The organism is Halomonas sp. SIMBA_159 (assembly GCF_046536035.1).
In the GTDB taxonomy this organism is placed as follows: domain Bacteria; phylum Pseudomonadota; class Gammaproteobacteria; order Pseudomonadales; family Halomonadaceae; genus Vreelandella; species Vreelandella venusta_A.
The window spans coordinates 1-56,961 of sequence record NZ_JAWJBT010000011.1; the positions used below are offsets into that span (position 1 = coordinate 1).

The following is a 56,961-nucleotide window of genomic DNA, read 5'->3' on the forward strand; positions in this document are numbered from 1 at the left end:
CCAGCTGGTTGATAGGCACGGTGTGGAAGCGCTGCAAGGCGTTGAGCTAACGTGTACTAATGGCCCGTGAGGCTTGACCCTATAACACCCAAGGGGTCTGGTCGCAGTGATAACGATCGAGTGTGAACGCACTCAGAGAACCGGATACGCAGCCGCAAGCCAAGAGGCTTGTTGGAAAGAGACGATCACAAAACACTCAGCATGATATGCATTACAAGTTACGCCTGACGACCATAGCACGCGTGAACCACCTGATCCCTTGCCGAACTCAGAAGTGAAACCGCTTAGCGCCGATGGTAGTGTGGGGTCTCCCCATGCGAGAGTAGGTCATCGTCAGGCACTTATACCGCAAAAAACCCAGCCAATAGGCTGGGTTTTTTGTTGCGCGCAAGAAAAGCGCACCATGACCCCAAAGCCCCGTGCACCGCCTGCTCGGGGCTTTTTGCTGGGCGTTTACCAGGGTATCGGCTCGCCTGCCCAATCCCAGAAGCTTCCTGTTTCGGTGGGTGTACGTTTAGCAATTACTTCCAGAAGCTGTTGCGCAACAAACTCGGGGGTGAATAGTTTTTCGGTGGGAACGCGAGCTTGGAAAGGCTTGGAAAGAGCGGTGTCTGTAGTGCCAGGGTGCAGGCAAAGCACTATGGATTGCTTATTGAGCCGGGTGAGTTCAATAGCTGCCGTTTTCATCAGCATGTTATGAGCAGCTTTACTGGCACGATAGCTATACCAACCGCCATATCCGTTATCCGTGATCGATCCTACGCGAGCAGACAGGCTGGCAATAATAGTGGGGTGTTTGCCCTGTAGCGAGGGCTTGAGGGTAGCGAGTAGTAGCGCTGGAGCTGCGGCATTGATATGCATCACCTGAGCAAAAGCGTCTTCATCGAGCTGCTCTAAACGCTTTTCTGGCTGTACACCTAGAGTTGTATCATGCAGCACTCCTATTGCATTAAAGAGTAAATGCACAGGGCGTCCATTTAGCGTTTCACTGAGCGAGTTTCGCCCTGCGGGGGTGGTGATATCAGCCGTTATTGCGTCGAGTTTCGGGTGCTTGAAGGTAATGGGGGAGCGGCTTACCGCAATGACATGCCCTGTTTGGGAGTCGGATAGCAGCCTTTGCAGCACGGCATGACCGATTCCGCCGTGAGCGCCTATGACGACGGCTGTAAAATCTTTTGGGAGATTGGGCAGCATAGAAAACTCCAATGGTGAACGCAACTGTTCTCATTGAAGCTCTTTGTATAGTGTTTGTCTATAATTGCTTGTTAAGCAGAAGCGTTAATGCGGCCTGGTTGGGCACTATTACGACCGTTGGGTTTGTAGAGCGTTTTTTCAGCAATTTGCCGGATATAATCCAACATCTCTTGGTTATGTTTCATGCGTAGCGAGAGCATTTGTCCCGTTAGTGCATTCATCCGTGAAACGCGCTCGCTTTTCTCTAATAAGCTTTCCCAAGTAGAGAGGCAATCGGCGTCAGTGGCTGCCTGCTTTGCGCCAGGAGCCCCTTCGGGATAACCGAGCTTGGCTTGCACGCCACGGCGTAAAACCTCCATGCGTTCAAGCTCTTCTAACAACGCCTGTTTTTTACTGGCAATAGTTGTCAATGCATCGCCATCAATACTACCTTTCGTCAGCTGCTCTTGCTCATTGGAGAGCAGAGCAACTAAATCTTCAAGGCGCTGTAGCTGGCTAGAAAGTAGGCGTGATAGGCTCATAATAGAATTTATAGGTCTTTCAAGTTGGCAATTAGGCCATCCGCAATACGGTCGGCACGTACCTCAAGGCGTCCTTCGCGAATAGCCTCGCGAATTTCTTCTACCTTAGCCATATCGATATCTTGGCTGCTATCGATGCTGGATTGGCTAAGTTGAGTTGCTTCTCGGGTGGTATTTCCCGTTTCAGATGGTTTTGATCCACCTACTTTCTGTGCGTCATCCCGCTGCTGAGCTGGGTTGCTGCGAAGCAGAGGATTCAGGTTATCAATTTTCACGTTGTTGGCCTCATCGTCAACGTTGGGGCGCCGCGCGCTGTATTACTGATTATCGGCCTTATTCATAAAGACTTTAGGTGACAGGCTAAAAATCCACCACTAATGTGCCTCGGTCAATTACCCGCGCATTCATGATGTCGCGAGAACCAAAACGTACCCGGATGGTTTCTCCTTGTGCGCCATCTTCCAGCGCTTCACCTTCTCGGGAAACACGAAATCCCGCGCCTTCAGCTATGACCGTCACGCGCTGACCACGTTCAACAAGACTCGGCGCTTGCAAAAAATGTGACTGAAAGGTGCTGCCGCTACGAATGGGTCGTTGAGCAACATTGCCAATCACATCGTCTTCATTCGTCAGTGTTTGGGAAGATAAATCGCTTAAGTTACCTTCTCGCTGGGTCAGCATCGCTGCCGTTATAAGCGTGCCGCGTTCAATATCTTGACTGGCCACAATGTAGCGACCAATGACATCCACCTGGGCTTGCAGGTATCGAGTTTGACGGCCGGCCTCGCCGCAGCGAACTCCCACAGAGACGCGTCCAATCGGTGCTTGGTTTGCATTGGGTAAAAAGGGGCTAGGTTGTAAGCAAACGGGCAAATGTGGCGAAGGAGGAGAGATCTCGATGACTACCTCTTGGCCCAGTGCCTGGGTTTCTTGGTAGAGAAATTGCTGAACGGCATCGACCAATGCCTGGTCGGTCGTTTGTGCCCACAGCGGCTGAGCCGCGCCTAGAGATAAAAGTACTAGCAAGGAGTGAAAAACTGCTGAGCAGCGTGCAGCAACGTGCAGCAAGTGGCGCATGGAAAAATCGCTCAGTTTAGAAGAACAGATGATAAACATCAGCACGGCAGTGTAATGCAAAAGCACTCTACGCATCATGGGAAATGCTGGTGTAAACGGTAGCTGTTCCATGCTTTAAGGTGAAAGCAGCAAGCATATTATTCATCATCAACAATTTCCGATTTATTTCTGCCTCTCAGCGAGCGAGGGTCGGCATGATTGATCAGCTTGAATCTGCCTTTAACTTTCACCAACAGGCGCTAGGTTTGCGGCAGCAACGACACCAAGTGCTGTCTGCCAATATTGCCAATGCAGATACGCCCAACTATAAAGCGCGGGATATCGACTTTGCCAGCGAGTTAAAAAAAGCCGTAGAAGGTGGCCAAGCTCAGCAGCAAGGTGGTGGCTTAACGTTAGCGCGTACCTCTGACCTTCATTTGGTGGGGGAAGGGCCTGCCTGGCGTGGAGCGGGAAATGCAGATTTGCTGTATCGGATTCCTGATCAGCCGAGCTTGGACGGTAATACTGTCGATATGGATCGGGAGCGGACGCAGTTCGCTGACAACGCGGTGCGCTACCAAGCCGCGCTCACCATTATGAACCGTCGTATTCAAGGCCTGAAAAATGCGATGCAGCCTGAATAACCTAGTAATAGGAGAAGTATAAGCTATGTCGATGTTTTCAGCGTTTGATATTGCCGGCTCTGCCATGAGCGCCCAGGCGCAGCGGATGAATGTCACGGCCAGCAACATGGCGAATGCCGATAGCGTGGCAGGACCCGATGGTGAAACGTATCGTGCCAAGCATGTCATGTTTGAAACCCAAGCTCAGGCCAACCGCTACGGTGTAGGAGGTGTGCGGGTAACCGAGCTAGTCGAAGATGACTCTCCGCTGCGCATGGAGTACATGCCGAACCATCCTGCCGCTGACGAAGAGGGCTATGTTGCTAAGCCTAACGTTGAGCCGGTTCACGAAATGGTCAATATGATTTCAGCGTCACGCTCTTACCAAGCCAACGTAGAAGTCTTCAATACCACCAAACAAATGATGATCCAGACGCTATCGCTCGGTGAGGGCTAACGATGAATATTGATACGAGTGTCGTTAATAGCATCAACAGTAATGGTTCTACGTCCGGCCTATCAACGCGCCAATCGGCCGAACTGCGAGATAGCTTCATGACATTGCTGATTACTCAGCTACAGAACCAGGATCCGCTCAATCCGATGGAAAACGCGGAGATGACTTCTCAGCTCGCGCAAATTAATACTGTGAGCGGCATTGAGGAGCTGAACGATACCTTGAATGGCATTACTCAGCAGATGGACGCAGCGCAAACGCTGCAGGCGGCTGGGTTAATCGATAAAGCCGTACTGGTGCCAGGCAATAACGTGATGGTCAGCGTCGATCCTGAAAATGGTTCGTACGCCACTCCGTTTGGCATTGAGCTTGATTCCCCTGCTGAGCAGGTAGAAGTCACAGTTACCAGTCAGTCCGGTGAGGTGGTTTATACCAATCAACTGGGCAGTGTGGCGGCGGGTGTGGAGTCGTTTAGCTGGGGTGGCACGACCAACGGAGGCGACGCCGTTCCTGAAGGCGCTTATCGAGTTAATTTCAAAGCCACAAATGCCGAAGGTGAGCTGCTGGAGTCGCGCGCATTGAATTATGCCTTGGTACAAGGCGTTTCGCCTGGAGCAGGTGGCAGTGACGTACGTCTGGACCTCGGTGCGATATATGGCCAAGTGACACTCGACCAAATTAAGCAAATTCTTTGATTACTTGCTAGTCGATACTTTCTTCAGGGGAACATCATGAGTTTTACACAGGCACTTAGTGGCTTAAACGCTCAGCAGCAAAAACTCGGCGTCGTTGGTAACAACATCGCTAACTCGCAGACCGTTGGTTTCAAAAGCTCCAATATCCAGTTTGCGGATGTATTTGCAAATTCACGCGTTGGTTTGGGTGTGCGGACATCCGCCGTATTGCAGAACTTCAGTCAGGGCAACATTGAATCCACCAGTCGTAACATGGACTTAGCTATTGCGGGTGAAGGCTTCTTTCGCTATCAGCAGCCGAATGGCGAGATTGGATATTCTCGTAACGGCCAGTTAACCATGACCTCTGATGGTCGCCTGGTGAATGCGCAGGGCGCACAGATTATGGGTTACCCTGCTGATGCTGAGGGTAACGTACAAGAGGGCGGTAATGTTGTACCTATGGAAATTCCTCCCGGTGACTTACCTGCTAATGCCACTGCAGAGTTAGGCGTTTCGCTGAACTTGAACTCTGGACAGCCAGTTATTGCTGCCGCGTTTGATGCCGATAACGCGAATACCTATAACTACTCTACCAACGCCACCGTCTTTGATTCTCAAGGTAATGCTCGTAACTTATCTCTTTACTTTACCAAGACCGCAGCCAATCAATGGGATGTGAATGGGCGTATGTCAGGTGGCCCTGCTGACGGAGGAACCTATGACGTGGAGCTTGGTAACCTTACCTTCACTCAGAATGGTACTTTGCAGGCAGAGAATACTAACAATGCCATCTTCAATAACAATGAATTTGGTGCAGGTAACCCCTTGGCGGAACTAGATATTGAGCTGAGTTTTGAAGGGACTACCCAGTTTGCTAGTGAGTCGACGGTCAATGACACGATTCAAGACGGCTATACGGCTGGCGCTCTCGTTGGAATCACCATTGAGGAAGATGGCACTATCATGCGCAACTACTCAAATGAGGAGTCTCGTGCTGCTGGCCAAGTAACGCTGGTGACTTTCCGTAACCCTGAGGGCCTGCGTCCTGAAGGTGACAATTTATGGGCAGCCACAGGGACCTCTGGTCAAGAACTCTTGGGTGCGCCGGGGGCTGGCTTGCGCGGTTTGATCCAGCCAAGTGCGATTGAAACATCCAACGTTGATATGGCCCGTGAGCTGGTCGACATGATCGTGGCTCAGCGTGCGTACCAGGCAAACTCACAGACCATCAGTACCCAGGACGAGCTCCTGCAAACCATCATTAATATCTAATGAGTGGGCCAACGGGTAAGGAGTAAACGTCTTGGATCGCATGCTATACACCGCCATGAGCGGCGCTAAACACTCGATGGATCAGCAGTCGGTAGTCAGCAATAACTTATCGAATGTGTCTACCGCTGGCTTTCGCGCCCAGCTACACGCCGTGCGTTCAGTTCCTGTCCAAGGAGATGGCTCACTGCCCACCCGAGTGTCGGCCGTTGCGACAACGCCGGGCACCGATTTCTCACAGGGCCCCATTGAGCGTACTGGGCGTATGCTGGATGTCGCTATGCAGGGAAATGCATGGATGGCGGTGTTAGCTGAAGATGGCACAGAGACCTACACTCGTCGGGGGGACTTGCAGCTTGATAGCGACGGCGTGTTGCTCAGCGTAGGTCGCCCCGTGATGGGAGACGCAGGACCAATTGCAGTGCCGCAAGGGGCGCAGATTTCCTTTGGTGCTGATGGCACCATTAGTGCCATTCCCCAGGGAGAAGGCCCCGCAGCCATGGTAGATGTTGGCCGGATAAAACTCGTCACGCCAGATGAGCAAGGTTTGGAGCGCGGAGACGATGGGTTATTTAGAGCGCCAGCGGGTGAAGACGGAGCGCCAGGCGTACTTCAGGCTGATGAAGATGCGCGTTTGGTCAGCGGAGCGCTGGAAGGCAGTAACGTGAGCGCTGTTGATGCCATGGTATCGATGATTGACGTAGCGCGTCGTTACGATATGCAAATGAAAATGCTCAGTTCGGCTGACGAAAATGCGCAACGAGCCAACAGCATTCTATCTATTCAGGGCTAATCGCAGCCACTTAGCCAAGGGAACCTACATATGATTAAGTCTCTGTGGACTGCCAAGACTGGTTTAGAGTCTCAGCAAACCAAATTAGATGTTATTTCAAATAACTTAGCGAACGTTAGCACGAATGGTTTTAAGCGTTCGCGTCCTGTTTTTGAAGACCTGCTCTACCAGAATATGCGTCAGCCGGGCGCGCAGAATAACATTCAGGACCGTCTGCCTTCCGGTATGCAGATCGGTACCGGGGTGCGTGCTGTGGCTACGGAGCGTCTGCACACGCAAGGCGGCCTAGAAGAAACGGGCAACTCGCGCGACCTCGCGATCAATGGTGAAGGTTTTTTCCAAGTGCTGTTGCCAGACGGCACGATTGGCTATACCCGTGACGGTAGTTTTCAGCTAAACGAAAACGGCCAGATGGTTACCGCCAATGGCTATCCGTTAGAGCCAGCGATCTTCGTGCCAGCCAATGCGCTATCGGTCTCGATCGGTGAAGACGGTACGGTGAGCGTTCGGCAACCGGGTATCGCTCAAGATGCCGATATTGGACAGATTAACGTCGCATCCTTTATCAATCCGGCAGGCTTAGAAAGCGTTGGTGGCAACCTTTACTTGGAAACCGGTGCCTCTGGTGCGCCAAACCAAAATGCGCCGGGTAACAACGGTGCCGGGCGACTGTTCCAAGGGTACGTCGAGACCTCGAACGTTAATGTGGTTGAAGAGATGGTCAATATGATCCAAACGCAGCGGGCCTATGAGATTAATAGCAAAGCTGTCTCTACCAGCGACGAAATGCTAGCGCGTTTAAGCCAGCTCTAATGCCACTGTTCGTCAGAGCCTCTTAACAGGTCGCGCTATGTTGAAATTGAACGTTATGTTACACCGCTGCGTGCTGGCTGGTTTAGCGCTGATTCTGCTGGTGACGTCAGGGTGCGCACAAATACCCCGAGCCTCGGTGGTCGGCGAGCAAGAGCAGATCACCATCATTGATCGGCCACCGCCGGTGCCTAACGGCTCCATCTATCAGGCACGCCGGGGCTATCAGCCGCTCTTTGAAGATCGTCGCCCTCGTACGATAGGCGATATTCTCACCATCGTGCTCGATGAAGAGGTGAGCGCGAGTAAGAATGCCCAATCCAACGCCAACCGTTCCGGCAGTGCGGGTCTGGACTTAGCTCAGCTCCCCGATGTGCTTGATACGCTGGCCGAGTACGGTTTCGATATCGAGGGAGCCAGCGACTTTGCGGGTGGCGGCGGCTCTCAGGCGAACAATACGTTTACCGGTACGATTACCGTCTCCGTACTAGAAGTAATGAATAACGGTAACTTGCGGGTGCGCGGTGAGAAACAGATCGCAATCAACCAGGGCACCGAGTTCATTCGCTTTTCGGGCGTCGTGAATCCTCGTACGATCACCGCGCAAAATACCGTGCCTTCCACTCAAGTGGCCGATGCACGGATCGAGTACGTGGGCGATGGCTATATTAACGAAGCGCAGCATATGGGCTGGCTGCAGCGCTTTTTCCTGAATGTGTCGCCGTTCTAGGCGTGTTAACAAGCTCGACAACAGAGACCTGGTGAAATGGCTATACAGTGGAAAGCGTATCAACGTCTTAAAGTCGCCGCGCGCTTCGCAATTCTGATCACTCTCTGTTTGGTGATACTGCCTGCCCATGCGGAGCGAGTGCGTGAGCTGGCGGGTTTTGCAGGCGTGCGTGATAACCAACTGGTGGGTTATGGCTTGGTCGTGGGGCTAGATGGAAGTGGTGACCAAACGACTCAAGCCCCGTTTACTAGCCAGAGTTTGACCAACATGTTGTCGCAGCTTGGCGTCACCGTTCCGCCCGGCACGAACCTGCAGTTGCGCAATGTTGCTGCGGTGATGGTCACGGCAGATCTACCGCCGTTTTCTCGTCCTGGGCAACGCTTAGACATCGTTGTTTCCTCGATTGCCAATGCCAGTAGTCTGCGCGGTGGCACGCTATTAATGACACCGCTTAAAGGTGCTGACGGTGATACCTACGCCATCGCTCAAGGCAACATGTTAGTGGGTGGCGCCGGTGCACAGGCAGGTGGCAGTAGCGTACAAATTAACCAGCAAGCATCAGGACGTATCCCTAATGGCGCTCTCGTGGAGCGTGAAGTGCCGCTAAACTTGGGTGGCAACGGTGGCGTGATTGAGCTGCAGCTCAATGATGCTGATTTTGGCACCGTTCAACGCATGGTGACGGCGATAAACAGTGAGTTTGGGCAGTCCGTTGCCTATGCGCGCAACGGTCGTGTTATCGCCTTAGACGGCCCCATGGATGCCAATGAGCGTGTCAACTTTATGGCGCGCGTCGAGAACGTTCAGGTCACTCCCATGGAGGCACCTGCCAAGGTGGTGCTCAATGCACGCACGGGTTCCGTGGTGATGAATAGCGCGGTGACGCTACGCCGAGCGGCGGTCGCTCACGGAAACCTCTCGATCATGATTGATACCCAGTTTGGCGTGAGCCAGCCCAACCCCTTAGGGCAAGGCGAAACGGTGGTCGTGCCGGACGCAGATATCGATATCGAACAGCAGGAAGCCTACCTGCAAATCGTCGAAGGGGCTGATTTGGCAGACGTAGTGAATGCGTTGAATGCGCTAGGAGCAACACCTCAGGATTTAATGTCGATTCTAGAAGCGTTGAGAGCGTCAGGCTCTTTGCGTGCTGAGCTGGAGATCATCTGATGAGCATGGGCGATATGACCAGCCAGTTTGCGCTGGATATGAACGGCTTTCAACGGCTGCAGCATAATGCGCGTGTTGATCCCGAAGCCGGTGTGCAAGGTGCGGCGCAGCAATTCGAAGCTCTTTTTATCCAGATGATGGTCAAAAGCATGCGGGATGCCACGCCGACATCAGGACTGTTGGAGAGTCGCGATACGTCTTTTTATCAATCCATGCTCGACCAGCAGTGGTCACAAGTCATGGCCTCCCGTGGAGTGGGTCTAGCCGATGCGCTGGTGGAACAGTTGCAGCGCCAAGGGGCGGTTGGTCAAGCCAGCAATCCTGACCAAGAGCTTCAGACACTGATTGCAGGCATCCCCCGTGGTACACCGCGCGTGCTGGATAATCCGCTACAGCCTGGCAACGCCTTGATGCCTGCTAGTGCGGGCAGCGGCCGTTTTTATGATGAGCTGGACGCCATCCGCCAACAGGAAGGAGTGAGCAGCGCACCCGCCGCGTTGGCAGAAGCCCCGCGTCCGGCAGCGTCTTCACATGATCATGTCGAGCGTTTCGTGCAAACACTGGCCACTCCTGCGCAGGCAGCCAGTGCTGCCACTGGTGTGCCTGCTGAGCTTATTCTGGCTCAGGCAGCCTTAGAGACAGGCTGGGGGCAGCATGAAATAGCGACCCAGCAAGGTCACAATAGTTACAACTTATTTGGCATTAAAGCGGGTAGCCAGTGGCAAGGCAAAACCACTGATATCGTGACCCACGAGTATGTGAACGGTCGCCGCACGCAAGTCGTCGATACGTTCCGTGTGTATGACTCCTTTGAACACGCCTTTACCGACTATGCCAATTTGATAGGCAATAATCCGCGCTACGCTGGGGTCGTACAGGCAGCCAACGCTGAGCAGGCCGCGCGTGAATTGCAGCGAGGTGGCTATGCAACTGACCCGCGCTATGCGGATAAACTCGTGTCGGTGATGAACACCATGGGCCCGCTAACGACTGCGAGCAGCCTGTTGGCGGATTCTCGTTAGGCCACACTTAAGTTTTGCTGTGCACTGCCGATAAGTAGAGAATCGGCCTAAGGAATTGAACCATGAGCATGTTTTCGATCGGCTTAAGCGGCCTCAATACGGCGCAAAATGCCCTCAATACGACCAGTAACAATATTAGTAACGTCTATACACCGAGCTATAATCGCGAGCTAACGCAGCTGGGCGAAGGGCGTGTTGGTGGAGGCGTACGCGTTGATGATATCGAACGCCAGTTCAATACCTATGTGGCCAACCAGCTCAATAACGCTAAGACGCAGTCCAGTGCACTGGAGACTTACTACAATCAGGTCTCACAGATTGATAACCTGCTGGCCGATCGTGACGCAGGGCTTTCCCCGCTCATGCAGACGTTCTTCTCCTCACTGGAAGATCTAGCAAGCTCTCCGTCAGATCCAGCGGCACGCCAAGGTGTTCTTGGCACTGCGAATACATTAAGCGCTCAGTTCCGATCGTTTGATGGTTATCTGCAGGATATGCAGAGCAATATCAATAACCAGATCACAGACGAGATCACTCAGGTTAATAACACGGTAGAGCAGATTGCCGGTCTCAACAAAGAGATCGCCCTGGCTCGCGCACGCACCGGCGAAGCCCCTAACAGCCTGCTCAACCAGCGTGATTTTTTGGTCTCTGAGCTGAATGATCGAATGGATTTGCGTCTTAACGTGCAAGACGGCAAGACCTATAACATTAGCCTGCCTAATGGCCAGCCATTAGTCACAGGGACTAGCTCATTTAAGCTTGAACCTATGGAGGCCGATTATGATCCGCAGCGCACGGTAGTGGGATACCGCGATGGGGGCGGTAACCTCGTACAGCTAGATGAGTCGACGGTGAAAGGGGGTGCGCTAGGTGGTTTGATGACCTTCCGTTCTGAAACACTGGATAAAACTCAAAACCAAATTGGTCAGCTTGCTGTATCACTATCAGTGGCGTTCAACGAACAGCATAAGCAGGGCGTTGATTTGGATGGTGTGCAGGGCGAAGACTTCTTTAATACTCGTACCCCACAAGCGTATAGCTACGAAGACAATAGCGCTGTCACGATAAGCTCTATAACGTTTGATGCCGATAATATTGAGCAGCTGCGCGCAACAGATTATACCGTCAGCTTTAATGGCGGCGTGCCAACAGTATCTCGTAATGATAGCGGTGCCGCTGTCGATATTGGAGCAGGTTGGGATGCAGCCAACAATACGCTGTCTTTTGGCGGTATTGCCATGACGTTTAGTAATACGCCTATTAACGGTGATCAGTTTGAGGTGCAACCGGTACGACGCGCCGCAAACGGTATGCAAGTGAACCTGATTGATACCGATAAAATCGCTGCAGGCCAACCGATAAATCCTACTGATGATCCTGCTGATTGGATTGCTGCTGGCGCTGGTGACAACAGGAATGCGCTTGCTTTACAAAACCTGCAAAGTAAAAACATTGTAGGTGGTAGTGCATCCGTAAGCGGTGCGTATGGTGCCCTGGTCAGTGATGTTGGTAACCGCACCAACATTACCCAGGTGAATTTAGATGCACGTCAAGGTTTGACAGATCAGCTACGCGCCGTACAGCAGTCTGAGTCCGGGGTTAACCTTGACGAAGAGGCGGCCAACCTGATTCGTTACCAACAGTTCTATCAAGCCAATGCCCGTGTGATCGATACAGCTGGTACGATTATGGATACCATTTTGAATCTGCGGAATTAATAGGAGCTTAGGCGATGCGTGTCAGTTCGGTCACTATGTATGAGCAAAGTACGGCTTCTATTAACCGTCAGCAGAATGATTTTCTTAAAGTCAGTCAGCAAATTGCTAGCGGTCGTCGTGTGGTTAACCCCTCTGATGATCCGCAGGCAGCATCACGTGCAGTGGGAGTTGATCAATCCAAAGCCATTACCCAGCAGTATGAAGATTCGCGGGTATCCGCCCGCAACTCCTTAGCGCAAACAGAGAGCATCTTAAACAGTATCAGTGATGCGGTGACGAGTGCTAAAACGCTGTTGATACAGGCCTCTAGTGACACGCTTAGCGATGTTGACCGTGAATCCATCGCCAGTGAGCTGAAGGGCGTCTATGAAACAATGATTGGTCAAGCCAATGCCACTGATGGTAACGGCCGCTATATTTTTGGCGGCTATAAAGATGACGCACCCCCCTTCGTCAAGTCAGCTATGGGAAACATTGAGTATAACGGCGATACCAATGCCCGCTTACAACGTGTTGATGCCTCTCGTTTAATGCCCGTAACTGAAAGCGGTGCAACGATTTTTCAGGGTGTGCCTAGTGGCGCCGGTTATATTGCCGAAGCGGATGCCGTCAACGAAGGCAGCGTTACCTTCAGTGGCCCACAGGTCACTAATGTTAACGACCCTGATTATGGAGAGAGTTTCCGTGTTTTGTTTGCTGAAGACGGTGACGAAAACCCCACTTACAGCGTCGAGCAGTTCGATAGCGATGTTGGCACTTGGCAGCCTGTCGCAGGTCTTGAAGACCAGCCTTACGACGTTGCTGGTGAGCAGCTCAGTTTCGGAGGAGTGAGCCTGTCACTTAAAGGCACTCCTGAGGTGGGAGATGAAATTCTGGTGGCTCAATCAGGTAGCGAGCAGCGTCCCGCTGACCTGTTTCGTACCATGGAAGCAGCCATCCGTGTATTAGAGACGCCTGCGGAAAGTACTGCTCAAAAAGCTGCATTGCGTAATACTTTGAACACATCCATGCGTGATTTAGACAATTCGCTGGATAACGTCCTTACCGTACGTGCCTCCGCTGGTGCCCGGCTCAACGAGCTAGACGTGATCGATGCGGTTGGCAGCAACCGCATGCTCAACTACGAGCAAACGCTCTCTGACTTGGTTGATCTAGACTATGCCGACGCTATTTCAGAATATAGCTTGCGCCAAGTAGGCCTCCAAGCGGCTCAGAAAGCGTTCGTAGATATTAAAGGCATGTCGTTGTTCGACTTTATGTAATGGTTTAACGCGCAGTATTGATGTTTGGATGCCCCGGCCATTGTGCCGGGGCATTTTAGTTTAGGGGGGCCATGGTTTCGATGAGGCTCTGGGTAAAGCCGATTCCTTGGCTAAATAACTGCTGTAGAAAACTGCCAATATCACTCATTAAGACCATCAGCAGTGCCAGCCCAACGGTTAGCGAGGCAGGAAAGCCGATATTAAAAACGGTGAGCTGCGGTGCGGAGCGGTTGAGAATCCCTAGTGCCAGACTAATAATGAGTAGCGAAGCGACCAGCGGCAGGGCAAGCAGCATGCCTGACGCGAAGATGGTGCCTGCATAGCGCGCCAATAGTTCAAAAGCATTTGGATTCAGAGTGCCAATGCCAATGGGTAGTGTCTGAAAGCTCATGACCAGCGTCTCTAGGACCATCAGGTGGCCATTAAAGGCGAGAAACATGAGCAGAGTGACCATATAGAGAATACGGGACAGCACCATAATGTTGGTGCCACTGGAGAGGTCAAAGAAGCTTGCGAAAGCAAGGCCCATCTGCAGGCCGATAAACTCACCGGCGGCTTGTACAACGGCAAATACGATGTGCATCACTAATCCAATCGCGATGCCTATCAGCATTTGCTCAATAATAATGCCAAGCCCTGCCCATGACATCAGCGGCACATTGGGCATAGGAGGGAGAACCGGCGCGATCACGATAGCAATGACAGCAGCCAGAGCCACTTTTGCTTGATTAGGGATGCTGGAGTGGCCCCATAAAGGTGTTGCTGTCATAAAGGCCGTGATACGTACAAAGGGCCAAAAAAAAGCCACCAGCCACCCTTGGAGCTGTGCAAACGTTACCTCAACCACTGGCTACATCACCATCGCGGGAATATTGGTGAATAGTCGCGTTGTATAGTCTGTAATTAAGCCGATGAGCCAGGGGCCTGCCAGCACTAAAACGGCAAAGACGGCTAAAATTTTGGGGATAAACGTTAGCGTCATCTCGTTAATTTGAGTAGCGGCCTGAAAAAGGCTGACGATTAAGCCGGTAAACAGTGCGGCTAACAATATGGGGGCCGCCAAAAAAAGCGTCACGCGCATACCTTGATAAGCGACACTCATCACCATTTCAGGTGTCATGGATAGATACTCCTCGCCGCGCCTTGCGACATTAAAGCATATAAAAACTTTCTGCTAACGAGCCAATAATCAGTTGCCATCCATCTACTAGGACGAAGAGCATGAGCTTAAATGGCAGTGAAATAGTGATGGGCGGAACCATCATCATTCCTAAAGCCATTAAGACGCTTGCTACCACCAGATCAATAATTAAAAAGGGAATAAAGATAGTAAAGCCAATTTGAAAAGCGGTTTTGAGTTCGCTGGTCACAAAAGAGGGCAACAAGACACGCATGGGAAGATCTTCTGGACCTTGCATCGGTCCGATATCCGCTAAACGCACAAAGAGTGCCAGGTCCGGTTCGCGTGTCTGCGCGAGCATAAATTCGCGGAAGGGCAGTTGGGCACGAAGTAGAAACTCTTCAAAGTTAATCACTTCGTCGGTCAACGGCACCCAGGCGGTGTCGTAAACCTGGTTGAGTACGGGCGACATAATAAAAAACGTTAAAAAAAGCGCAATACCCAATAGCACTTGGTTAGGAGGGGTTGCTTGTGTGCCCATCGCTGTTCTGAGCAAACTAAGCACAATGATGATGCGAGTAAAGCTGGTCATCATGAGTAGCATCGCGGGCAAGAAGGCCAGCGAGCTTAAGAACAGCAGTGTCTGTAATGAGAGAGACCACTGCTGACCTCCGCCTTCCGTTGGCTGAGAGACTAATCCAGGTAGCTGCTGGGCGTCGGCAGGGAAGGCCAGTAGGCAACAGGCGATGAGAATACTCATCAGCCACCATTGACGCGAGGTGGGCCAGGCAAAATGCTGAGCGTATGTCATGATGATTGCTGAGAGTCTGAAGAGGAGTTGTCGCTTTTACCACGGCTATTGGCCAGTGCGCTGGCTAAACGCTGAGAAAAGCGGGTCGATGGGCTTAGGGGGGTAGGTGTGCGATCAGTAGGCGCCGGGCGCTCGTGCAATTTACTAATACGGCCACCGCTGACGCCCAATACAAGCCATGTGTCTTCAATTTCGACCACTACAATACGTTCGCGTGTGCCGACAGCGGTGGTGCCAACAATGCGTAAGCGCGCACCGTCATCATGACGATGCTGCTGCCAGCGTTTGAGCAGCGATGTGCACAGCAAAATAATCGCAATCACCAACGCAAGTGCGGCAGCAGTTTTGCCTATGGCTGCCATGCCAATTAATGCCTCGCCGCCACCTAATGCATCTAGGGGGGCTTGCGCACTGGACGTTGCAACGCTCATCGATTTAATTTATGAATGCGCTCAGATGGCGTAATAATCTCGGTAATACGAATGCCGTATTTATCCTCGATTACTACGACTTCCCCTTGGGCAATCAAATAGCCATTGATGAGAATATCCATTGGTTCGCCTGCCAACCCTTCCAGCTCAATGACAGAGCCTTGCGCTAACTCTAGCAGCTGTTTGATTGTGAGCTTTGTACGGCCTAATTCAACGGTCAGCTTGACCGGAATATCCATAATCATTTCGAGATCACGGGAAGGCGCGTTACTTTGCTCTGCACTTAGAGGGCGAAAGACTTCATCGCTAGCAGACTTAGCTTGAGGCGCTTCCTTAGCCGGTTCGTCGTCTGCCTCGGGTTGTTCGGCAGCCTCTTGTTCGGCCATGGCAGCTGCCCAAGGATCCTCGTCGTCGCTGGCAGCATCTGCGTCAGACGACGGCTCTTCTTGTTCAGACATGGCTTCCGCCCAATCGTCATCAGAGACATTTTGATCGGGTTTTTTAGGGTCAGTCATGCTTTGGGTTCCTTGGCTTTCTGTCGCGTTGAACCTTTAATAAAGTCCTTGGACGATACGTTATTCATAGCAGCGTGATCGATCATACGCAGCACGCGTAATGCGCGTTGCTGGCGTTGGCTGCCATATTCACACTCCATGACAGGGACGCCGTCAACGCGTGCGGTGATAGTGCTAGGGATATCCATGGGCAGAACATCCCCTTTTTTCAGGCCCATCACATGCGCAATACGGCTGGGGATTTGCGCAAATTCTGCCACTAGCTCCACTTCGGATTGGCGTAGCTCACTGGCCATTCGGCGTGACCATGAGCCGTCACTGTCATGGTTGCTGTCATTAATAGGGTTGACGAGCAAATCGCGCAGTGGCTCGATCATGGCGTACGGCATGCAGATCTGAAAGCTACTGGTGAGGTTGCCCACTTCGATATTGAACTTGGTATTCACCACAATCTCATTGGGAGAGTTAGTGATGTTGGCAAACTTCGACTGTATCTCAGAGCGTAAGAAATTCACCTCAAGCGGGTACACCACTTTCCACGCTTCCTGATACGCATCAATGGCGAGATTGAGCAGTCGCTGAATAATCCGCTGCTCGGTATTGGTGAACTCGCGGCCATCTGACTTGGTGACGAAGCGTCCGTCTCCACCGAACAAATTATCAACCACCATAAATACCAAATTGGGCGGAAACACGACGAGCGCGGAGCCGCGTAGCGGTTTCATGGAGACAATATTTAGGTTGGTCGGTACGGGGACATTACGCGAAAAGTTACTAAAGCTCTGATAACTCACGGACTCAACGGTGATGTCCGAGCTACGTCGAATCAGGTTAAATAGCCCATTACGGAAGTAGCGTGCAAAACGTTCATTAATAAAATCAAGAGCGTGCAAACGTTCCCGGATGACCCGATGCTGCGTCGAGGGGTCATAGGGACGAATACGAGACTCGTCTTTTGTTTGAGATGACGCCGCGGAGGGCTCATCATCACCACTGACGCCTTTTAATAAGGCGTCAATTTCTTCCTGGGACAGTAGATCGTCCTGCGACATGAACGGCTCCAGTTCCCTAGGCTATTGCACAATGAATTCGGTAAACAGCACTTCCCGAAGTTCTAAAGGGGGCTGATTTTCAGTGAGAGGAACGCTCAGACGGTTGATAATCTCTTGAGCGAGCGTCTCTTTACCTTCGGTAGAGGTCAACTGATCTGCCTGCTTGCCTGACAGCAAAATCAACAGGCGGCTACGAACTTGTGGCATGTGTTCTTCAATGAGCGCTTTGCTCTGCTCGTTGCCAACACGCAGCGTAATACCTGTGTAAAGCAGTCGTGAACCATAGCGATCATCCGCTAGGTTAACGGTAAAGGGCTCAATCTGCGTAAACACCGGTGGCGTATGCTCAATCGTTTGCTGTTGAGCCTCGCCCTCTACGCTACTATCGCGCTGGTCAAGTACCAGGTAGATGGCCGCTGCTGCTCCTGCCGTAGAGAGCAAAACGAGAATAATCATTACCCAAAGCAGTTTTTTAGATCCGCCGCTTGATTCTGCCATTGTTGTTCCCATGAAGTTCACGCATGACGCTAGCCAAGCATTATGCCTAACGCGAGTGATGGTGAAGAAACGAACAGGCTTCCTTGGAGAGCCTATCTTTTGGTTTAGCTAGTTAATCTAATGACTATCATTAATATCATAACCACGCGCAGGGCGAGGCTTAAGCATAAAGGTCTACTCGGCCATCGATTGCAACAGGCGCGCTTTCCGTGATCGGTATCCCTGCCTCGCTATCTACTCCACTATCGTCTCCCATGGAGCCGGGTGTGGTGTTTTGCTGGGCAAAGGCCTGCTCGTTAGAAGTATTTTGTTCACCGACAGAAGTATCTCCCAACGAAATACCTTGCTCAGCCAGCGCTTCGCGAAGCTGGGGAATAGCTTGCTCAATCACTTGGCGAACTTGGGCATGCGCGGATAAGAAGTGTGCTTGTGCCCCATGCTCTGTCATCTTTAACGAAATAGACAGCGGGCCAAGCTCTGCTGGGTGCAGCTTCATTTGTATGTGCTGTTCACCGCCTTTCTGGGCAAACTGAATGAGTTGCTGTCCGAGCTGTGAGGGCCAGGCGGGATGAGACACAGGGGTGCCAATGGAAGAAGGCAGTGATGTACCCGTTGAGGCAGCAATAGGCTGAGATGTACCGCTAGCGCTTGGCAAATTGAACGCTAGTTCGCTACCACTGCTAAGCCGCGCAGCGGCTTCGCCAGTGCCACCGCTCACCGCCAGAGCGCTCGCCATTGCTTCGCTACTCACGTGTACGGTTTGCAGGTTCGCAGTGGTCAGCGTGCCGGACGCTGGCTGGCCATTAGCGGGAGCATTGGTGGCAGAGTGACTTGCGAGTAGCGAGGCTATCTGCTGGTTAAGCGTTTCAAGGCGTTGATTAGATCCTGTCGCCCCTGTGCTGCTGGCTAGCTGCTGATAAGCAGCAACTAGCGCGGTGGCATCTTGTTGGCTAATCGCTAACTGCTCAGCGATGGCGGCAATCGAGGTGATTTCTGCTGTGGCAGACGTCGGTTGGGCTGTCAATTCACTGAACGCCGCGACCAATGAGAGCCGGCTGGAAATTTCATCCAGCGCTGAAAGTGAGGACTCCGAGGTGACGTCAGGCACGCCTGGCAGCGTAGCCAACTGTTCAAGAGAGGGCTGTTCAGCGGTTTGCAACTGGGCGAACAGCGCTTCAAGTGCCTCTTGGTTTAGCTCAATGCCTAGTGACTCCAGCAGTGATGCGAACTCGTTCAGGGCGGCTGATTCCTGAGTGACCGGCGCTGTGCTGTAAGAGAGTTCCTGAGGAAGACGTGGCGGCCCTTCATTAGCTTGCAGCATCGCCTGTCGGAACAACCCATTCGAGAGACCCTGTGCGCCCGTTGCCTGAGAGGCCGATGCGCCACTACCCTGATTTGGGTTCGCAGAAAGTAACAATTGAATATTCATAGATACGTTTCCTAGCGCGACGCTAAAGTGGTTTATCAGACGGCTGGCGGGCAAGGCGGTTAGTGACCATGTCGTCGCTGGCTTTTTGTTCATGACGTGCCTGGTGGCGATGCTCTTCTAACAGCCGACGCGAGGCCAGTGTATCGTAAGAAGAGAGTTTGCGCTGCTCTTGCTGCCAGTGCTGCTGACTTTGTTGGACGCGTTTTTGCTGAGCGGCGAGTGCTTGCCTTGCGCGGCTAACGGCGGCATCCAGTGACGCTAAAAACTGTTGATAGTTGTACATGGTAGCGGGGTCAATGCCATCACGCATGGCTTGCTGCAAACGCTCAGCATACTCCACACGATAGCGGTTGAGGGACTGCAGCTGAGCTTCTGTCTGTTGCTGAGTTTGGCGCTCTTGAGCCAGCAGTTTTCCTGCTTGGTCGCGAGCGTCGCGGGCGAGACCTGTCAGCATGTCGAGCTGTTGATGACTCATTTAGCCTCCCACTACCGTGTGCAGGGCCTGGCGTGACTCCTCAAGCGTTGCACACTCATCAATATTTTGTTGAAGGAATCGCTCCAGTTCAGGAAAGCGATTGACGGCTTCATCCAGCCTTGGGTCATGCCCAGGGCTGTAGGCTCCTACGCTGATCAAGTCACGGTTGCGTTGATAGCGAGAAAAAATCTGTTTAAAGGTGCGTGCTTTCTGCTGTTGTTCGGGCGTGACGATGGCGGTCATCGCGCGGCTGATCGAAGCCTCTATATCGATGGCGGGGTAGTGCCCGGCTTCTGCCAGCGTTCGTGACAGCACGATATGACCGTCCAAAATAGCCCTGGCGGAGTCAGCGATAGGGTCTTGCTGGTCATCGCCTTCCGTCAACACAGTGTAAAACGCAGTAATTGAACCGCCGCCTCGTTCCGCGTTACCCGCCCGTTCTACCAAGCCAGGCAATTTGGCGAAGACGGAGGGTGGATACCCTTTAGTAGCAGGCGGTTCGCCGATGGCGAGAGCGATTTCCCGCTGAGCCATGGCATAACGCGTTAAGGAGTCCATGATCAGAAGCACATTGCGCCCTGCATCGCGAAAGCCTTCAGCAATACGCGTTGCATAGGCAGCCCCTTGTAAGCGTTGTAGCGGGGAAGTGTCGGCAGGCGCGGCGACCACCACTGCGCGTCGCCGCCCTTCAGGGCCCAAAATATTGTCGATGAAGTCCTGAACCTCACGGCCACGCTCGCCAATCAAGCCCACCACAATCACATCGGCCTGGGTATAGCGGGCCATCATCCCGAGCAGTACGGATTTACCAACGCCAGAGCCAGCGAATAGCCCCATACGTTGTCCTCGGCCGACGCTCAGTAGCGCATTGATGGCGCGAATGCCGACATCGATTTGCGACTCAATGGGTGCCCGCGACAGCGGATTGAGAGGGCGGGACTGAAGCGTTGTGCGCGGTGCTTCTTCTACGCCTTCGCGATCATCCAAGGGATTGCCGTTACCATCCAGTACGCGGCCAAGCAGGTCATCGCCTATCGGGAAGCGGCGAGCGCTATGGCCATTGCCATCGACCAGTGGTGTCACACGCGCGCCAGGCATCAGGCCGGAAATTTCCTCAAGCGGCATGAGGTAAAGCTTGTCACCAGAGAAGCCGACGACTTCTGCTTCAGCATGTTTATCGCTTTCGTTTAAACGGCCATCGGCTCCGGGAAGCTCAATTTGGCAGGCGCTGCCAACGGCCACTCTTAGTCCAACCACCTCAATGACCATACCCGTTGCCCGCACCACGCGACCGCTGGTGCGGTAATAAGGCAGCCGTCCAACGCGCTGAGTCGTGCGCTGCAGGGCTTTTTGCCATCGGTGCTGGTGTGGGCAACTGAAGTGGTTCATGGCGTTAACCTGAGGAAGGCGTGCTATGGCGTTTGCGGAGCTGGGCCTGAACGCTGTGCCAGCGACTTTCGAAGGTAGCGTCTAGTTCGCCTTGGGCGCTGGTTAAACGGCAGCCACCACGGGCTAATTGATCATCGGGTTGCAGTGTCCAGTTAGCCGCTTCTAGCTCACTCCCCAGGTGCTCTGATACCTGCTCGTGGTCAGTAGGGTTAAGCCATAGGCGTTGCTTGCCTACTAGCGGCGGCTCGGTATGCAGTAATTCTCGAACAACCGCTAAAATATGCTCGGGATGCGCTTCAAGTGCATCGCCGGCTAATTGTTTGCCCGTGGCAAGTGCGAGCTCTGCTAGATCGTGAGCAATCGTTTCGTCTATTTTTTCAAGTGCATCTGAGAACTGTTTGGCGAGCGCAGCGAGGGGTGTCACGCTTTGGCGAATCTGAGTATTCAACTCTTGAGCGGCATGTTCGCGACCTTCGCTAAGCCCTTGGGCGTAGCCCTCTTCATGTCCTCGTGCTAAGCCTGCTTGATAACCCTCTTCTTCAGCAGCTTGACGAATACGTTCGTATATTTCTTGTCGTTCTTGCTCTTCGCGAGCGCGAGCCTCTTCCGCGGCACGCCGAGCAGCTTCTACTTTGCGTTGATGCTCTGTCGGCACGGGAGCACGGTTTGTCGGCAAGGTACTGTTTGCCGTCGTCAGCTCATCCATTTGCCAGCGCCGCCAGTCGCCGTGGCGGTCAAACTCGGGGTTAGACATACTCGTCGTCTCCGCCCGCTAGGACGATTTCCCCGGAGTCTGCTAAACGGCGCACAATTTGCAGGATCGCTTTCTGTTCGGTTTCCACTTGTGAAACGCGAATGGGGCCGCGGGCTTCCATATCTTCGCGTACCAAATCGGCGGCACGCTGAGACATGTTGCGAAGGAATTTGTCCACCAGCGCATCCTGGGCACCCTTGAGCGCCACCACCAGCGAGTTGGTTTCCACTTCCTGCAGCACCATCTGAATCGCACGGTTGTCCAGGTCGAGTAGGTTCTCGAATAGGAACATCTCGTCGATAATCTTCTGGGCAAGATCTTCGCTGTGAGAGCGAACTGTTTCGATGGCCACTTCTTCTTGAGAAGAGTTCATCAGGTTAAGGATTTCCGCCGCTGTTCTTACGCCGCCCATTTTGCTGCGCTTGAGGTTTTGGCCATCCAGCATGCTGGTAAGTACTTCGGTGAGTTCCTGCAAAGCGGCGGGCTGTACGCCGCTAAAGGTAGCAATCCGGAGGACGACATCATTACGCAGCTTCTCTTCGAAGAACTCGAGGATGTCTGCTGCCTGATGGCGATCCAGGTGGACTAATATCGTTGCAATAATCTGCGGGTGCTCGTCACGAATCAGCTCGGAGACCATCGACGCTTCCATCAGGTTGAGCGCATCGATACCAGAGTTCTCGCCCGTCGTTTCGAGAATATCTTCGATCAGGCTGGTCGCGCGTTCGCTGCCCAATGCTTTGGTAAGTACCGAACGAATATGCTCGCTAGAGTTGAGGTTCAGCGCCACAAACTCTTCCGTTTCGCGGTGGAACGCTTCAAGGACGGCCTTCATATCTTCATGTGAGATCTGATGAAGCCGTGCCATTTCGGTACTGATTTCTTGCACTTCGCTGGCGCTGAGAAACTTGAAGATTTCAGCGGCGCTGTCTTCGTCCAGTGCCAGCAGGAGAATGGCGCTTTTACGCGCGCCGCTCATTTCAGCAATGCTAGTCATTGGCGTTCATCCAGCTGCGAATGATCATGGCGACCATGCGGGGATCTTCCTGGGCCATTTCTCGCAGGTCGTTAAGATTATGTTCGTAGAGTGACGTTTTACGACGGCGCTTGGGCTTGTTGCTGTAGGTATCATCGTCATCGGCGCCACCTTCACCCTCCTGCTCGTCCTCTTCACCGCCCACACTGGTGTTCAGCATGTCGCCAGGCGCCGCTGCCGCCATGACGGGAGGCTGCGTGTAGCGTTTAATGAGCGGGCGTAAAATCAGCCAATAGAGTAGCAGCGCTGCCAGTGCAACCAGCAAGTAGCGGCCTAGAGTAGCTGCCATGGCCAGATTGTCAGGATGCTGCCACCAGACAGGCTCAGCGCGGGTGTCATCGTCGCCAGCAAAGGGCGTATTCACAACCTCTACTTGGTCGCCGCGTAGCTCTGAGAACCCCATGGCCTGCTGTACTAGACGTTCGATTTGAGCAATTTCTTCTGCGCTGAGTGCTACCTGCTCAACCACGCCTTCTTCATTCGTCACATTGCGGAAATTAACGACAACCGCGGCAGATAGCCGTTGCACTTGCCCCAGCCGGTGTTGAATGTGTTCAATGCTGCGGTCGACTTCATAGTTAACCACGTCTTCTTGGCGCAAGTTGGTAAGAGCGCCTGGTTCAGTTTCCTCATCACCTTCTTCTGGCTGGTTGATGGGGGAGGGGGCAACTCCGGGAGGCGTATTGCTTAACGCCCCAGGAATGCCGGTGGCTAACGGATCTTCTCCATCGTAAGAGAGGCTAAGCTGGCGGCTACGAACCGCTGATTCATTGGGTGCCTGATTGGGGCTATAGCGCTCTGATGTTTGCTCGCGACGCGAAAAGTCTATCTGTGCAGCCACTTGCGCACGCACATTACTATTGCCCACGATTGGAGAAAGAATGTTCTCAATGCGCTGCTGGTAGGAGCGCTCTACTTCAGTGATATAGGCGAGCTGGGTGCCGTCTAGGTCACTTCCTTGGGCGCTATTAGCAGTCAACAGTCGACCATTTTGATCAACAACGGTGACATCCTCAATGGCAAGCTCTGGCACGCTGCTGGAAACCATATGCACAATGGCACTGACTTGACCTTCACCAAGAACGCGACCTGGTAAAAGGGTCAGTACGACAGAGGCTTTGGCTGGTTCACGGTCACGGATAAAGACAGACGGTTTCGCCATAGACAGGTGAACGCGCACGCTTTCAACGGGCCCTAAGGACTCAATAGAGCGAGCAAGTTCTCCCTCAAGGCCGCGCTGGAAATTGACCTGTTCAGCGAACTGGCTGATACCAAATGCCTGGGTCTCCATAAGCTCAAGGCCAAGATTGCCCCCCTGTGGAAGGCCCTGTTCGGCAAGCTGAAGCCTCAGGGTATGAACCTGATCGCTAGGCACCAGCAATGCTTGACCACCTTGGCCAAATTGGTAGGGCACGCCGCGGGTGTCTAGCTCGGTGATGATTCGACCACCGTCAGCTTCGCTTAAATTGCTATAGAGAACCCGATAGTCGGGGCTGCTGGCCCACATAAAGAGCGCCGCAATAATGGCGATAGAGGCCGCCGCCGCTACCAATACAACCACCAGCGGGTTGCCGCGCAGCTGTTTCATAGTGCGCGCCATGGCCGATGGGTTATTGGGTTCGTTCTCTACTGCTCCGCTGCGCGGGGCGCTTTGTGTCGTGCTATTTTGACGGCCTGCCGTAGCACCAGTTTCGCTCATGCGTCCCTCCATAAGGGCAGGCAAAACGGGTGTCGACCAAGGCGCATCACCAAAGAAGGCATAGGCTATATCCGTCAATCGCGGTTATCCGCTGAAATGATGAAGCGGAATTATGATGAACGCCATTATCCGGGGGGGCGTCTACCATAAATGAACGAAAAGCTTGGCTTTTTACACGCATTTGTACGTATGACGCTTTTCGTACTAGTGGTAGGCTTTAAGCATTAAATGATTTCTTGCGAATTGGGGCATGCCTATGAGTTCACCTTCAATACAGTCTGCGCTGCAGCAGATGCAGGGGCTTGCCACCCAGGCAGCTCAGCCGATTAAGGGAGAGCAAGTCTCTACGGCTGTTGGTCAGTCAGGCTTTGGCAGTGAGCTGCAAGCCTCTATTCAGCGAATCAACCGTTTACAGCAAGCGTCGAATGCTAAGGCGATGGCATTTCAGGCGGGTGAGCCTAATATCGAGCTCAATGACGTGATGGTGGATATGCAGAAGGCAAGCGTCGCTTTTCAAATGGGAATGCAAGTGCGTAACCGTTTAGTGACGGCTTACCGTGACGTGATGAATATGCAGGTATAGGGTTACAAAGTTTGCTCAGTATCATACTTATATGTTGAGAGGGCGAGCGGCTTACGCGATGCCTTGTAGTGCGATTAGCCGCTTTTTCCGGTTGCTATGCCTTAAGCGAAATCAGCCTTCCTTGCAGTTCTTCAAGCTGTTCTGCCATTAATAGCACTTCTTCTGCGGGTATTTGACGTATGACATCGCCTGTTTCGCGATCAATTACCCGGGTGATAATGCGGGAAGACTGCTCGCTGATGTCAAACTCCAGTCCGCGGGGTCTCATAACGTCATTGATGCGCTGTACGGGTTCAACCAAGGCTTCTTTTGTTGCTTGCTGAAGATCTGTCGTCTCGTCGTCGCTCGTAGAGACGTCGACTGGCAGTGGTGCGGTTTGGCGAGCAGCACGCTCTGGTAATAAGGTAGATGTCGCTATTGATGTGGCTGCATCAATGGAGAGTGGGCTCATATATAACGTTCCTCTTAAAAGTAAGCCTGTAAGGGCTGGGTAACGTAACCGCGGAAAGGCAGTGAGGCCGTTTACCGTCTGACGATGAGCCTCTTTTGAATCATATCGGCGTCCTTACCACAAACTTTATCACTTTTACTATAGACGAAAAGAAAAGTGTTATTAGCCCTATGGCGGGCATACGGCTGGTTAAAAGCTTCTGTTATGCTCTGCTGCTTTGTGATGAGTGTTAACGCATAACGCGTTTGGGGAAAGCGAGGCACGCATGGAAGTTCAGCAAGATGAGTACGAAAGCGTCACCAGTCCGTCGGCAATCAGCTCTCTTCTAAATACCATGATAGAGAGCGGTGGGGTGTCTCTTTGCCTCGCCACCCCTGATGCGAGACCTGAGCCCATTGTGCTAATGGAGCAGCATGAGGGGGATACGCTCGTCATGGACCTATCGTCCGTGGATTACCTGCTTAGCCGCCTTCAGCAGGGCGAGCAGTTTTTTTTGCGCGGCCAGTCTCAGGGCAAGGTGGTGCGAACGCCACTGCTCTCATTAACTGAGACTCGCCGGTCTGGCGGACGTTTTCTGTGTTGCAGTGACTATCCTACTACCGTCGATGTACTGCAGCGCCGAGAAGCCTACCGCGCTGAGCTCCGCATGGGCATGGTGGTTGCTGCTTCGGTCTTTGGGGGCGGTGGTGACAGCGCGTTAGGTGAGCTGCGCGACCTTTCCCAAGACGGCTGCCAGCTTGAGCTTCCGCTTACAGCCAGTGGCGTGTTGGCGGAGACTGACGAGCCGCTGAAACTTGCCTTTACCTTCCCCAACGGTACCTACTTTGAAGTTCACGGTATCGCTCGTCATCAAAAAACCGACCCTGAGCGGCACCTACTGCGCGTGGGCTTTCGGTTCACCGGCTGTACATCCGAACAAGAGCGGCAAATTTGGTACTTTGTCTGTGAGATTGAGCGAGAAGCATCGCGCTATAAGAAAGAAGTGCAGGAGGAGCGTCAGCCATCGCCGCTGTTTGAACAGCCTGGTAAGCGAGCGCCCGATACTGAGCACGTAGGGCGACGCGATATTCGCCGCTACGCGACGCCAACGGCGCGCCGCCTAGTAAAAGTGGCTGCTTATCTTGATGCACAACTGCTGCTGCTTCAGCAGGGGAGTGATATCGACTCAAGGCAGCTATCTCGCAATGCGGATCGTTTGCTTGCACTGTACGAAGAAGATCGTGAAGCGCTCTTGTTTGCTTCTCGCTGTCTCTCGCTTGAACCCTTACTCGTCAGGCATGGGATAGCCGTTGCTGTGCACCTGCTTGATTTAGTCGGTGCCAATATGCCCCGTGAGGTGCGTAAAGCAATTGTGGCCAGTGGTTTGGTACACGATTTGGGTAAAGCACTGATTCCTCAAATAGTCTTTAAGGCTCCGAATTTTGAAGCGACACATCGGCAGGCGCTTAGCGAACATGTGTCTTTACTGTTGGCGCGTTTGCACACGTGCCAGTGGCTGTCGGCCACCGTCGCTCAGGCGGTGATCGGTGGTATTAACGAGCGCCTCGACGGTAGCGGCTATCCTGAAGGGTTAACGGGGGATGATATTAACGAGCTGGCAAAAGCCAGCGCTGTGGTAGACGTGGTAGAGGCGATGCGTCGCGACCGGCCTGATCGACCGGGGCGAACTGCTCAGCAGATATACCGTCATTTACTGGCTCATCCCCATCAGTTTGATCCTCGTTGGATTAAACGCTACATAGAGCATTTTAGAGCATTGCCGGTCGGCTCATTGGCGCTGTTTTCAAGTGAACAGCTTGCTTGGATTCTGCGCTTGGATGATCGTGGTGCGCCATTGGAGGTGGTGTTGACCCAACAGCCCGAGCCGCCTATGCGCGATACATTAGGCAGTATAGTAAGCGGCGATGTCTTGGAGCGTTTGGGTAAGCCCGTTCGTGAAGTGGCGGTATCTACCTAGGTCTTTTGGCCTAGGGGCTAGCCGAATTAAAAAGTAATTAGGCGCTAAAGTCCGCAGGAGTGGCGCCGATATATTTAATAGCTGAGCAAACACGCTCAACCTTGAATGCTAAACAGCAGCCCCCTTCTTTGGCGCTGCTGTTGTTTCACCCCATAAAGGAGTGCCCGCTAATGACCTACACTCGCGGTGGCGCCGCTAACGGACGTGGTGCAAGTGCGTATGCTCGTGTTGGCGTTGAAAGTGGTGTCATGTCTGCTGATCCGCATCAGCTGATAGTGATGCTGTTTGACGGTGCTCAAGCCGCCATCCGTGCAGCGCGTATTCATATGCAGGCTGGAAATAGAGCAGAAAAAGGCCGCTCGATTTCTAAAGCGCTCGACATTATTAACAATGGACTTGCGGCCGCCCTGGACCAAGAGAAAGGCGGCGTGATTGCTGAACGGCTTGCGTCGCTTTATGACTATATTGCTCGCTTACTGCTGGCAGCAAATTTACGCAACGACGAAGAGAGTCTGAATCAGGCTGAGCGGCTGCTTGAAGATATCGCTTCCGCGTGGCGTGAAATCGGTCAACAGCAAAGTGCATGAGGCAAGCATGGCGGCTTCCGAAACAGCTCATAGTTATACTCAACAAGCGCTGCTAGATGCCTACGCTAAGCTGCTAGTGCGTGTTAATCAGATGCATGAACTGGCAAACGCAGAGCAGTGGGCAGAGCTGATTGAGCAGCGCAGCAACTACGTCGTGTTGGTAGAAGAGCTTCGCACTTTAGATGTAACGGTGACGCTAGATGCCAAGGGTAGGCAGCGCAAGTCAGAGTTGCTCGAACAGATACTAGAGCACGATGTTGAAATTCGTCGTCGTTTGGTTGCCAGGCGTGATGAGCTTGGAAAATTGATTGGTGTCACCCAGCGTCAGCGTGACCTCCATCGTGCTTACGCCCCTCAGCAGGGCGCCTATAACGGTCATGAGAGTGATTCATCCCGCGATAAGGGGGCATCGTGAGTGGCATCACGCCGCTTATCGACACTCTGTTACATCAAGTGCTTGGACGCCAAGCCGAGGTGTCCACTCAGCGTGCATTAAACGCACCCGTGCAGCCTGTTTATGCCGGTGATGGGCCGCGCGCACTGCAGGGTGATGCTGGATTAGACGGTCGACCACTGGCACCCCTGCTGGGAGATTTGAAACGCCTGCCGGGGATGCCTGATGGGTTCCGTCAAGCTCAAACCGGTGGTGTGCCAAGCGGTGCGCCTAGTTCAACACAAACGCATTTTAGCCCTGCTGCACGCACCATTGCCGATGTGTTGTTGCGCTTTCCGGCGCCTCCTACCGTACTTCGCCCCCAAGCTCCTTTAATGTCAGCTCAAGAGTCGCCGTCGGCACCCGTGTTGGCGAGCCGCCTTGAGGCAAGCGTCCGAGATAGCGGCTTGTTTTATGAGTCACACCTGAAGCGCTGGTTTCAAGGAGAAGCGACTCGACAGCAGCTGTTGAGGGAGCCGCAAATGCAGCCAGGGCCGCGTCCTGCTGGTATGTTTGTCCCTAGTTTTACGTCGGCAGTGCTAAGCGCTGCGCCTGCCTCTGCGCTATTGGCCAGCCAAACATCTGTGTCTATTTTACCAAACACTTCTTTGGTACCTGTGACAGGCGATAAGTTGCTGCTAGAGCGGCCAGCTATGCTGCCGCCTAGCCCCAATGCCCCACAATCTCCTCTGGTGGGAGAGCGTCGAGAGTTGCCTCAGCTGCCAGTGGTACTACCCGCCAACAGTGAGCTTGAGGTGTCAAGCCGTGCCCCAAAAGAGATTGTTCATGAAAGCCTGCAAGGGTTAGTACGCCAGCAGTTAGAGATGTTGGTGATGCCAACGTTGCGCTGGGAAGGCGATGTCTGGGCGGGTATTTTTATGGCGCTGGTGGTTAATCTGCCGGGTCGTGATGGGCAGAAGAGTGGTGCTGATGATGAAGAGGCCGAAGAAGGGTGGCGCTCTGAGATGCAGTTAGATGTTCCCAATCTTGGCAGTTTTAGCATTGCCCTTTCACTTTATCATGGCGCATTGAGTATTGATTTAACGACAGATAACGCCTCCACACAGCAGCGTTTGGAGGGCGGCGTGAGTGCTTTAGAGCAGCGTTTAAACGCGTTTGATTTTCGCCAAGTGCAGGTGAAGGTTAGATATGTAACATTGGAGAGCGATGATGGCGACCTCGGGTGAGCGGCGTCGCCAAGCCGTTGCGCTGGCGTATCAAGAGGGTGAACAGGCCCCGCGTGTGGTGGCAAAAGGCTACGGCGAGCTTGCCGAGCGTATTATGGCCGAAGCACAGCGTCAGGGAATTTATGTCCACGATGCGCCAGAGTTGGTGGCGTTGCTGATGCAGCTAGACTTAGATGCAGAGATACCTGCTAGTTTGTATCAAGTGGTTGCTGAACTGCTCGTCTGGGTATTTGAGCTATCGGATGATGGGCTGAGTCAGCGTGAGAGGCTCAAGTAGCCAATACAAGCGTTGTATGCAACCATGAGGTAGGGTAAGAAAAAGTCATCAATGGCGCCAGTATAATGGTCACAACATAGCGCCTGTGTCGTTCGATGGGACACTATGAGTCAAACAAGCTTTCTCGATGAAATTCAAGAAATTAACTTAGCGTACTTGCTACTTGCGCAACGCTTACTCAGTGAGGATCGCGAGGCAGCCATGTTCCGATTAAAAATCGATGGTGAGCTCGCCGATCTGTTGGTATCGCTGAATGCATGGCAGCTCACCAAGCTTGCGCGTAGTAATCAATTAGTATGCCGATTTAGCCACGCAAGTGGCCAGCGGCTGCGCGATATTCTAGAAAACCCACGCGATCAAGGCCTAGCAGGTCTGCATGCATCGCTGCTGTCTGCCTGCGAGCCGATGACATCGTTAAACTCAGGAGAGTCGAAGTGAGCCAGAAAAGCTTGGTTGATGAAATGCACCAAGTACAGCTGGCGATAGAGCTGATTGAATTAGGTGCACGTCTTCAGGTGTTGGAAACAGAGACGGAGCTGAGCCGTACGCGCCTGATTAAACTGTATAAAGAAGTGCGTGGCATGTCGCCACCTAAAGGAATGTTACCGTTTTCAGCCGACTGGTTTGTTACTTGGCTACCTAACGTGCACTCCTCTTTTTTTTACAACATCTATATAGGCTTACTGAAAGGTGCGAGCTGTGAGCGGATTGATGCGTTTGTGAAGGCGTATCGCTTGTACGAAGAGCAAATATCTTTAGAGCGTGTGGAGCCCGTGTTAGGGCTGACCCGCGCTTGGACGCTAGTACGTTTTTTTGAGAGCGATCTGTTACAGCTGACTACCTGTACGCGCTGTGAAGGTCACTTTGTGGCTCATGCGCATAGCCCGACCCATGATTACGTGTGCGGCATCTGCCAGCCTCCTTCACGCGCGGGGAAAACACGCAAGGCAGCGCTCTGAACGTAGAAAATTGTCACGCCTCTAGCGGTTAGGCGGAGAATTAATAAACTACCCCTTGAATGGATAGATAGCGGTAAAAGGCAGTGGTACTTTCTCATTAAGCATCGCCTTCAACTGAGTATGATGTGGTGAAGTAGCACTTGGAATAGAGCGGTGCCTGCGTGGATAAGCCAGAGGCTCTGCTCTGTTGATAAAAAACTGATATCGCAAGGACTCTGCTTGTGCTGATTCTTTTAGGTTATGTGGTCGTACTGGTGTGCGTCTTTGGCGGCTATGTGCTTGCAGGTGGAAGCATGGGCCCCCTCTATCAGCCACTTGAGCTGCTAATTATCGGTGGTGCCGGTGTAGGGGCATTTATTGCGTCCAATAACGGCAAGGCGATTAAAGCGACCTTTAAAATCTTGCCGCGGCTGAAACGAACGAAGAAATATAACAAAGCGCTTTATATGGAGCTCATGGCGCTGCAGTACAAAATTCTATCCAAGGTGCGTCGCGAGGGCATGCTAGGTATTGAGCGTGATATCGATAATCCCCAAGAAAGCCCTCTCTTTCAAGAGCACCCTTCGGTGCTGGCTGATCCTCATATTATGAATTTCCTGACGGACTACTTACGCCTTATGGTGAGTGGTGGTATGGAGCCGATGGAAATCGATGAGCTGATGCTTCATGAGATTGAGGTCTTTGAGCAAGAGGCCCATATCCCCATTGATGCCATTTCTAAGGTGGGTGATGCCATGCCTGCATTTGGCATTGTGGCAGCGGTTATGGGGGTTATTAAAGCATTGACCTATGCCGATGCGACAGCAGAGCAAATGGGACAGATGATTGCCATGGCACTCGTAGGTACCTTCCTAGGCATATTGATGGGCTACGGATTTATTAGTCCGATTGCGAGTTATGCCGACCGCCAAGCAAAAGAAGCGGAAAAAATGCTTCAGTGCATTCGCGTGACGCTACTGGCCAGCTTACACGGGTATGCACCACAGCTTGCCGTCGAGTTTGGACGTAAAGCGCTGCACACTGCAGAGCGGCCAAGTTTTACTGAGTTAGAAGAGTATGTGCGTGACGCCAAAAAGGGCGGTAATGCATGAGTAAGGGTGGGGATAAGCGTCCGATTGTCATCAGGCGTAAAAAAGTTGTTCACGCCCACCATGGCGGTGCCTGGAAGATCGCACTAGCGGACTTTATGACCGCCTTGATGGCGCTGTTCTTGGTCATGTGGATTTTGAGTGTTTCAAGTGAAGAGACTCGGCAAGGCGTAGCAGATTACTTCAGCACGCCGCTTGTCACCGCCATTACCGGTGGTGACCGTTCGGGCAGCACGAGCGTTATTCCTGGAGGCGGCCCCGACCCTACTCACAGTGACGGCGAGCGTGCGCGTATTGACGTGTTGCAGCACACACGGCCTAGTGCCCAGGAAAGGCGCTTCTTTGATGACCTACAGGAGCGTATTGAGCGTGCCATTGAGCGTGACCCGGAGTTACGTGAGCTGCGCAATCAGATGCGCTTCGACTTAACCCGAGAAGGGTTGCGTATCCAACTGCTGGATACCGAGCAACGGCCGATGTTTGAGCTGGGCAGTGACCAAGTCGCCCCTTATATGCGCAGCCTGCTGCGCACAATGGCACCGCTGCTCAATGATTTGCCGAATGACTTAAGCATTAGTGGGCATACCGATAGCGTTCCCTATGCCGGTGGCTACCGTGGTTACAGCAACTGGGAGCTGTCTAACGATCGGGCAAATGCTTCACGTCGCGAGCTTGTGACCGGTGGGCTTGATCCAGATCAATTGTTGCGTGTATCGGGCTTTGCGGATCGTGTGTTGTTATCCGACACTGCGCCCACGGATCCAATTAACCGCCGGATTGAGCTAGTGGTGCTGCTACCTGAGATTGCAGAAGCGATTCGTAATCCCGGTATCCTCTCGGCAGACAACACCGTCATTGAGGACGATGTGCCAGATGCGCTGCTCCCTAATGAGGATCAGCCTGATGACGCAGACCCTGATGACGCACAAACGAATCAGCCGGTGCCTGAGCAACAAGCGCCACAAAACACGCCACAAGCCAACGACAACCAGTAAGCGCGGCTTGTCACAAAAAATATGACGTTCACGTGGAGCGGTGCATGGATATAGCGGATTTTTTTGACACCTTTTTTGAAGAGGCTGAAGAGCTGCTCGCCGATATGGAGCAGCACTTGTTGGAACTGGATGTCGATGATCCGGATAGTGAGCAGTTGAACGCTATCTTCCGCGCAGCCCACTCTATTAAAGGTGGCGCAGGAACCTTCGGTTTTAGCGTGCTACAGAAAACCACGCATATTTTCGAGAACCTGCTGGATCACGCTCGCAAAGGGGAACTCGCCCTACGCGCTGAGCATGTGGATACCTTTTTAGAGGCCAAAGACATCATGCACGAGCAGCTCGATGCCTACCGCAACGAGGAAGAGCCCAATCAAGAGGCGTATGAGCGTATCTGCCAAACGCTTCAGCAAATTGCGCTCGAAGAAATTGGCAAAACGCTTGACGCCCCTGCGGCACCTGTAAAGAAAGCAGAGCCGGAAGAGGACAAAAAGGCAGCAGCGACTAGCCAACATTACCTTAAAGTAGCGCTTCTCAACGTTGGCGATAAAGATCGTGGACTGTTGGTAGAAGAGCTAGAGCAGTTGGGTGACATTCAGTCCCAGTCTGGCGATGAAAAACGCTATGAGGTCACGCTCACGGGGGGAGTGAGCGCCGATGATATTGAAGCCGTTATGTGCTTCATTATTGAACCGGACCAAATTGAGATCACCATGGTTGCTGCTCCGGCGGTTGAGCCTGTAGCTGAAACGGCTCAGAGTGAGCCTGCTCCCCAGGTGGAAGAGAAGCCAGCAGCGCCAGTGGCGGAGAAGCCTGCAGCCACTAAAGCGCCTGCCAGCAAAAAATCAGAAAAGGCAGCGGCTAAAAAAGCGGCCCCTGAGTCATCTTCTATACGTGTGTCCGTCGATAAGGTTGACCAGATTATTAACCTTGTGGGCGAGTTGATCATCACCCAGTCGATGCTGGATCAAACGGTGAGTGATCTGGACGACCAGTCGGTTGGCAACAGCTCTCTGCAGAATGGTATGAGCTTGCTGCAGCGCAATGCCCGTGACCTTCAAGAAGCGGTCATGTCAATCCGTATGATTCCGATGGAGTTCGTTTTCAGCCGTTTCCCACGGGTTGTGCGTGACACGGCGGGTAAGCTCGGTAAAGAGATCGAATTGGTGACCGAGGGTAAATCTACCGAGCTGGATAAGAGCCTTGTAGAACGTATTACCGACCCGCTTACCCACCTTGTACGTAATAGCCTGGATCACGGCATTGAAATGCCGGATGAGCGCGAGGCACTAGGCAAGCCACGTACCGGCAAGCTGGTGCTCTCTGCTCGCCACCAGGGTGGCAATATTCTCATTGAAGTGCGCGATGACGGTGCCGGGATGGATCGTGACCGTTTGCTGGCTAAGGCCCGTGAAAATGGCCTGAACGTTTCTGACACCATGTCGGACGAAGACGTTTACCAGCTCATTTTCGCCCCAGGCTTTTCAACGGCCAAGGAAGTCACCGACGTCTCTGGACGCGGCGTGGGCATGGACGTGGTCAAGCGGAATATCCAGGGCATGGGTGGCCGCGTTGAGATTCAATCGAAGAAAGGCGAAGGCACCAATACGCGCATTGTGTTGCCGTTAACGCTGGCCATTCTTGACGGCATGTCGATCAAGGTCGGCCGTGAAACCTTTATTCTACCGCTGTCGACTGTACTGGAGTCGCTACAGCCCGCCAAAGGCGACATGTACGCCATGGCAGGCGACGATGTGGTACTCAAAGTGCGCGACGAGTATCTGCCGGTGATTGCGATTCACGAAGTGCTAGACGTTGAGAATGCCATCACCGACCCGACTAAGAGTATCGCCGTCATCGTGCAAGGTGAGGGGCGTCGTTATGCCATGCTGGTGGATGAGCTGATTGGCCAGCAGCAGGTGGTGGTAAAGAACCTCGAAGACAATTATCGCAAAGTGCCCGGCGTGTCGGCCGCTACTATCTTGGGGGATGGCAGCGTTGCGTTAATTCTCGATATTACCGGCTTACACCGTTTAAGCCGTGCCAAAAAAGAAGCAGGGAAAGTCGCTAATCAACCACATCTCTCTTATTACAAGGAGGCTGAGCCGTCATGAGTCAAGCAACTAATGAGGCGGTGCTAGCCGCAGAAGCGGAAAGTCGTGAATTTCTGGTGTTTTCGCTGGGCGACGAAGAGTACGCCATTGATATCTTAAAGGTCCAAGAGATCCGTGGTTACGAAAACGTCACGCGCATCGCGAACGCACCGGACTTTATCAAAGGGGTCACGAATTTGCGCGGCGTCATCGTGCCGATCGTGGATCTGCGTATCAAGTTCCACTTGGACAACGTTGAGTACGGTGGTCAAACAGTCGTGATCGTCGTCAATGTTGCGGATCGTATTGTGGGTATCGTTGTAGATGGCGTTTCCGATGTGATGACCCTCACGCCGGATCAGATCAAGCCTGCGCCAGAGTTTGGTGTCACGCTCTCCTCTGATTTCCTCAGTGGCCTCGGTAGCCTGGATGATCGGATGTTGGTGCTGGTAGATATCGATAAGCTGCTGACAAGTGAAGAGATGGCGCTAGTAGATAGCACCGGTAACCGCTAACGACCTGCCTTGAGGCACAGGGAATGTGCCTGTCTTAAGCCAAAAAACAACCTGCACTGGCGCCATGGATAGCGCTAGTTAGTACGGTTGTGTTTGGAGTAATGCGCATGACACCGCTAGTACGTCAACTGATGAGCAACATGACCGTCCGGCTTAGCTGGGGGTTAGTGTTAGCCACCTTCTTTCTGCTGGTGCTCATCGCCTGCGGTATTGGTCTTTATGCGCTGCACCATGGGGCAACCATTGTTCAAAGTGCCAGTGACCCGCAAGCCCAGCAGATAGCATTTACCGCTTTTGCCACGCGTATCCGCTGGGTATTAGTGGGTATTGTAGCCATGACAGTGTTGACCGTAGTGGTGGTTGTGTGGGGCGTTGGCACCAATGTGCTGCGGCCGCTAGATCGTCTGGTCGGGTATTTTGAGCGTATGGCGCAAGGCGACCTGAATCAGCAGATTACCTCGCCAGGCAATAATGAGATTGGCAAACTCTACAGCGCGATGGCTCATATGCAGGGCTCTTTATCTGAAACGGTTGGGGTGGTGAGACAGAGTGGCACTACCATTTTTGAGCGTTCTCAACATATCGCCAGCGGCAATAATGATCTCTCCTCTCGCACTGAACAGCAGGCTTCATCGCTGGAAGAGACGGCCTCCAGCATGGAGCAGCTTGCCTCCACTGTTAGCCATAACGCAGATAATGCGCGTCAGGCAAGTCAGCTCGCGGGTGAAGCCACGCGCACGGCGCGGCGTAGTGGCGAGGAAGTCAGCGATATCGTGGGAACCATGCAAGACATCAGCGCAAGCTCTCATCAAGTCGCTGATATTATTACCTTGATTGATAACATTGCCTTCCAAACAAATATTTTAGCGCTGAATGCTTCTGTTGAGGCGGCGCGTGCAGGTGAGCACGGAAAAGGCTTTGCTGTGGTAGCCCAGGAGGTTCGCAGCCTCGCAAGCCGCAGCGCCAATGCGGCCAAAGAGATCCGTACGCTTATCGATGCATCGCTTGGCAAAGTTGATGCCGGTACGCAGCGCGTTAACCAGGCCGGGCAAACCATGCAAGACCTGGTTGCCGCTGTGCAGCGGGTTAGCGACATTATGGATGAAATTGCCTCCGCGTCAGAAGAGCAGAGCAATGGCATTAGTCAGGTAAATCAAGCCGTTGCACAAATGGATCAGGTCGTTCAGCAGAATGCTGCGCTGGTTCAGCAAGCTGCACGTAGTGCCAATGAACTAGAGAGCGAGGCTGCACGCCTGCGCGAAGCCGTTGAGCGGTTTCAGGTGGCTGGGGGGCGTCCAGCACTACGCCAAACGCGTCCGGCAGCACCTTCTGCGCTTACGCAGACGCCGACACGCACACCCAGCACAATCACCAAAACCAACACTGAAGAGTGGGAAGCTTTTTAAACTTTGCGGCAGTTGCCGCAGCACGAATGATCCGTTAACGCGCCAAAACACCAACAATAAGGCAGTACGATGCGTAATAACCAGCCAGTGACTCAACGGGAAGTTGAGCTAAAACAAGATGACTTTCTGGTCTCCCGCACCGATTTAAAAGGGCGAATTACTTACGCCAATCCGGCATTTATTGAGATTAGCGGCTATCAGTACGAAGAGCTGATCGGCGCCCCGCATAACCTGATTCGCCACCCAGATATGCCGCCGCCCGCGTTTGAAAATCTCTGGAAAACGGTCCAGTCCGGCGATACTTGGCGGGGGTTGGTTAAAAACCGCTGTAAAAATGGCGACCACTACTGGGTTGATGCCAGTGTGACGCCGATTGTAGAGAGTGACCAGGTCATCGGTTACACCTCGGTCAGGGTGCAGGCCACCCGTGAGGCGATTGCCCAAGCAGAACAGCGCTACGCTGAAATGCGCGAAGGGCGCAATAAACGGCTTTATCTCGATAAAGGGCGCGTACGCCAGAAAGGGGTGTGGCAGCGCTTGAAGCGTACCCGGCTAGACACCATCCGCGCCAAGTTAATTGGCATGGTCGTGGTCGCGGGTGGGCTACTGATAGCCAGCGGAGGCCTTGGACTCTATGGACTGAATGTCGCTGGCGACCGTTTAGGCGAGTTAAATAACGACGGACTGCGCGATGTGATTCGCCTCCAGCAGATTGACCAAACCATTGCGCAAACTCGCCAATCGATGATTGAGCCTGAGCGTATGGAGCTGATCAGCCAGCGCTTTGAAATGGGCGAGGCTGTCGCGGAAAGTGCGGCTGGCATCGCTGAGGTATGGGAAGCGTTTTATAGCCGAGAGGTCAACGCGACACCGCTGGCGACGTCATTCGATGAACAGCTACAAGCCTTTTTAGCGAACGGCATGAATCAAGCGGCCAACGTGCTGCAAGCCGAAGAGACCTATCAAGCCTTTACGGGGCTGGATAGCGTCATCAACGTGATGAATGAAGATGGCCGTGCCCTGTCGGCCATGGTGAATCAATTGATTGCCCAAAAGCAGGAGGCTGCTGAAACCATGGCAGCAGATGCCGAGCAGGGCCAAACGGCGATGCTGTCTGCTCAGGCCGTTATGCTTGGGATTGGTTTGCTGCTGCTGATACTGATCAGCGTGTTAACGCTGCGCTCTATTATTTATCCGCTGAAGCATGCCTCGCGCTTTACCCTGCAAATTGCGGGGGGCAACTTAGCGGCCCGCGTGCCGGCCAAGCGGCGGGATGAGATTGGCCAGCTAATGGACTCGCTAGACACCATGCGCAAAAGCTTGAGCAGCATTATTAGCGATGTAAAACACGGCATTGAAGTAGTGACCCCAGCAGCCAAAGATATTGCCAGTGGCAATGAGGCGCTGTCTTCACGCACCGAGCAGCAGGCAGCATCACTTCAGCAAACGGCCTCCAGTATGGAGGAAATGACTACCACGGTGCGGCAAAACAGTGATAACGCTCAAGAAGCGCGTCGACTGGCCGATAATAATGCAACAAGGGTTACACAAACCGGCGAGTTGATGACACAACTGGTCGCTAATATGCAGCGGATTACTCAAAGCTCACAGAAAATGACCGATATTATTAACGTCATTGATTCGATTGCTTTCCAGACCAATATTCTGGCGCTCAATGCCTCTGTTGAGGCAGCGCGTGCGGGAGAACATGGCCGTGGCTTTGCCGTTGTTGCTGAGGAAGTGCGTAAGCTCGCAGGACGCAGTGCAGGAGCTTCCCAGGAGATTCGCTCGCTGATTGATCAATCTAGTCAGGAAGTTAACGCAGGCGCTGGGCTAGTGGAAAAAGCCGAGGCGGCGATCAGCGATGTTGCCGAAGCTGCCCGTAGTGTCACGCATATCATGCACGATATTTCAGCGGCCTCAGAAGAGCAAAGCAGCGGCATCGCAGAGGTCAACCAAGCCGTTGCTGAGATGGATCAAGCCACGCAGCAAAACGCCCTGCGTGTGCAAGAGACAGCGCAGGCGGCGATGGCGCTAGAGCAGCAGGCAAGCCTGCTGGCGCTGTCGGTGGAGGCTTTCCGACTGACGAGCCAAGGTCCGCTAGCACCGTCAGCGACCATGCATAGCGTGACGGCTTTACCCAGCGCTAGCACGCCGCCAAAGGGCGCGTCATATAACAGCAGTGCCACATCGCCAGCGCCGAGTAGCAAAAAGCGGCAAATGGCCTCTGTAGAGGAGTGGGAAGAGTTTTGACAGACCAACGCGAACGGGGAGTGGAGGCTGGTCAGTGGGCGTCCAGTGGACAGATCGAACGTGATCTGGTGCTGACCGATGCTGATTTTGCGCGCATTCGAGAGCTGATTTACCAGCGTGCTGGCATTGTATTAGCCGAGCATAAGCGTGAAATGGTCTACAGCCGCTTGGCCAAGCGGCTGCGTCATCACGGGATGACGCGCTTTACCGAGTACCTGTCGCGATTGGAGCGTCAGCCTGACGCCAAAGAGTGGGAAGCGTTTACGAATGCGCTGACAACAAACCTCACGGCGTTCTTTCGTGAATCCCACCACTTTCCGCTGCTGGCTGAGCATATTAAGAACAAGCAAGAGCCGGTAACGATCTGGTGCTCGGCGGCATCAACCGGTGAAGAGCCTTACTCCATCGCCATGACGCTGCTCGAAACGCTTGGCCCTAAGGCCTCGCAGGCCAAAGTGATTGCGACAGATATCGATACGGAAGCTCTGGCGAAAGCGCGCAAAGGCATTTATCCCCAGGAGCAGGTACGTAAACTCGATGAAGCGCGAGTGAAACGGTTCTTCCAAAAAGGCACTGGCAACCATATTGGCCTTGCCCGCGTGCGGCCGGAAGTGTCTGCATTGGTGGAGTTTATGCCCCTGAATCTGCTGGCCCCGCAGTGGCCATTGAAAGGGCCCTTTGATGCCGTTTTTTGCCGTAACATTATGATTTATTTCGATAAAGATACGCAGGCAAAGATTCTGAAGCGGTTTGCGCCGCTGATGAAGCCCGATGGATTGCTATTTGCAGGTCACTCCGAAAACTTCTCATATATCAGCGATGCGTTTAAGTTGCGCGGGCAGACGGTTTACACCCTCGCGAAATAAGTGAACAAGAGACGGCTAAGCTCGGTGCTGGGCCACTGACCCAGCGAGCAAAGCCGCGATGGCTACCTTTATAGGAGGCGTGCTTTGAGCGCAGCCAAGATCAAAGTGTTGTGCGTCGATGATTCGGCGTTGATTCGTGATTTGCTGACAGAAATCATTAACTCACAGCCTGACATGGAAGTCGTTGCCGTTGCGCCTGACCCCATCGCTGCCCGCGATCTTATCAAGCAGCACAACCCCGATGTGCTCACGCTAGACGTTGAAATGCCGCGTATGGATGGCCTCGATTTTCTAGAGCGCCTGATGCGCTTACGGCCAATGCCGGTATTGATGGTGTCGTCGCTGACCCAAAGTGGCTCCGAAATTACTTTGCGGGCGCTGGAACTGGGTGCGCTAGATTTCGTGGCCAAACCAAGTCTGGGTATTCGCAGCGGCATGATGGAGTACGCTGATGAGATTGCCGAGAAACTGCGCGCCGCTGCACGCTCGCGTCCTCGTCAGGCACGTCACAAAAACACGCCGCCGCCGAGCCAGTTAAAAGCGCCGATGGTTTCCAGTGAAAAACTGATCATTATTGGCGCCTCCACGGGGGGCACTGAAGCCATCCGTGCGGTGCTTGAACCGCTGCCGGCTAACTCTCCCGCTATTTTAATTACCCAACACATGCCCGGCGGTTTCACGCGCTCTTTCGCTGAGCGGCTGGACCGGCTGTGCCGTATTACCGTCAAAGAAGCCACAGACGGCGAGCGGGTGCTACCAGGGCACGCGTATATTGCTCCCGGTGACCAGCACTTAGAGCTTGTTCGCAGCGGTGCTAACTACGTGGCTCGGTTAAACGATGGGCCGCCTGTGAATCGTCACCGGCCTTCGGTTGATGTGCTGTTTCACTCTGCCTCTAAGCATGCGGGCAAGAACGCTATCGGCGTTATCCTGACCGGCATGGGGAAAGACGGTGCGGCAGGGTTACTGGAAATGCGTCAAGCGGGCGCGCCTACCATCGCTCAGAATGAAGAGTCCTGCGTGGTGTTCGGTATGCCACGGGAAGCCATTGCGGTTGGCGGGGCCGTCGAAGTCGTCGCGTTGGATGATATACCCTCACGCCTGATGGCGCTGATTGCGGCCTCTGGGCGTGCCCAGCGCGTATAAATAGCCAAACAATAACAACCACAACGTGGTCATTTTAAAAGGGAAGCTAAACAATGACTCGCTTACTGCGCAATCTCAGTATCCATGCTGCTGTCGTGACCGCGCTCACCTGCCTGTTGGCGCTGATACTCGTGGTGGCGGGACTCGGTGTGATGTCCGAGCGTAGTGCCCAAAGCAATTTGGGCACGTTGAATTTGATTGGCAATGAGCAGCTCAACGAGCTGAGCCGCGCGGATTCGCTGTTAAACCAAGCGATGCTTGCTATGGAGACGGCCTCTAACCTGCTGATGGTAGGGCGCACGCAGCAATCCAATGAGCAGGTGGACCTCGCAGCTAATCGTATTGAACGGGCCGAGGACCGCTTTAATAACTTTGCGGCTGCCCCCCGCACTCCCCAGGGGCAAGTGCTGGGCGAGGCCGTGGATAACCACTTCCGCACGGTGCTTGATCTAGTGAAGCAGCAGCACGCCAGCTTCGAGTTTATGGATGTCAACACGTTCAACCAGCTACGTGGTGAGCTAGCGCAGCCGCTAACCGAGCTTGCCCAAAGTACAACCGCCTTTATTGAGTATGGTTTTGGCCGTGTCGACACGATCCGCGTTGATGCTGAATCTCAAGGCGATACCTTTACGCTTATCAACGCATTATCGGTAGGGCTGGCGCTGCTCGTGACGTTGGCGATTTATATGGGTCTGCGCCGTACGGTGATCGCACCGCTGAATAACGCGGTGCAGCGGCTTGATCGCATCGCTGAGGCAGACCTCACCCAGCCGCTACCTGAGGCCGGTAATAACGAGATTGGCCGCCTGTTTGCTGCTATGGCGACCATGCAGAAAAATCTGACCGCCACGGTTACTCGGGTACGCGAAGGGAGTCAGGAGATTCACCATGGCACCCGCGAGATTGCCAGCGGTAATGCGGATCTTTCATCACGTACCGAGCAGCAGGCTGCCTCGATAGAGCAAACGGCGGCGAGCATGGAGCAAATGACGGCGACCGTGAAACAGAATGCGGACAACGCGCGGCAAGCCAGCACGCTAGCGGCGAATGCCTCGAGCACTGCCGAGCAGGGCGGAGCGGTGGTTCAGCAGGTCGTGGAAACCATGCACGGTATCTCTAGCAGTTCGCAAAAGGTGGCGGATATTACCAGTGTGATTGATTCCATTGCGTTCCAGACCAATATCTTGGCCCTTAATGCCTCGGTAGAAGCGGCGCGTGCAGGTGAGCAGGGGCGTGGATTTGCCGTCGTGGCGGGAGAAGTGCGCAATCTTGCTAGCCGCAGTGCCGATGCGGCAAAAGAGATTAAAACGCTAATTGAGGCCTCTGTTAGCCAGATTAACCAGGGCTCTTCTCTGGTAGAAAAGGCGGGCCAGACGATGACCGATGTGGTCACTGCCGTGCGCCGGGTAACGGATATCATGGATGAGATATCTGCGGCATCGCAAGAGCAGAGCGACGGTATTGAGCAGGTTAGCCAAGCCGTTGGCCAGATGGATCAAGTGACGCAGCAGAATGCTGCGCTGGTGCAGCAAGCATCAGCGGCGGCAGCGTCACTGGAAGAGCAAGCGAATCGTTTAGAGGAAGCCGTTGCGGTGTTTCAGGTGCTGAGTAGCCAAGGCCCCCGCAGTGCATTGCCTGCACAGAGCAACAGCGCTCAGAGCAATACCAAGCGGAACACCGCCGTGGAGAAGCCTGCCGCAGCGCAGCCTGCACGCCGTACGGCAACCCAACAACACCACGACGAGTGGGAAGAGTTTTAACCCTGACTGAATTCACAGTCACCCAATACATGATGTTAGTGAGAGGATGACCCATGGCCGATAAGAACATGAGCTTCTTAGTAGTAGACGACTTTCCCACCATGCGCCGGATCGTCCGTAGCTTGCTGAAAGAGCTTGGCTTTACCAACGTTGATGAAGCAGAAGATGGTCAAGACGCGCTGAACAAGCTGCGTGCCGGCAACTTTGAGTTTGTCGTGTCGGATTGGAACATGCCCAACCTAGACGGCTTAGAGATGTTGAAAGAGATCCGTCAGGACGATGCGTTGAAAGACTTGCCTGTCTTGATGGTGACGGCGGAAGCGAAAAAAGAGAACATCATTGCTGCCGCACAAGCGGGCGCTAACGGTTATGTCGTCAAGCCGTTCACTGCCGCTACCCTTGAAGAGAAGCTGAATAAAATCTTCGAGAAAATGGGTAAATGACGCGGCTGAGCCATGGTGCTCGGTTAACGAGGAGACAACACAATGAGTCAGAATGAGCAGGGTGGTTCTGCCCAACTGTCCGAAGAAGCTGCAGAAGACCTAATTTTTCGTATTGGTAAGCTTACTCGCATGCTGCGTGACAATATGCGCGAGTTGGGCTTAGACAAAGAGATTGAAAAGGCTGCTGAAGCGATCCCCGACGCCCGTGACCGACTGCACTATGTGGCGACAATGACCGAGCAGGCTGCTGACAAAGCGTTAAACGCGATTGATCGTGCGCAGCCGCTGCAAGATCAGCTCTCTGAGCGGGCCGAAGCACTCGACAAGCGTTGGGCCGAGTGGTTCGAGGCTCCCAAAGAGCTTGACGAAGCGAAGGTGCTGGTAAAAGAGACGCGTACCTACTTAAGCGATGTGCCTGCCATTACCTCAGCGACGAACAAAGAGCTGATGGATATTATGATGGCGCAAGACTTCCAAGATCTTACCGGTCAGGTCATCAAGAAAATGATGGACGTGATTCGTGAGATTGAACACCAGTTGGTTCAGGTGCTGATCGACAATGTTCCCGGTGCTGAAGCTCGCGAAACGATGCAGCGCAAGGCGGAAGATCAGTGGAAGAATGAGAACGCTCGCCGCAATGAAGACCTTCTCAATGGGCCGCAGGTAAAAGAAAACGCCCCCGATATCGTCACCGGGCAGGATCAGGTAGACGACTTATTGGACGAATTAGGCTTTTAATGCTGGGTTATTAGCACATTGTAAGCCCGCGCATCTGGCAAAATAAGAACCCGTTCAGCCGTCCTTTAGGGCGGCTGAGTTTATGGTGTGCCTTATTTTGGTCAACCGACCACTCGCTAGCCGGATGACAGCATGGCCGATAACGACAGCGATCAGGAAAAAACCGAAGAGGCGACGCCCAGGCGCTTGGATAAAGCCCGGGAAGAGGGCCAGGTGCCCAGATCCCGAGAGCTGACGACCTTTATGATGCTGCTCGGGGGCGTGTTAGGTCTGTGGAGCATGGGGCAGATGCTCTACGACCAGCTCGGCATGGTGATGGAGCAGGCGTTCTTGTTCGAGCGTCGCCACGCCATGGAAAGCACTCCGATGCTGGTGAATGCGCTGGATCTGGGGCAGCGCACCCTGATCGCGATGCTACCGCTGTTTTTACTGCTCACGGTCATCGCGCTGGTCGCGCCAGCCCTGCTGGGCGGCTGGTTAATCTCATCAAAATCGCTGCAGCCCAAATTTTCAAAATTAAATCCCATCAAAGGGTTAAAGCGACTGTTTTCATCTCAGGCGCTGGCCGAACTGGCAAAAGCGATTGCCAAGTCGGTATTGGTGGGAAGCGTGGCGTTTAGTTTTTTATATTTTAATATAGGGCGGTTCTTAGGGTTAATGGACCAGCCCATACAGCAGGCGCTGGTGAGCGCTTTGAACATGGCCGCGCTTGCGGCGGGTCTCATTGTCCTGTCATTGATTGTGGTTATTCTGATTGATGTCCCGTTTCAGCTCTGGAACAACGCCAAACAGCTGCGCATGACCAAAGAAGAGGTCAAGCAGGAGCATAAGGACTCAGAAGGCGACCCCCACGTAAAAGGGCGCATCCGCCAGCAGCAGCAGGCGATGGCGCGGGGCCGCATGATGAGTAAAGTCCCTGAGGCCGATGTCATTATTACCAACCCGACGCATTATGCGGTGGCACTGGTGTATCAAGAAGGCCGCATGGGCGCTCCGCGACTCGTCGCGAAAGGGGCCGATGCCGTTGCCGGCCGGATCCGTGAAATTGGCGAGGAGGCGGGCGTGCCACGATTGGAGGCAGCACCGTTAGCGCGCGCCCTGTATCATCATGTCGACTTAGAGGCCGAAGTGCCCGCAGAGCTCTACACCGCCGTGGCGGAAGTCATGGCCTGGGCTTACCGCCTGAAGCACGTTGCACAACAAGGAGGCGAGGTGCCCCCCACTCCCGATAATTTACCGGTTCCCCCGGATATGGAAAGTCCCGGCCGTCGTGCCGATGGCAATGAGGCACAACCATGAAAGGCTTAAGCCAGTTGATCAATCAGCGACCCTGGATGAACGACGTGAGCATGAAGCTGCTCGCGGGCCCGCTGCTGATTTTAATGATCCTGGGCATGATGATTCTGCCCCTTCCGCCCTTCGCGCTTGATCTCCTGTTTACCTTCAATATTGCCCTGGCGATCATGGTGCTGCTGGTCAGCATGTTTGCTGAAAAACCGCTCGATTTTGCGGCTTTCCCAGCCGTGCTGCTGTTTACTACGCTGCTGCGACTCTCGCTTAACGTGGCCTCTACCCGAGTGGTATTGATGGAAGGCCACGAAGGGGGCGATGCGGCCGGTAAGGTCATTGAAGCGTTTGGTACCTTCCTAGTGGGCGGCAATTTTGCGGTAGGTTTGGTGGTCTTCTTAATTCTGGTCATCATCAACTTTATGGTCATCACCAAGGGTGCCGGGCGTATTGCCGAAGTGGGCGCTCGCTTCGTGCTCGACGCCATGCCCGGTAAGCAGATGGCGATCGATGCCGACCTGAACGCCGGTTTGATTGGTGAAGAGGATGCTAAAAAGCGCCGTGCTGAAGTGGCCCAAGAGGCTGACTTTTACGGCTCTATGGATGGTGCCAGCAAGTTTGTTCGTGGTGACGCGGTAGCTGGCCTGGTCATTATGGTGGTCAATATTATCGGCGGCCTGCTGATCGGTATGATGCAGCATGATATGGGTTTTGCCGATGCGGCACGCACCTATACGCTGCTGACGATTGGCGATGGCCTGGTGGCGCAGATCCCTGCATTGGTTATCTCAACGGCGGCGGGCGTGACGGTGTCGCGGGTCAACACCGAGCAAGATGTTGGTCAGCAAATGATCAGCCAGCTGTTTGTTAATCCTCAGGTCATGATCCTTGCTGCCATCGTGATGGGATTGTTGGGCATGGTGCCCGGCATGCCCAACTTTGTGTTTTTAGTCTTTACGGCGCTGTTGGGCGGTTTAGCGTGGTATTTGATTCGCCGTAAAGAGCAGACCCAGGTAAAAGAGGAGATATCGGCTGCACCGCCTCCGCTGCAAGAGACCCCCGAGGCTAGCTGGGAGGATGTTCAACTGGTCGATACGCTAGGTTTGGAAGTCGGCCACCGTTTAATTCCGCTAGTGGATTCGCGCCAAAAGGGCGAGTTGCTGGGGCGTATTAAAAGCGTGCGTAAAAAGTTTGCCCAAGAGGTTGGCTTCCTGCCGCCAGTGGTCCACATTCGCGATAACCTAGAACTGCCGCCTAATACCTATGTGCTCTCCATGAAGGGCGCGGAGATTGGCCGCGCGGAGGCGCAGCCCGGCAAATGGCTCGCCATCGACCCAGGCCAGGTCTCCGGTGAGTTGCAGGGCACGCCCACCCAAGACCCCGCCTTTGGCCTGCCCGCAGTGTGGATTGATTCTAATCAGCGGGAACACGCCCAGGTCTATGGCTATACGGTCGTCGATGCGAGTACGGTGATTGCGACCCACCTAAACCATTTACTGCATCGCCACTCGCCTGAAATGCTGGGACGGCAGGAAGTGCAGAAACTGCTGGACAAGCTGGGCGACGATCAAAAGACGCTGGTCGAAGAAGTGGTGCCCAAAGCGATTTCCCTCACTGTACTGCAGCGTATTTTACAAAACCTGCTCGACGAAGATGTGTCGATCCGCGATATGCGCAGCGTGCTAGACACCCTAGCCGAGTATGCCGGCCAGCAGAAAGACCCCAACGAGCTAACGGCGCTGGTGCGCATTGCGTTGGGGCGCGCTATTACTCAGCAGTGGTTTGCAGGCCAAGATACCCTGCACGTTATGGGGCTCGATGCGCAGCTTGAACAGGTGTTGATGCAAGCCATGAACGGCAATGGTGCGATGGAGCCTGGCCTTGCGGATACCCTGATGACCCAGGCGCAGCAAGCGCTAGAGAAACATGAAGGCAGTGGTGAAGCGCCGGTACTGGTTGTTCAGCACTCGCTGCGGGCCGTGCTGTCGCGCTTCTTGCGCAGGCGTATGCGCCATCTGGTAGTGATGTCTCAGGCGGAAATTCCGGATGATCGCACCCTGCGCGTAACGACGCTGGTGGGTGGCCGTTAATGTCCTTGCCGCCCAGGGTTGCCGCCTCACACGTTTTGGTAACAGGTGAAACATGAGCGTTAGACGTTTTGTCGGAGCAAATAGCCGCGACGTAATGCGCCAAGTGCGCGAAGTGTTGGGTGACGATGCACTGATCGTTGCCAACCGCCGCACCGAAGGCGGCGTAGAAATTCTCGCCATGGCTGACGATGCCGTCGATCAATTCGATCCATCGCCCACAGCGCCGGTGCCGGTCGAGCCACCTAGCGAGACGCCTGTCTCAGCGCCTGCGTTTGCGCTTCCTAAACAGCCTGACCCTTTAGAAGCCATGAGCGAGCGACTGCTGCGGGAAATGCAGGATATGCGCGAACTGCTCTCTCGCCGACAGCCCGTCGCTGAGCCCCAGCGCGGCACCCAAACCACCTATGAGTATTGTCAGCAACTGCTGGCACGGGTCGGTTTTAGCGCGGAGCTAGGCAGCGAAGTCTTAGAAGCGCTACCCGATTCGCTAATGACGCTGGAAGGGAAGAGTGACGCTGCGATGACGTGGCTGCGCGAACAGCTGATGGCGCGTTTGAAGGTGCTACAGCACGAAGATAGCTTCTTTGATCAAACGGGCATCGTGGCGCTGGTGGGGCCTACCGGCGTGGGGAAAACCACCACGACGGCCAAGCTAGCCGCACGCTTTGTCATGCGCCACGGCACGCGCCCGGTGGCGCTGGTGACGACCGATAGCTTCCGGATTGGTGCCCATGAGCAGCTGCGTATTTACGCACGTCTGCTGGATACACCTATGTACGCGCTGGATATCGAGCAGCCCGTTGATGAGCTGGTGGGTCGGCTGCAGGGTAAACAGTGGGTCATCATTGATACTGTGGGCATGAGCCAGCGGGATCAGCGGGTGATTGAACAAATCGCCCATTTGCAGGGCGGCCAGTCAACCGTGCGTTTGGTGCTGCTACTCAACGCCGCCAGCCAGCCGGAAACGCTCGAAGAGGTGGTGCTGCGCTACCGCCAAGCGGCCCGTGCCGCTGGCGCAGAGCTAGATGACTGCATTATTACCAAACAGGATGAAGCCGGGCGGCTTGCCCCTGTACTGGATATTGTCATGCGCCACGGCATGCGTGTGCTGTTTGGCTCCTATGGACAACAGGTGCCGGAAGATATGGCGGTTGCTACGCCGCAGGCGTTGATTGATCAGTCGCTCTCGGCAAGTGCTTCAAGCAGTGAGCGCCCTGTCCCTGCGCCGGTGAGTTTGCCACGCTGGTCACGAGATGTCTTAGGCCAAGGGCGCAGGCTCTCGTCTGTGTTAACTCGTCTACGTCAGCGGGTTGCTGATTTTTACCGTTTAGAAGCCGCTTGGGATATCGCCGCGTTACCCAGCGTTGTTCAAGATCAGCGCCTTGATGAGCTGTTAACCGGAGCTGACGCCACCCATGACGCGATGGGCATGGTGTGGTCGCCCCGGCGCAATGAACGCGGCTGCGATTGGTCAATGCCAGATGTTGCACTCAATGACCAGGGCGCGTGGCTGGCGCTGACGCGTTTGCAGCATCGCCAGCCAGCAGGATGGCAGCCACGCTTAGCGCGCTGCTCGGCGGATATCGCCGTGCATTTACTGCCCGCGCTGCCTGAACCTGACGCGGTTTCCTGGTTAACGGATCAACACCTGACCTGGGTCAGCGCGGTGTCCGCCAGCCAGCGCGTACACTGTCAAGGCGAGCGTCATACCTTGCGCACGCTGTTTCAAGAAAGCACGTTGACCCATAGCGTTAAAGTGCGCTTTCGTGGTCAGAGCGTGCAGCTATCCACGGCCTACGTTGAAGCCCAGGACACCTCGGGTAACGCGGTACTGGCCTGGGTGGGTGATGTTCTTGACCCCGAAACGTCGAAACGGGTAGTGCGCCGCTACTGGCTGACGCCCGCCCGCCTAGGCAGCGATGTCATAACGCTGCTAGTGACGCAGTTACAGAGTGACGGGCTGTCAGCGTTAACCAAGCGCGCTTGGCAACAGCTAAAAGAGGCCGACGGTGGCGATGTCAGTAGCGAGCTGCGCCTTTTGATGGCCAGCGGCGCAGCCGCGGTGGCCGGGCATTTAGATACTGCCGATGATGAAACAGCGCAAGCGCTGCGGGCAGATCTGTTGCGCCTGCTGGGCACTCCGCGTAAACGGCGTGATACAGCGCTGCTTGATGCCTTGGTGCATGTGCTGATGGCCCGCGATGCCATTCGCCAGTTAGGCAGCGTTAGCCGCGAGGGCGTGATATGAGTGGCCAGGATCAGGCGGCGGGCCTGCGTAAATGGGCCGATTTACAGCGCCAGCAGCGGGATACAGATGAAGGCGGCCAAGACGCAGCTAGTGACGAGGTAGCCCCGGCTGCCGCTGTCACTGCGGATGACGCGGCGGCGTATACGCAAGAAGCGATGGCACCGACGGTTGCGTCCGCCGCTGAGCCCGCCACAGTGACACCACCGCGTCCACAAACGCCGCTGGTGGTGGTTGGGCTGCCTCATACGGGGACTGCCCAGGAGGATAAAGTGCGCGGGCGCTTGGGGCAGTGGTCTGCATTGGGTCGCCAGTGGGCCGGAGACCCTCAGGATTGGAAAATTCAGGTCGTCATTGCAGACACGCCTTCGCTGGCCACGCTGGCGAAAAAGCATGCCCGTTGGGCGCTGTGGGTTAGTAGCGATGCCGATGCCTTTGCCACCATGTATCGCGTACTGCGCCAAGTGAAAGAAAACGGCGGCCCTAAACGGCTGCTGGCCCTACACGAGCCACATCTACCGCGTCAGGGTCTGCTCGAGAACTTGCGCGATGCCGCCGGCCACTATTTAGACATTGAGCTCCTGCTGCTGGCGCGCTAGCTATCGGTGCTTAGCTGTCAGCAAGGGAGAATAATGCACATAGGTACCAACGTATGATGCCGTTTGCCTTACAGACGTTGATAAAAATCGTAAAGTTGCTGACAGTAAAAAGGGCGGCTCGCGTCACTTTCGCGCTGAGTATTGCCATGACAGCGCTTGGCGTACAGGCGGCTCCAGGCAGTTGGAGTAGCCAAGTACCAGGAGTCATGGTGGCAATGAGTGACCGTACCAGCAACAGCCAGGCGATCTCGCCACCCGCCGGCGTTGCGCTTAATCATGCGACGCTATCGCGAATTCAATGGCGTTTTGAGTCACCGCCCAGCACCCCCGTCAACGCATGGCTGTGTCATCCTGAGCGCTGTGTGGCACTGTCGGGGATGCGTGGAAGTACCACGGCCCTGGAAGGAATGTTGGCGAACGCGCCGCTGCACTTTCGGTTTGCGCTGTCGCCTGGCCAACGCCCGGTGCGCGTACAGGGGTTACAGGTGATAGTGAACTATCAGTAAAGGTCGTTTAGCCGCGAGGCACGAGGATGTATACAGCACAAGGCAGGATCAAACAGAGTGAGCTGTTAACGCAATACATGCCACTGGTGAGACGTCAGGCCTTAACGCTGCAGGTAAGGTTGCCCGCGAGTATTGAACTTGATGATCTGATCCAGGCAGGAATGGTGGGGCTGCTGGAAGCGCTTGGCCGCTTTGATGCCGCTCAGGGCGCAACGTTTGCCACCTTTGCGAGTCAGCGGATTCGTGGCGCCATGATGGATGAGCTGCGTACCCGTGACTGGTTACCCCGCAGCGTGCGTCGCTCCGCACGGGCGGTGGATGATGCGGTACGGCGTTTGGAGCAACGATTCGGGCGCCCGCCAGAAGAGGGCGAGGTAGCACGTGAGTTGGAAATGCCGCTGAATGAGTATCAGCAGTTGCTTAACGATACCAACAGCGGCCAGCTGTTGCCGTTTGAAGAGCTGGTGGCTGATGGTGGTGAGCCCGCTGGAGAAGACGCGGGTAATCGCCTCTTTGACCAGCTACTGGATGCCCAGCAGCGGCAAACGTTGATCGAAGCCATTGAGGCACTGCCCGAGCGTGAAAAGTTGCTCATGGCCTTGTATTACCAAGAAGAGATGAACTTAAAAGAAGTAGGTGCTGTGTTAGGCGTCACCGAGTCACGGGTATCTCAACTGCACAGCCAGGCCGTTAGCCGTCTGCGTGCCCGTTTGCATGAACACGATTAATCCGTTGATTAACTATCCACAACCGGCAAGGAGCCGTTGATGAACCCATCTACGCTGATCGGTATCTTCGCCAGCATGTTGCTGCTGGTAAGCGTGCTGTTCTTTACCGCTGAGTCGCCCGAAAGCTTTATTAATTTACCCGGGCTCGCCATCGTCATCACGGGCACCCTCGCGGCGACATTTATCAGCTATCCGCTTAAAGAAGTGCTGCGCGTTGTACGTTTGGTGGGGTTGGTGTTTCGCCGCGAAAACACCTACGTACGTGACGACATCAACGAGCTGGTCTCCATGTCTCGGCTGTGGTTCAAAGGCGATGTACGTGCGGTCGAGCGCGAGCTTGAGCATACCCGCAATCCGTTTTTGCGCACCGGTATCCAATTGGTGATCGCCAACACCAAAGAGGATGAAATTTTTGACATGCTGCGCTGGCGCATTGCGCGACTGAAAGCCCGCGAGCATGCGGAAGCACAGATTTTTCGCACCATGGCAACCTATGCGCCGGCCTTTGGCATGATTGGCACGCTTGTGGGGCTCGTCAACATGTTGGAAGTGATGGATGCAGGCGACCTGCAGGTGATCGGGCCGCGAATGGCGGTGGCGCTCTTGACCACGTTCTACGGCATTTTGCTGGCTAATCTGGTCTTTAAGCCGATTGCGGTCAAGCTGGAGCGGCGTACCGAAGAGCGACTGATTACCATGAACATGGTGCTCGAAGGCATCTCACTAATTACCAAGCGCCGTCTGCCCTCGTTTATTGAAGAGACGCTGAACTCCTTTGTGGCCAACTATCACGATGAAATTCGCGATGACCGCGTGAAGCCGCGGCCTGATGTTGGCTCTGCACTAAAAGGGTAGCGCCATGCTGGATCGGGATTCACGTCATGCCCTCGAGCTGCCCGCTGCCGCCATCGAGAGCGATGAAAGCTGGTTAACCAGCTACTTGGATGTCCTCACACTGCTGATTACGCTGTTTGTGCTGCTGTTAGCGCTGACCCCCTCAGGCGATGGTGAAGGCCGTGCCAGCGACGCGATGGGAGTGGCCAGCGCGGCAACCTCATTGCCACTGGCCAGCTTAGCGACCGGTATTCACCCCCGTCACGATGGCTTGCAGCCGCACATGGCGAGGCTGGATATCCCCGGTGTCAGCGTCTCCCAGGGGCAAGAGGGCGTGACGCTGCGCATCGATGATAGCCTTTTGTTTCCCAGCGGGAACGATGTGCTAACGCCCCAGGGGCAAGTTGTGTTAGAACGACTCTCCTCAGTACTAGAGACCTTTGATGGCCAAATTTCCGTTGAAGGCCATACCGATAATATGCCCATTGCGACGGCACGGTTTCCATCGAACTGGGAACTCTCGGTAGGGCGTGCCATTGCGGTCGTGCGCCAATTAGAGCGGCAAGGCATTGCCATTTCACGTATGCGGGCGGTTGGCTATGCCGACACCCAACCCATGGAAAGTAACGCTACCTCGGAAGGGCGAGCAGCCAACCGGCGCGTTGAACTGTTGCTACGGCAGCAGGTCGAGGGGTAAAGACATATCTCGAGGCTACCTTCGTGTCGAAGCACCACTCGCTACTTCAATCGTTTGGCGCCGTTATGGCGCTCGATGCCGAGAGTAGGCATATTCAAGCGGCCAGTCCCCATCTGACCAAACTGCTGGGCATGGCGGATACCGATGGCCACTCGCTCACGCCGGGCAGTGTGTTGGGCAAGCGCTTAATCCAGCGGTTACGTCATGAGCTGCAAGGTCAGCAGCGGCTAGCCAGCCCGCTGGCCTTTAGTCTTCCCCACACGCTGACACGTTTTCAGCTACACGCGTACCGCAATGAGCGTCATGTCATCGTTGAGATTGAGCCGCTCAATCCGCTGGGTAAGCGACGCTTGCTGGGGACGGTCAACGAGCGGCTCATGCGCTTAGCAGAAGCGACCCATCAAGAAGAGCTGCTGGACTATCTGGTAACGGCAGTTCAGGCGCTGACGGGGCACGACCGTGTTTCGGTGTGTCATTTTGATAGTGATTGGCACGGCTTAATTGTGGCAGAAGCGCAAGGTGGGCACCTGCCAGCGCTGTTAGGCCAGCGTTTTCCCGCTAGCGATTTCCCCGTCACCCTGCGGCGCGCCTATGAGCGCCATCCCGTACGGCTGATTTATGACGTGAATGCGCCTGCTGAAAAACCGCTGATGTACAGGCCGGGGGTGGAGGTCGACCTACGTCACTGCTTTTTACGTGCCCCAGCACCGGCACGGCAGCGTTATCTGCAGCGGCTAGGTGTGCGCGGTGCGTTTAGTATTGCCATGCAGGGGGATACCGGGCTTTGGGGGCTGCTATTTTGCCACTCTGCCTCGCCTCATCCGGTCGCGCCGCCTGTGCGTGATGCGGTACGCACGCTAGTACAGATGGCGACTCAGCGGCTGTTGCTACTGCGGGCACGGCAGGAAGCGCGCTACTTGCAGCGGGTGCAAGATAGCTTGGTGCTCTCTGCCAATGCACGTACCGAGCCGCAAAGCCCCGCCCATCTTCTGAACGAGCAAGCCGAGACGTGGTGCGCGCTTTTTCGTGCCCACGGCGTAGCGCTGTGGCTGCAGGGCAGCGTCTCTGCCAGTGGCAACACGCCCACTTCCCCCGTTGTTTGCCAATTTGTAAAACGGCTTGAAAAAGCCCATCGGCATAGTGGCCCGTGGTGTACCCGTGGTGTGGCCAGCGACCCCCTCACGGCATCGCTGAGTATGCCAGATCAGTGCGGTATTCTGGCCGTACCGCTGCCGATGAACCCTGCCCAGCGTGGCTGGCTGATGTTCTTTCGTCCTGAACAGGTAGAAACCCTGTACTGGGCGATGCAGCCCACGTCTGCTCCGCTGCCTTCTGTTATGGTGTCGCCGTCTGCCGCTTGGTGCGAAGAGGTGGTCGGCAAAAGCGAAGCGTGGCAGCGGGTCGAACGGCTCGCGGTGATGGACCTGGGGGAGGATCTGACCCTGGCCATTTCAGCCTACGAAATCAGCACGCTTAATATGCATCTGGAGCGGGAGCGCAAGGCTCTTGCGGATGCTAACCAGCGCCTAGAGCAGCTGGCGCACTTTGATCCACTGACCCAAGTATGGAACCGCTACCGCATTGAGCAGGCGATTGATGCGGAGTTAGTCGCTGCTAAGCGCTATGGCGCTGCCTTTGCGCTGCTGCTGTTTGATGTGGATCACTTCAAACAGATTAACGATACCCACGGGCATAGCGTGGGCGATGACGTGCTGGTATCGCTGGCCCGCTTAGTCGAGACATCGCTGCGTGGCTGCGACCACCTGGGCCGCTGGGGCGGCGAGGAGTTCGTGGTATTGGCAACGCACTCTGATATGGAAGCCGCTGTAGGGCTTGCGGAGCGCTTACGTAGCCTGGTGGCGACCCTGCATGTGAACGGCCTTGATCAGCCGATCACGGTGAGTATCGGGGTCGCTATCTGGCAACCAGGTGACAGCTGCAAGACGCTAATGGCTCGTGCGGACGTTGCCATGTACCGGGCCAAGCGTAGCGGGCGAAACCGGGTAGAAATTGCCGCAGAGGGTGTCCTTTAAGGCGTGCTGGCCGCCTCGGCGGCCGTGCCGCTGCACAGTGCTTGCATGCGTGTAATGGCGTCGCCAGCCCCCTCCAAGCTGAAGGTCATGTACCACGGCTCCTGCTCGTTTTGATCAAAGCCAAGAAAGAGCTGTTCCCCCGACTGCATCTCCTCGATCAGCTGTTCCATATCGCTTAAGTAGAAATGCGCGTAGAAGCCATCATCACCTCGCTCAGTAATGAACTCTGCCATGGTGTCGATAATCGGCTGTTCATCAATTCGCAGCCGAGTAGGCACCAGATTCACCGCACGGCTCTCGCCCTGCTGCTGCTCAAGCGTGACGCGCATTTCCAACCACGGTAAATCACATACTCCCTGAGTGGCGTTCAAGCTCAGCGTGGCGTCAGAGTAGCTGTGGGTCTCCACTGCGCGAAAGTGGCGTTCGTCGCCAAGGCTGAGCGCCATCGACTGCCAGTGCTCATGGGTATCGGTGGACGTCACATTAAAGGACGCTGCTTGCGTCAGTCCCGGGCTAGCAAGCAGCAGGGCGGTAACGGCAAAGGGGGCGAACGGGCGTGGGCTAGTGCGGCTCATAGGTCGTATCGTCATCGAAAACCCTAAGCCTATAGCGTGTTGGGAATAAGCAAAAGGGTAAGATGCTGATTTTCCTATATCTAGTGTTTTTACTTTCAAAAAGCAGCCCATGTAGTAGAAAGTCGGGGCTATACTCCCTTGCGATGCGCCGTATAATCGGCCCGTTTTCAAGCGCTACTGATCCCTAGTGAAGGAGTTGTTTGTCATGAACACCGCAGCCAAGGCGATAAAAACATCCGATGAGGTCCCTATGCAGGCACCGTCCAGGGATATCTGGGATGCAAAATACCGCTTAAAAGATCGCCATGGCCAACCGGTGGATCACGATATTGGGGCGACCTTTGAGCGCGTCGCCCGTGCCTTAGCCGCCGTGGAGGGTACAAAAGCCGATGAATGGCTGCCTAAGTTTCGCTGGGCGCTGGAAAATGGTGCTATCCCCGCTGGGCGGATTTTGTCCAATGCCGGTGCTGATGCCTATAAGCCAGCCGTCAGCCTGATTAACTGCACCGTTTCGCGCACTATCCGCGACTCCATGCGCGATATCCTCGACTCTGTGGTCGATGCGGGTATGACGCTGAAGTCGGGTGCCGGGATTGGCTACGACTTCTCGACCCTGCGCCATAAAGGTGCCTTTGTATTTGGCGCAGGAGCAGGCACCAATGGCCCGCTGGCGTTTATGGATATCTACGACAAGATGTGTTTTACCGTGGCGTCTGCCGGAGGCCGTCGCGGTGCTCAAATGGGCACCTTCGATGTGGGCCATCCTGATGTGCGGGAGTTCATCCAAGCCAAGCGCGAAGCCGGGCGGCTGCGTCAGTTCAACCTGAGCCTACTCATCACCGACGAGTTTATGGAGGCGGTGAAAAACAATACCGATTGGCCGCTGGCCTTCCCACTGCATCCTGGTGAGAAAGAGGATGTGAGCGCCGAGGATGTGATTTACCGCGACTGGCCGGTGGTAGAAGAGGGCTACACGGTGGACGTCGAAGGGCGCGTGGCCTGTCGGATTGTCGAGGTGATTAAGGCCCGTGAGCTGTGGGATACGATCATGGCCTCTACCTACGACTACGCCGAGCCGGGCTTTATTCTGATTGACCAGGTTAATCGCATGAACAA

The 56,961-nt window shown here is 54.4% G+C and carries 59 protein-coding genes and 2 rRNA genes (1 of these 61 only partly in view); 42 read left to right on the top strand and 19 right to left on the bottom strand.

Annotated features, from left to right (window positions below):
- Both R0J87_RS08425 and rrf read left to right on the top strand, forming a co-directional pair.
- A 23S ribosomal RNA gene (locus R0J87_RS08425) occupies positions 1–81 on the top strand; the annotation flags it as partial.
- 142 nt (positions 82–223) lie between these two features.
- Positions 224–339 (top strand): 5S ribosomal RNA (rrf, locus tag R0J87_RS08430).
- Positions 340–453: 114 nt separating this feature from the next.
- Here rrf and R0J87_RS08435 read toward each other — a convergent pair.
- The 4 genes from R0J87_RS08435 to flgA form a co-directional block, all read right to left on the bottom strand.
- The gene (locus R0J87_RS08435) at positions 454–1,194 is read right to left on the bottom strand and encodes an SDR family NAD(P)-dependent oxidoreductase (RefSeq protein WP_498885553.1); all 741 of its coding nucleotides are present in this window, start codon (positions 1,192–1,194) and stop codon (positions 454–456) included.
- 71 nt (positions 1,195–1,265) lie between these two features.
- Positions 1,266–1,715, bottom strand: a complete 450-nt coding sequence (locus R0J87_RS08440) for a flagella synthesis protein FlgN (RefSeq protein ID WP_404344431.1) — start codon at positions 1,713–1,715, stop codon at positions 1,266–1,268.
- Between the two features lie 8 nt (positions 1,716–1,723).
- The gene (gene flgM / locus R0J87_RS08445; protein ID WP_404344432.1) at positions 1,724–1,990 is read right to left on the bottom strand and encodes a flagellar biosynthesis anti-sigma factor FlgM; all 267 of its coding nucleotides are present in this window, start codon (positions 1,988–1,990) and stop codon (positions 1,724–1,726) included.
- A gap of 85 nt (positions 1,991–2,075) precedes the next feature.
- Positions 2,076–2,870, bottom strand: coding sequence for a flagellar basal body P-ring formation chaperone FlgA (gene flgA / locus R0J87_RS08450; RefSeq protein WP_498885555.1), 795 nt, complete (start codon positions 2,868–2,870; stop codon positions 2,076–2,078).
- A 116-nt stretch (positions 2,871–2,986) separates the two neighbouring features.
- On the opposite strand from flgA, the gene flgB reads away from it, so the two are divergent.
- The 11 genes from flgB (at position 2,987) to flgL (ending at position 13,305) form a co-directional block, all read left to right on the top strand.
- The gene (gene flgB, locus R0J87_RS08455; protein WP_498885557.1) at positions 2,987–3,415 is read left to right on the top strand and encodes a flagellar basal body rod protein FlgB; all 429 of its coding nucleotides are present in this window, start codon (positions 2,987–2,989) and stop codon (positions 3,413–3,415) included.
- 25 nt (positions 3,416–3,440) lie between these two features.
- Positions 3,441–3,851 (top strand): flagellar basal body rod protein FlgC, encoded by a 411-nt coding sequence (gene flgC, locus R0J87_RS08460; RefSeq protein WP_404344435.1) that lies wholly within the window; start codon positions 3,441–3,443, stop codon positions 3,849–3,851.
- A 2-nt stretch (positions 3,852–3,853) separates the two neighbouring features.
- The gene (locus tag R0J87_RS08465; protein ID WP_404464719.1) at positions 3,854–4,546 is read left to right on the top strand and encodes a flagellar hook assembly protein FlgD; all 693 of its coding nucleotides are present in this window, start codon (positions 3,854–3,856) and stop codon (positions 4,544–4,546) included.
- A 36-nt stretch (positions 4,547–4,582) separates the two neighbouring features.
- The gene (flgE, locus tag R0J87_RS08470) at positions 4,583–5,800 is read left to right on the top strand and encodes a flagellar hook protein FlgE (protein WP_498885559.1); all 1,218 of its coding nucleotides are present in this window, start codon (positions 4,583–4,585) and stop codon (positions 5,798–5,800) included.
- A 31-nt stretch (positions 5,801–5,831) separates the two neighbouring features.
- Positions 5,832–6,590, top strand: coding sequence for a flagellar basal-body rod protein FlgF (flgF, locus tag R0J87_RS08475; RefSeq protein ID WP_498885560.1), 759 nt, complete (start codon positions 5,832–5,834; stop codon positions 6,588–6,590).
- A gap of 30 nt (positions 6,591–6,620) precedes the next feature.
- A complete protein-coding gene (gene flgG, locus R0J87_RS08480; protein ID WP_498885562.1) occupies positions 6,621–7,403 on the top strand; it encodes a flagellar basal-body rod protein FlgG in 783 nt (260 codons plus the stop codon).
- Positions 7,404–7,440: 37 nt separating this feature from the next.
- Entirely contained in the window at positions 7,441–8,130 is a 690-nt protein-coding gene (locus tag R0J87_RS08485) for a flagellar basal body L-ring protein FlgH (protein ID WP_498885564.1), read from the top strand.
- Positions 8,131–8,166: 36 nt separating this feature from the next.
- Entirely contained in the window at positions 8,167–9,300 is a 1,134-nt protein-coding gene (locus tag R0J87_RS08490; RefSeq protein ID WP_404344441.1) for a flagellar basal body P-ring protein FlgI, read from the top strand.
- Positions 9,300–10,322, top strand: coding sequence for a flagellar assembly peptidoglycan hydrolase FlgJ (gene flgJ, locus R0J87_RS08495; protein WP_498885565.1), 1,023 nt, complete (start codon positions 9,300–9,302; stop codon positions 10,320–10,322). Before R0J87_RS08490 ends, flgJ begins: the two co-directional genes overlap by 1 nt.
- A 62-nt stretch (positions 10,323–10,384) precedes the next feature.
- Positions 10,385–12,043 carry a flagellar hook-associated protein FlgK gene (gene flgK, locus R0J87_RS08500; RefSeq protein ID WP_498885567.1) on the top strand — a complete coding sequence of 553 codons (1,659 nt, stop codon included), beginning with the start codon at positions 10,385–10,387 and terminating at the stop codon, positions 12,041–12,043.
- Positions 12,044–12,057: 14 nt separating this feature from the next.
- Positions 12,058–13,305: a flagellar hook-associated protein FlgL gene (gene flgL / locus R0J87_RS08505; RefSeq protein ID WP_498885568.1), complete on the top strand. Its 1,248-nt coding sequence runs from the start codon at positions 12,058–12,060 to the stop codon at positions 13,303–13,305.
- A gap of 55 nt (positions 13,306–13,360) precedes the next feature.
- Here the strand turns inward: flgL and fliR are convergent, their stop codons facing one another.
- From fliR to fliF, 13 genes are all read right to left on the bottom strand, one after another.
- A complete protein-coding gene (gene fliR, locus R0J87_RS08510) occupies positions 13,361–14,152 on the bottom strand; it encodes a flagellar biosynthetic protein FliR (RefSeq protein ID WP_498885569.1) in 792 nt (263 codons plus the stop codon).
- A 3-nt stretch (positions 14,153–14,155) separates the two neighbouring features.
- Positions 14,156–14,425 carry a flagellar biosynthesis protein FliQ gene (gene fliQ, locus R0J87_RS08515; RefSeq protein ID WP_404344446.1) on the bottom strand — a complete coding sequence of 90 codons (270 nt, stop codon included), beginning with the start codon at positions 14,423–14,425 and terminating at the stop codon, positions 14,156–14,158.
- Between the two features lie 31 nt (positions 14,426–14,456).
- Positions 14,457–15,185 carry a flagellar type III secretion system pore protein FliP gene (gene fliP / locus R0J87_RS08520; protein WP_498885688.1) on the bottom strand — a complete coding sequence of 243 codons (729 nt, stop codon included), beginning with the start codon at positions 15,183–15,185 and terminating at the stop codon, positions 14,457–14,459.
- A gap of 47 nt (positions 15,186–15,232) precedes the next feature.
- Positions 15,233–15,667: a flagellar biosynthetic protein FliO gene (fliO, locus tag R0J87_RS08525; RefSeq protein ID WP_404464738.1), complete on the bottom strand. Its 435-nt coding sequence runs from the start codon at positions 15,665–15,667 to the stop codon at positions 15,233–15,235.
- On the bottom strand, positions 15,664–16,182 hold the full coding sequence (gene fliN / locus R0J87_RS08530) for a flagellar motor switch protein FliN (RefSeq protein WP_498885570.1): 519 nt from the start codon (positions 16,180–16,182) through the stop codon (positions 15,664–15,666). The genes fliO and fliN overlap by 4 nt, the downstream gene beginning before the upstream one ends.
- Complete coding sequence (gene fliM, locus R0J87_RS08535) at positions 16,179–17,234, bottom strand: flagellar motor switch protein FliM (RefSeq protein ID WP_498885572.1); 1,056 nt, start codon at positions 17,232–17,234, stop codon at positions 16,179–16,181. Before fliM ends, fliN begins: the two co-directional genes overlap by 4 nt.
- A gap of 21 nt (positions 17,235–17,255) precedes the next feature.
- Entirely contained in the window at positions 17,256–17,732 is a 477-nt protein-coding gene (gene fliL, locus R0J87_RS08540; protein WP_404344451.1) for a flagellar basal body-associated protein FliL, read from the bottom strand.
- A gap of 160 nt (positions 17,733–17,892) precedes the next feature.
- Positions 17,893–19,161, bottom strand: a complete 1,269-nt coding sequence (locus R0J87_RS08545; RefSeq protein WP_498885573.1) for a flagellar hook-length control protein FliK — start codon at positions 19,159–19,161, stop codon at positions 17,893–17,895.
- Positions 19,162–19,183: 22 nt separating this feature from the next.
- A complete protein-coding gene (fliJ, locus tag R0J87_RS08550) occupies positions 19,184–19,636 on the bottom strand; it encodes a flagellar export protein FliJ (RefSeq protein WP_498885575.1) in 453 nt (150 codons plus the stop codon).
- The gene (gene fliI / locus R0J87_RS08555; RefSeq protein WP_498885576.1) at positions 19,637–21,025 is read right to left on the bottom strand and encodes a flagellar protein export ATPase FliI; all 1,389 of its coding nucleotides are present in this window, start codon (positions 21,023–21,025) and stop codon (positions 19,637–19,639) included.
- Between the two features lie 4 nt (positions 21,026–21,029).
- On the bottom strand, positions 21,030–21,779 hold the full coding sequence (locus R0J87_RS08560) for a flagellar assembly protein FliH (RefSeq protein ID WP_498885577.1): 750 nt from the start codon (positions 21,777–21,779) through the stop codon (positions 21,030–21,032).
- Positions 21,772–22,776, bottom strand: a complete 1,005-nt coding sequence (gene fliG, locus R0J87_RS08565; RefSeq protein ID WP_404344456.1) for a flagellar motor switch protein FliG — start codon at positions 22,774–22,776, stop codon at positions 21,772–21,774. Before fliG ends, R0J87_RS08560 begins: the two co-directional genes overlap by 8 nt.
- Positions 22,769–24,514: a flagellar basal-body MS-ring/collar protein FliF gene (gene fliF, locus R0J87_RS08570; protein ID WP_498885580.1), complete on the bottom strand. Its 1,746-nt coding sequence runs from the start codon at positions 24,512–24,514 to the stop codon at positions 22,769–22,771. Before fliF ends, fliG begins: the two co-directional genes overlap by 8 nt.
- 256 nt (positions 24,515–24,770) lie before the next feature.
- On the opposite strand from fliF, the gene fliE reads away from it, so the two are divergent.
- On the top strand, positions 24,771–25,097 hold the full coding sequence (gene fliE, locus R0J87_RS08575; RefSeq protein WP_404344458.1) for a flagellar hook-basal body complex protein FliE: 327 nt from the start codon (positions 24,771–24,773) through the stop codon (positions 25,095–25,097).
- Between the two features lie 94 nt (positions 25,098–25,191).
- Here fliE and R0J87_RS08580 read toward each other — a convergent pair whose 3' ends face one another.
- Positions 25,192–25,548: a flagellar protein FlaG gene (locus R0J87_RS08580; RefSeq protein ID WP_498885581.1), complete on the bottom strand. Its 357-nt coding sequence runs from the start codon at positions 25,546–25,548 to the stop codon at positions 25,192–25,194.
- A 265-nt stretch (positions 25,549–25,813) separates the two neighbouring features.
- Between R0J87_RS08580 and R0J87_RS08585 the strand changes: the two genes are divergently transcribed.
- The 27 genes from R0J87_RS08585 (at position 25,814) to R0J87_RS08715 (ending at position 55,270) form a co-directional block, all read left to right on the top strand.
- Positions 25,814–27,505 (top strand): HD domain-containing phosphohydrolase, encoded by a 1,692-nt coding sequence (locus R0J87_RS08585; protein ID WP_498885583.1) that lies wholly within the window; start codon positions 25,814–25,816, stop codon positions 27,503–27,505.
- Between the two features lie 170 nt (positions 27,506–27,675).
- Complete coding sequence (fliS, locus tag R0J87_RS08590; protein WP_139527802.1) at positions 27,676–28,092, top strand: flagellar export chaperone FliS; 417 nt, start codon at positions 27,676–27,678, stop codon at positions 28,090–28,092.
- Positions 28,093–28,099: 7 nt separating this feature from the next.
- Entirely contained in the window at positions 28,100–28,507 is a 408-nt protein-coding gene (gene fliT / locus R0J87_RS08595) for a flagellar protein FliT (protein ID WP_498885586.1), read from the top strand.
- Positions 28,504–29,712 carry a flagellar hook-length control protein FliK gene (gene fliK / locus R0J87_RS08600; protein WP_498885588.1) on the top strand — a complete coding sequence of 403 codons (1,209 nt, stop codon included), beginning with the start codon at positions 28,504–28,506 and terminating at the stop codon, positions 29,710–29,712. Before fliT ends, fliK begins: the two co-directional genes overlap by 4 nt.
- Positions 29,696–29,989: an EscU/YscU/HrcU family type III secretion system export apparatus switch protein gene (locus R0J87_RS08605; RefSeq protein ID WP_498885690.1), complete on the top strand. Its 294-nt coding sequence runs from the start codon at positions 29,696–29,698 to the stop codon at positions 29,987–29,989. Before fliK ends, R0J87_RS08605 begins: the two co-directional genes overlap by 17 nt.
- 105 nt (positions 29,990–30,094) lie before the next feature.
- Complete coding sequence (gene flhD, locus R0J87_RS08610) at positions 30,095–30,427, top strand: flagellar transcriptional regulator FlhD (protein ID WP_498885590.1); 333 nt, start codon at positions 30,095–30,097, stop codon at positions 30,425–30,427.
- Entirely contained in the window at positions 30,424–30,948 is a 525-nt protein-coding gene (gene flhC, locus R0J87_RS08615; RefSeq protein ID WP_498885592.1) for a flagellar transcriptional regulator FlhC, read from the top strand. The genes flhD and flhC overlap by 4 nt, the downstream gene beginning before the upstream one ends.
- Positions 30,949–31,169: 221 nt before the next feature.
- Positions 31,170–32,039, top strand: a complete 870-nt coding sequence (motA, locus tag R0J87_RS08620; protein WP_188640131.1) for a flagellar motor stator protein MotA — start codon at positions 31,170–31,172, stop codon at positions 32,037–32,039.
- Positions 32,036–33,031: a flagellar motor protein MotB gene (motB, locus tag R0J87_RS08625; RefSeq protein WP_498885593.1), complete on the top strand. Its 996-nt coding sequence runs from the start codon at positions 32,036–32,038 to the stop codon at positions 33,029–33,031. The genes motA and motB overlap by 4 nt, the downstream gene beginning before the upstream one ends.
- Before the next feature lie 44 nt (positions 33,032–33,075).
- Positions 33,076–35,145, top strand: a complete 2,070-nt coding sequence (gene cheA / locus R0J87_RS08630) for a chemotaxis protein CheA (protein WP_498885594.1) — start codon at positions 33,076–33,078, stop codon at positions 35,143–35,145.
- A complete protein-coding gene (gene cheW, locus R0J87_RS08635) occupies positions 35,142–35,639 on the top strand; it encodes a chemotaxis protein CheW (RefSeq protein ID WP_404344469.1) in 498 nt (165 codons plus the stop codon). Before cheA ends, cheW begins: the two co-directional genes overlap by 4 nt.
- Before the next feature lie 107 nt (positions 35,640–35,746).
- Positions 35,747–37,045: a methyl-accepting chemotaxis protein gene (locus tag R0J87_RS08640; RefSeq protein WP_498885596.1), complete on the top strand. Its 1,299-nt coding sequence runs from the start codon at positions 35,747–35,749 to the stop codon at positions 37,043–37,045.
- A gap of 69 nt (positions 37,046–37,114) precedes the next feature.
- Positions 37,115–39,298, top strand: a complete 2,184-nt coding sequence (locus tag R0J87_RS08645) for a methyl-accepting chemotaxis protein (protein ID WP_498885598.1) — start codon at positions 37,115–37,117, stop codon at positions 39,296–39,298.
- Positions 39,295–40,164, top strand: a complete 870-nt coding sequence (locus R0J87_RS08650; protein WP_498885599.1) for a CheR family methyltransferase — start codon at positions 39,295–39,297, stop codon at positions 40,162–40,164. Before R0J87_RS08645 ends, R0J87_RS08650 begins: the two co-directional genes overlap by 4 nt.
- Before the next feature lie 84 nt (positions 40,165–40,248).
- Positions 40,249–41,310, top strand: coding sequence for a protein-glutamate methylesterase/protein-glutamine glutaminase (locus tag R0J87_RS08655; RefSeq protein WP_404344473.1), 1,062 nt, complete (start codon positions 40,249–40,251; stop codon positions 41,308–41,310).
- Positions 41,311–41,363: 53 nt separating this feature from the next.
- The gene (locus tag R0J87_RS08660) at positions 41,364–43,070 is read left to right on the top strand and encodes a methyl-accepting chemotaxis protein (RefSeq protein ID WP_498885601.1); all 1,707 of its coding nucleotides are present in this window, start codon (positions 41,364–41,366) and stop codon (positions 43,068–43,070) included.
- Positions 43,071–43,123: 53 nt separating this feature from the next.
- On the top strand, positions 43,124–43,513 hold the full coding sequence (gene cheY, locus R0J87_RS08665) for a chemotaxis response regulator CheY (RefSeq protein WP_139527816.1): 390 nt from the start codon (positions 43,124–43,126) through the stop codon (positions 43,511–43,513).
- Positions 43,514–43,555: 42 nt separating this feature from the next.
- On the top strand, positions 43,556–44,251 hold the full coding sequence (cheZ, locus tag R0J87_RS08670; RefSeq protein WP_498885602.1) for a protein phosphatase CheZ: 696 nt from the start codon (positions 43,556–43,558) through the stop codon (positions 44,249–44,251).
- Positions 44,252–44,383: 132 nt separating this feature from the next.
- Positions 44,384–45,550 carry a flagellar biosynthesis protein FlhB gene (gene flhB / locus R0J87_RS08675; RefSeq protein ID WP_498885603.1) on the top strand — a complete coding sequence of 389 codons (1,167 nt, stop codon included), beginning with the start codon at positions 44,384–44,386 and terminating at the stop codon, positions 45,548–45,550.
- The gene (gene flhA / locus R0J87_RS08680; RefSeq protein ID WP_498885605.1) at positions 45,547–47,628 is read left to right on the top strand and encodes a flagellar biosynthesis protein FlhA; all 2,082 of its coding nucleotides are present in this window, start codon (positions 45,547–45,549) and stop codon (positions 47,626–47,628) included. Before flhB ends, flhA begins: the two co-directional genes overlap by 4 nt.
- A 52-nt stretch (positions 47,629–47,680) precedes the next feature.
- Positions 47,681–49,876, top strand: a complete 2,196-nt coding sequence (gene flhF, locus R0J87_RS08685) for a flagellar biosynthesis GTPase FlhF (protein WP_498885606.1) — start codon at positions 47,681–47,683, stop codon at positions 49,874–49,876.
- Positions 49,873–50,472, top strand: a complete 600-nt coding sequence (locus tag R0J87_RS08690) for a hypothetical protein (RefSeq protein ID WP_498885608.1) — start codon at positions 49,873–49,875, stop codon at positions 50,470–50,472. Before flhF ends, R0J87_RS08690 begins: the two co-directional genes overlap by 4 nt.
- Before the next feature lie 146 nt (positions 50,473–50,618).
- Complete coding sequence (locus R0J87_RS08695; protein WP_404464765.1) at positions 50,619–50,978, top strand: flagellar protein FlhE; 360 nt, start codon at positions 50,619–50,621, stop codon at positions 50,976–50,978.
- 26 nt (positions 50,979–51,004) lie between these two features.
- Positions 51,005–51,706 carry an RNA polymerase sigma factor FliA gene (locus R0J87_RS08700; RefSeq protein ID WP_404344482.1) on the top strand — a complete coding sequence of 234 codons (702 nt, stop codon included), beginning with the start codon at positions 51,005–51,007 and terminating at the stop codon, positions 51,704–51,706.
- Positions 51,707–51,745: 39 nt separating this feature from the next.
- Positions 51,746–52,561, top strand: a complete 816-nt coding sequence (locus R0J87_RS08705) for a motility protein A (protein ID WP_311065930.1) — start codon at positions 51,746–51,748, stop codon at positions 52,559–52,561.
- Between the two features lie 4 nt (positions 52,562–52,565).
- Positions 52,566–53,237, top strand: coding sequence for an OmpA/MotB family protein (locus R0J87_RS08710; protein ID WP_498885610.1), 672 nt, complete (start codon positions 52,566–52,568; stop codon positions 53,235–53,237).
- Between the two features lie 23 nt (positions 53,238–53,260).
- Positions 53,261–55,270 carry a sensor domain-containing diguanylate cyclase gene (locus R0J87_RS08715; RefSeq protein WP_498885612.1) on the top strand — a complete coding sequence of 670 codons (2,010 nt, stop codon included), beginning with the start codon at positions 53,261–53,263 and terminating at the stop codon, positions 55,268–55,270.
- Here the strand turns inward: R0J87_RS08715 and R0J87_RS08720 are convergent.
- Entirely contained in the window at positions 55,267–55,845 is a 579-nt protein-coding gene (locus R0J87_RS08720; protein ID WP_498885614.1) for a hypothetical protein, read from the bottom strand. The two genes, R0J87_RS08715 and R0J87_RS08720, sit on opposite strands and share 4 nt — an antisense overlap.
- A gap of 205 nt (positions 55,846–56,050) precedes the next feature.
- Here R0J87_RS08720 and R0J87_RS08725 point away from each other — a divergent pair, with 205 nt between their 5' ends.
- A protein-coding gene (locus R0J87_RS08725; RefSeq protein ID WP_498885616.1) for an adenosylcobalamin-dependent ribonucleoside-diphosphate reductase crosses the window boundary here: on the top strand, positions 56,051–56,961 show its 5' end (the start). Its footprint extends 1,201 nt past the window's final position; the window shows 911 of its 2,112 coding nt (coding positions 1–911); its start codon is at positions 56,051–56,053; its stop codon lies beyond the right edge, outside the window.

Coding starts and splice junctions, on each gene's coding strand:
- R0J87_RS08435 (WP_498885553.1), bottom strand. CDS start 1,194: ATGCTGCCCAATCTCCCAAAAGATTTTACAGCCGTCGTCATAGGCGCT.
- R0J87_RS08440 (WP_404344431.1), bottom strand. CDS start 1,715: ATGAGCCTATCACGCCTACTTTCTAGCCAGCTACAGCGCCTTGAAGAT.
- flgA (WP_498885555.1), bottom strand. CDS start 2,870: ATGATGCGTAGAGTGCTTTTGCATTACACTGCCGTGCTGATGTTTATC.
- flgB (WP_498885557.1), top strand. CDS start 2,987: ATGATTGATCAGCTTGAATCTGCCTTTAACTTTCACCAACAGGCGCTA.
- flgC (WP_404344435.1), top strand. CDS start 3,441: ATGTCGATGTTTTCAGCGTTTGATATTGCCGGCTCTGCCATGAGCGCC.
- R0J87_RS08465 (WP_404464719.1), top strand. CDS start 3,854: ATGAATATTGATACGAGTGTCGTTAATAGCATCAACAGTAATGGTTCT.
- flgE (WP_498885559.1), top strand. CDS start 4,583: ATGAGTTTTACACAGGCACTTAGTGGCTTAAACGCTCAGCAGCAAAAA.
- flgG (WP_498885562.1), top strand. CDS start 6,621: ATGATTAAGTCTCTGTGGACTGCCAAGACTGGTTTAGAGTCTCAGCAA.
- R0J87_RS08485 (WP_498885564.1), top strand. CDS start 7,441: ATGTTGAAATTGAACGTTATGTTACACCGCTGCGTGCTGGCTGGTTTA.
- R0J87_RS08490 (WP_404344441.1), top strand. CDS start 8,167: ATGGCTATACAGTGGAAAGCGTATCAACGTCTTAAAGTCGCCGCGCGC.
- flgJ (WP_498885565.1), top strand. CDS start 9,300: ATGAGCATGGGCGATATGACCAGCCAGTTTGCGCTGGATATGAACGGC.
- flgK (WP_498885567.1), top strand. CDS start 10,385: ATGAGCATGTTTTCGATCGGCTTAAGCGGCCTCAATACGGCGCAAAAT.
- flgL (WP_498885568.1), top strand. CDS start 12,058: ATGCGTGTCAGTTCGGTCACTATGTATGAGCAAAGTACGGCTTCTATT.
- fliQ (WP_404344446.1), bottom strand. CDS start 14,425: ATGACACCTGAAATGGTGATGAGTGTCGCTTATCAAGGTATGCGCGTG.
- fliP (WP_498885688.1), bottom strand. CDS start 15,185: ATGAGTATTCTCATCGCCTGTTGCCTACTGGCCTTCCCTGCCGACGCC.
- fliO (WP_404464738.1), bottom strand. CDS start 15,667: ATGAGCGTTGCAACGTCCAGTGCGCAAGCCCCCCTAGATGCATTAGGT.
- fliN (WP_498885570.1), bottom strand. CDS start 16,182: ATGACTGACCCTAAAAAACCCGATCAAAATGTCTCTGATGACGATTGG.
- fliM (WP_498885572.1), bottom strand. CDS start 17,234: ATGTCGCAGGACGATCTACTGTCCCAGGAAGAAATTGACGCCTTATTA.
- fliL (WP_404344451.1), bottom strand. CDS start 17,732: ATGGCAGAATCAAGCGGCGGATCTAAAAAACTGCTTTGGGTAATGATT.
- R0J87_RS08545 (WP_498885573.1), bottom strand. CDS start 19,161: ATGAATATTCAATTGTTACTTTCTGCGAACCCAAATCAGGGTAGTGGC.
- fliJ (WP_498885575.1), bottom strand. CDS start 19,636: ATGAGTCATCAACAGCTCGACATGCTGACAGGTCTCGCCCGCGACGCT.
- fliI (WP_498885576.1), bottom strand. CDS start 21,025: ATGAACCACTTCAGTTGCCCACACCAGCACCGATGGCAAAAAGCCCTG.
- R0J87_RS08560 (WP_498885577.1), bottom strand. CDS start 21,779: ATGTCTAACCCCGAGTTTGACCGCCACGGCGACTGGCGGCGCTGGCAA.
- fliG (WP_404344456.1), bottom strand. CDS start 22,776: ATGACTAGCATTGCTGAAATGAGCGGCGCGCGTAAAAGCGCCATTCTC.
- fliF (WP_498885580.1), bottom strand. CDS start 24,514: ATGAGCGAAACTGGTGCTACGGCAGGCCGTCAAAATAGCACGACACAA.
- fliE (WP_404344458.1), top strand. CDS start 24,771: ATGAGTTCACCTTCAATACAGTCTGCGCTGCAGCAGATGCAGGGGCTT.
- R0J87_RS08580 (WP_498885581.1), bottom strand. CDS start 25,548: ATGAGCCCACTCTCCATTGATGCAGCCACATCAATAGCGACATCTACC.
- R0J87_RS08585 (WP_498885583.1), top strand. CDS start 25,814: ATGGAAGTTCAGCAAGATGAGTACGAAAGCGTCACCAGTCCGTCGGCA.
- fliS (WP_139527802.1), top strand. CDS start 27,676: ATGACCTACACTCGCGGTGGCGCCGCTAACGGACGTGGTGCAAGTGCG.
- fliT (WP_498885586.1), top strand. CDS start 28,100: ATGGCGGCTTCCGAAACAGCTCATAGTTATACTCAACAAGCGCTGCTA.
- R0J87_RS08605 (WP_498885690.1), top strand. CDS start 29,696: ATGGCGACCTCGGGTGAGCGGCGTCGCCAAGCCGTTGCGCTGGCGTAT.
- flhD (WP_498885590.1), top strand. CDS start 30,095: ATGAGTCAAACAAGCTTTCTCGATGAAATTCAAGAAATTAACTTAGCG.
- motB (WP_498885593.1), top strand. CDS start 32,036: ATGAGTAAGGGTGGGGATAAGCGTCCGATTGTCATCAGGCGTAAAAAA.
- cheA (WP_498885594.1), top strand. CDS start 33,076: ATGGATATAGCGGATTTTTTTGACACCTTTTTTGAAGAGGCTGAAGAG.
- cheW (WP_404344469.1), top strand. CDS start 35,142: ATGAGTCAAGCAACTAATGAGGCGGTGCTAGCCGCAGAAGCGGAAAGT.
- R0J87_RS08640 (WP_498885596.1), top strand. CDS start 35,747: ATGACACCGCTAGTACGTCAACTGATGAGCAACATGACCGTCCGGCTT.
- R0J87_RS08645 (WP_498885598.1), top strand. CDS start 37,115: ATGCGTAATAACCAGCCAGTGACTCAACGGGAAGTTGAGCTAAAACAA.
- R0J87_RS08660 (WP_498885601.1), top strand. CDS start 41,364: ATGACTCGCTTACTGCGCAATCTCAGTATCCATGCTGCTGTCGTGACC.
- cheY (WP_139527816.1), top strand. CDS start 43,124: ATGGCCGATAAGAACATGAGCTTCTTAGTAGTAGACGACTTTCCCACC.
- cheZ (WP_498885602.1), top strand. CDS start 43,556: ATGAGTCAGAATGAGCAGGGTGGTTCTGCCCAACTGTCCGAAGAAGCT.
- flhB (WP_498885603.1), top strand. CDS start 44,384: ATGGCCGATAACGACAGCGATCAGGAAAAAACCGAAGAGGCGACGCCC.
- flhA (WP_498885605.1), top strand. CDS start 45,547: ATGAAAGGCTTAAGCCAGTTGATCAATCAGCGACCCTGGATGAACGAC.
- flhF (WP_498885606.1), top strand. CDS start 47,681: ATGAGCGTTAGACGTTTTGTCGGAGCAAATAGCCGCGACGTAATGCGC.
- R0J87_RS08690 (WP_498885608.1), top strand. CDS start 49,873: ATGAGTGGCCAGGATCAGGCGGCGGGCCTGCGTAAATGGGCCGATTTA.
- R0J87_RS08695 (WP_404464765.1), top strand. CDS start 50,619: ATGACAGCGCTTGGCGTACAGGCGGCTCCAGGCAGTTGGAGTAGCCAA.
- R0J87_RS08700 (WP_404344482.1), top strand. CDS start 51,005: ATGTATACAGCACAAGGCAGGATCAAACAGAGTGAGCTGTTAACGCAA.
- R0J87_RS08705 (WP_311065930.1), top strand. CDS start 51,746: ATGAACCCATCTACGCTGATCGGTATCTTCGCCAGCATGTTGCTGCTG.
- R0J87_RS08710 (WP_498885610.1), top strand. CDS start 52,566: ATGCTGGATCGGGATTCACGTCATGCCCTCGAGCTGCCCGCTGCCGCC.
- R0J87_RS08720 (WP_498885614.1), bottom strand. CDS start 55,845: ATGAGCCGCACTAGCCCACGCCCGTTCGCCCCCTTTGCCGTTACCGCC.